The sequence below is a fragment of the Flavobacterium sp. 9AF genome, from assembly GCF_902506265.1.
Lineage (GTDB): Bacteria > Bacteroidota > Bacteroidia > Flavobacteriales > Flavobacteriaceae > Flavobacterium.
On sequence record NZ_LR733556.1, the window covers coordinates 2,086,492 to 2,144,162 of the forward strand.

Genomic DNA, 57,671 nt, shown 5'->3' on the forward strand with positions numbered 1-57,671 from the left:
TCTACTGTTTTCATTGTGTTTTATAAATAAAAGGTTGTGTTAAATGTATTTGTATCCTGTTAGGGTTAGAAAATCGATGAAGGTGTAATTCACGACCAAAATATCTAAGAGTTGTTCGGCCAACTTATAATGGTATTTTTCATGATTCTCATCACCTACTTGGTTTCTAATTTTTTCATATTCTTCCATGGCAATTTTATCATAATATTTCTCCGTTAAGACTTTGCCATTATCTAAGGTTACGCCATTGCGAAGCCATTGCCATAATTGTGAACGAGATATTTCTGCAGTTGCAGCATCTTCCATTAAATGGTTTAAAGCAGCAGCGCCTTGACCATTCAACCAAGAAGCCATGTATAAAACCGAAATATTGATGTTTTTACGAACGCCTGCTTCTGTAATCGTTCCTTGAGGCACTTCTAACAAATCCGATTCTGAAATAGAAAGTTCATTTCGTTTTACATGAATTTGATTTTTGGTTGGCATGTTTTCATCGAAGACTTTCATCGCAACAGGAACTAAATCTGGATGTGCAACCCAAGTACCGTCATGGCCGTTTTTTACTTCACGTTCTTTATCGGCTTTTACTTTGTCAAATGCTATTTTATTAGCAGTTTCATCATTTTTAATTGGAATTTGAGCAGCCATTCCACCTATGGCATGAATATTTCTTTTGTGACATCTTTGGATAACCAATTCAGAATAGGCTTTCATAAAAGGACTCGTCATCGTTACTTGATCACGATCTGGCACTAAGAATTTATCATTATTTCTAAACTTCTTGATATATGAAAAAATATAATCCCAACGACCACAATTTAGCCCTACTATATGATTTTTTAATTCATAAATAATTTCATCCAATTGAAAACTAGCGGTAATTGTCTCTACTAAAACGGTAGCTTTTAAAGTTCCTTTTTTAATATCTAGATATTCCTCCGTAAATTCAAAAACGGCATTCCACCATCTCGCTTCTAAATAATGCTCTAATTTGGGTAAATAGAAATATGGAGCGGTATTATTTTCTTTTAACTGTTTGTGATTATGAAAAACGTACAATCCAAAATCAACCAAAGAGCCTGAAGCTTCTTCATTATTAATTAAGATATGCTTTTCATTTAAATGAATGCCACGAGGTCTTACTAATAAAACCGCAGTATTTTCATTTAATTTATATTCTTTATTTTTTGCTTCGTCAAATAAATAAATCGTTTTTGCAACAGCATCTTTTAAGTTTTGTTGGCCATTCATAAGGTTCTCCCAAGTTGGAGAAGTACTATCTTCAAAATCTGCCATAAATGTTTTGGCACCAGAATTCAACGCATTGATTACCATTTTACGATCTACTGGACCTGTAATTTCAACTCTTCTATCTAATAAATCCTCAGGAGTTGTACCTGCAAACCAATCTTTTTCACGAATATCTTGCGTTTCTTTTGGAAAACAAGGCAACTCTCCTTCATCAAACTTTTGTTGTTGTACTTTTCTTTTTTCAAGTAATTCCAATCGTTGTTTATTGAACACTTCATGTAATTCTGTTAAAAAAAGAATCGCCTCTTCTGTTAAAATAGCAGGAAATTTTGCGGTTGCTTCTGGAGCTAATTCAAATGCTTTTGCTGTTGTTTCTAATTGATTTTCCATGACTTATTGTTTTTGTTGGCACAATATTATAAAAAAGTTTTTTACAAAACAAGCGAACGTACGCTAAAATGTAAAAAAACTATTTTTTTGTGATTTTAAATAATAGCGTATCTTTGAAATTATGAATTTAGAAAGAGATTATATCAAGCTTATTTTTGGCTTAAAATTAAAGCAGGCAAGAACTAACAAAGACTTGTCGTTATTTGGCTTAGCCAAAATAACAGGACTATCCAAGTCGTATTTAAATGAGATTGAAAAAGGAAAAAAATACCCAAAGACAGATAAGATTATTCTGTTATCTGAAAAATTAGACGTTTCCTATGACAACATGGTGTCTTTGAAATTAGACAATAATTTAGCACCTATTGGTGAAATTTTAAATTCAGGAATCTTAAAAGAAATCCCATTAGATATTTTTGGTATTGAGGAAAGTGATTTAATTGATATCATCGCTAATGCACCTGCAAAAGTAAATGCTTTTATTAGCACCATTATTGAAATTGCACAACATTACAACTTATCAAGAGAAAGTTTCTTCTTAGCTTCCTTACGCTCCTACCAAGAAGCACAAAACAACTATTTTGAAGATTTGGAACAAAAAGTTTTGGATTTTGCCAAAGCTTTTCACATAGATTTAGACGCAGAAATAGCTTTAGAGGAATTACAATCCATCTTAATTGAAGAATACAACTACAAAATTGAAGTTTTAACTTTTAAAGAACAAAATGAATTGGGTGATTTACGCTCCATATTTGTTGCTAAAAGTAAAACCTTACTTATTGCTACGGATGTAGATGATTCCCAAAAAGCATTTATTTTCGCCAAGGAAATCGCCTATAATTTTTTACAAATTGAAGAGCGATTGTACACTTTTAGTTGGATTAAGTTTGAAAATTTTGATCAGGTATTAAATAATTTCTACGCTTCTTATTTTGCAGGTTCCTTACTCTTGCCTAGAAAAAAAATGATTGAAAAATTAAATGTTTTTGTAGCCAAAGAAGATCCAAAACCACAAGAATTTGTTCAATTAATAACCGATTTCAAAGTTTCTCCAGAATCTTTTTACCAAAGGTTAACCAATTTATTACCCAAAGATTTTCAGTTAAAAAACTTATTCTTTTTACGCATGTCTCATAAAATTGGGAGCGACAATTATAAAATCAAAAAAGAATTACACATAACCAATCAACAAGAACCGCATGCGAATGAAATGAACGAACATTACTGCAGAAGATGGGTTTCTGTACGAACAATGATAGAGTCTTTGAAGCAAAATAAAACACATTTTTTTGATGCTCAAATTTCTTGTTATGAAAACAGTAAAAATGAATATTTAGTTTTTTCTTCTGCCACTCCAGATCCCTTTAAAAAAGACCATATCAGAAGTATCTCTGTGGGTATTCTCATCACACCTACACTCAAGAAAAAATTTAAATTTATTGATAATGAATTAATTACCAAACAAATCGTAGGCGTTACTTGTGAAACTTGTGCGGTTAAAGATTGTTCTGTAAGAGCAGCCGCTCCTATTCAGTTGGAACAAAAAATACGCAACGAAAACACCGATTTAATCGTGAACAAATACATAGAGAAATACAGTTAAAAAAACTGTATTACTCTATCCATTTATAATATCGCGCCCCAATTAAATTGGGGTTATCTTTTTCAATTGAATCGATGATCCATTCCTTTTTTGGAGGACAAACACTGCTTTTCAGTTCTTTTTTATGTAATTTTTCATAGGTTGTAAAATCTATTTTGTGACTTTTTTCTAAAGTTTGAAAAAGCTGTGTTTTTTCTAAAGTATTTCTCCAATCATTTTGAATAACTCCTTCAAATACTTTCGATTTTGAACCACTCCCATAGGCTAAAAAACCAAAAACGTTTCCTTCAATTGGAGTATTATTCGTATAAAAATGAGACAAAGTAGACAATAATCCCATAAAAATAGATCCTGTATACAAATTACCAATTAAAGAAGAAGCTATTTCTGCTGGCTGTAATTTTTCAGTAACAAAATTTTGATACGCTTCTGATTTTCCTATTTCTTTTAATTTGTTTTGGTAATCCAATGACTGCACATCTACTTCAATTTCCTTGGAATCCAAAGCATAAATTTCTGGTAACATTCTTCTACCTTGAAAAGAATAAGGCAAATGCATCACAATACTAGACCAAGAATTATAAATTGTTTCTTCTGAATTTTTCAGTTTTTTAAACGAAAAATAAGCCTCTCTGGTTCTATCCATATAACATTGATTCGAATATTGTCCGTCAAAAACTGGTTGGTCTTTATGAATTTCAATTTCAGTTTCTAAATTAGAAAACCAATCATCGTTAGTATCACTTCCAGTAATGGCTGATTTAGCGATACTTCGATACGGTTTAAAAAAATCAAAAACTCCTTTTGTACTTGTTGCCCAATGCTTCTCAAAAGCAATAATTCTTGGATTAGAAGCAATCAACATGGCTAAAGCGCCAGCTCCTTGTGTATATTCGCCTGTTGAATTTAAATCATATTTAGCAATATCTGAAGTAATTACTATGGCTTTTTTCTCTGGGTGTAATCGCACGAAATCCATACAGTTTTGCATCGCATCAACACCACCAATACAAGCAAAAGTAAAATCTACTGCATCACAATGAGAAAGACATCCTTGTCCAAATTTTTGCTCCATTAAAGCTAGCAAAAAAGAAGCAATCGGTTTAGAACTATCTATACTACTTTCTGTTCCCACATAAATTCTTGAAATTTCATTTAAATCAATATTGTGTTCCAAAATCAATTTCGTTAGTGCATTGGCACCAAAAACTACCGTGTCTTGATGTACATCTGGGAAAGTCATTTTTAACAATCCTAATCCTTTTTCTAATTTTGCAGCTTCAATCCCTCTAGCTTGGGCTAAATCATGTATAGGTAAATGTAATTTGGCTACATCAAAAGATATAGCATCAATTCCAACTTTCATAGTATCTTTTTTAAGAGGTTAAAATTACAATTAAGAACCTAAAAATACCTTTCCTTCAAACTAGAAAATAGCATTTTCAAAGATTTTTATGAATTTTAAAAAAATAGCTCTATTCTACTTTAAAATTCATAATTCTACAACGTTTTATATCAAAAAAAATGCAATAGTATTAATTAAGATTTTTAACACATTTAAACCAGTTTGTTAACAATAAAATACTACATTTACACGTTTTATTTGAAGTACTTATAGGCTCATTAAAACAATAATTAGCAACCCATTAGAGCAGAAATGAAGAAATACTTACCGATATTTATTTTGGCATTAGGAATAAGCTTCTTTTCCTGTTCTGACAAGGATGATAATTTAGTAAACGACGAACCTCAGTTAATAATAAAATTTGAGTTTAATCCAAACCAACAAAGACTAGATAATTTAGGCCAACCTGCAATTATTCCCTCTGGCCATGCTGCTCAGTCTCCTATTTTTAATAGCATAAGCGCTCATTATTTCGAACTAAGTCCAAATGCTTATACACAACTTGGAGACGGAACCGTTTTATATCATGCTCCAGAAACACTTACAGGCGGGAATTTAGCAATCGATTTTTCACAAGCAACTGTTGTTTCTAATGGTGAGACATTCTTATCAATTCCTTTAAAAGAAGTAAATCAAGGAAGTTATCAATATGTCAGAGTCTCTTTATCCTATCAAAATTATGATATTTCCATTTTAAATAACAATACAAATCATACTGCTACCTTAGAAAGTTTTGTTGGTTACAACACTTATATTACCACACATCAAATAGGAAATAATATTTTTAATGTAAACGCTAACCGACTTCAAGGTTATTGGGCTTTAGGACTACATAATTACCCTTATGCTACTTCAGGACAAGCCCCTCAAGGAGCAACTACCGTTCCTAATCCTATTGCAACTACTTCAGCAATTCCACAAGGATCATGCGTTGTTACAGGCAAATTCCCATCTAATTTAGTCATTACCGGAACTGAAACCAAAGACATCGTTATTACACTTTCTTTATCTACAAACAATAGTTTTGAATGGGAAGAAGTAAATATGGACGGAAAATACGAGCCAACTGCTGGTGAGAACGTAATCGATATGGGAATTAGAGGTTTGGAACCTTCCTACAAATAAAGATTTGCTAGATAACTCCTTGATTTACAAACTCAATTAAACATATTTTAAATTCATTATAAATTACCACTAAAAGGTTGTAGTTAAATTTTTTATGCTGTATTTTTGTTTGATTTTTAAAACTAGAACAATCAAATTAAATTATGGCAAAATCAGCACTTTTAAAGTCATCTATTGCTAAGAAATACTGGATGGCTCTTACAGGTTTATTTTTATGCTTGTTTTTAGCTGGTCACTTGGCTGGAAATCTTCAGCTTTTAGTACCAAATAATGCTTTAAAATTTAATCAGTATGCATTATTTATGACCACTAATCCTGCAGTAAAAATACTTTCTTATTTAACGTACATTTCTATTTTATTTCATGCAATTGATGGATTTTTATTGACGTATCAAAACGCTAAAGCGAGACCAATTGGATATGCCAAATCAAATCCTTCTGCAAATAGCAGTTTTTCATCTAGAAACATGGCGCTGTTAGGTACAATTGTTTTGGTATTCATTGTTACTCACATGGTAAATTTTTGGGCAAAAATGCATTTTGACAAAAACATGCCACTAATGACACAGTCAATAGAAGGTCAACCTGGTATGAAACAAGATTTTTATGTTGGAACACAAGCGGGACAATATTACCCAGTAGAACAAGTAGAAATTGGGACTCATACAGACGAACATAATCATGCTCCAAAGCAATTTAAATTGGTTAAAAAAACGGAATTATACCATGCTCAAGCAAATGTAAAAGTAGCAGATTTATATAAAGACTTATATAAAATTACCTTTGCTTTTTTTAGAGATGCTAAATATGGTTTATACTTTACCATTGGCTACGTTTTAGCCATGTTTGCACTTGGTTTTCACTTATGGCACGGTTTCCAAAGTGCCTTTCAATCTTTGGGATTAAACAGTCCTAAATATACTCCTACAATCAAGTTTATTGGGAAAGTTTTTGCTGTAATTGTTCCTTTATTGTTTGCAATTATCCCATTATATATTCATTTTACTAAATAATCAACATCAGATATCATATGAAGTTAGATTCTAAAATACCAGAAGGACCATTAAATCAAAAATGGACTGATTATAAAGATCACTTAAAATTAGTTGCTCCAAATAATAGACCAAAATTAGACATTATAGTTGTAGGAACTGGTTTGGCAGGTGCATCAGCTGCTGCTTCTCTAGGAGAAATGGGTTATAATGTAAAAGCATTTTGTTTTCAAGATTCGCCTCGTAGAGCGCACTCAATTGCTGCTCAAGGAGGTATTAACGCTGCGAAAAATTATCAAAATGACGGGGATAGTATTTACCGTTTATTTTATGACACTATTAAAGGTGGTGATTATAGAGCGCGTGAAGCAAACGTTCATCGTTTAGCAGAAGTTTCAGGAAATATTATCGACCAATGTGTTGCACAAGGTGTTCCATTTGCACGTGATTATGGTGGAATGTTAGACAATCGTTCGTTTGGTGGGGTACAAGTACAACGTACTTTTTACGCCGCTGGACAAACAGGGCAACAATTATTACTAGGTGCCTACTCTGCTTTATCAAGACAAATTGGTTTAGGCCGAGTAAAAATGTATAACCGTCACGAAATGCTAGATTTAGTAAAAATTGATGGTAAAGCTCGTGGAATTATTGCACGTAATTTAATTACAGGTGAAATAGAAAGACACGCTGCACACGCAGTAGTTATTGCTTCTGGTGGTTATGGAAACGTTTATTTCCTATCTACAAATGCAATGGGTAGTAATGTAAGCGCAGGTTGGAAAATTCATAAAAAGGGAGCCGCTTTTGCAAATCCTTGTTATGTACAAATTCACCCAACATGTATTCCTGTTCATGGGACAAATCAATCGAAGTTAACGTTAATGTCTGAATCATTACGTAATTCAGGTCGTATTTGGGTACCTAAGAAAAAAGAAGACGCAGAAGCTATTCGTGCTGGTAAATTAAAACCAACACAAATTGCTGAAGAAGATAGAGATTATTACTTAGAAAGAAGATACCCTGCTTTTGGTAACTTAGTTCCTCGAGACGTAGCTTCTCGTGCTGCAAAAGAGCGTTGTGATGAAGGTTTTGGAATTGAAGCAAATGACACAAACGAAGGAGTTTATTTAGATTTCTCATCAGAAATTAAAAACAAAGGTAAAGAAGTGGCTTATGCACAAGGGAATCACAATCCTTCAGAAGAAGAAATCATCACTCTAGGTAAAAAATGGATTGAAGAAAAATATGGTAACTTATTTGAAATGTATGAAAAAATTACTGATGAGAATCCATATGAAACCCCTATGAAAATTTACCCTGCAGTTCACTATACAATGGGTGGCGTTTGGGTAGATTATAACTTACAATCATCAATTCCTGGTTGTTTTGTGGCTGGAGAAGCCAACTTCTCTGACCATGGTGCAAATAGATTGGGCGCTTCAGCGTTAATGCAAGGTTTAGCGGATGGTTATTTTGTACTTCCCTATACGGTTTCCAATTATTTAGCAGATGAAATTAGAACGGGTAAAATTTCTACGGACGCTCCTGAATTTGCTGAAGCTGAAAAAAATGTAAAAGACAGCATCAACATGTTCTTAAATAATAATGGAACAAAATCGGTTGATTATTTCCATAAGAGATTAGGTCATGTTATGTGGAATAAAGTAGGTATGGCTCGTAACGAACAAGGATTGAAAGAAGCTATAGCAGAAATTGGTCAAATTAGAGACGAATTCTACAAAGAGGTATATGTACCTGGAAATGCTGATGAACTTAATCCAGAATTAGAAAAAGCACTTCGTGTTGCTGATTTCTTGGAATTAGGTCAATTAATGGCAATGGATGCCTTACAAAGAAATGAATCTTGTGGAGGACACTTTAGAGAAGAATATCAAGATGCAGAGGGTGAAACCTTACGTGATGACGAAAACTTCTCATTTGTAAGTGCTTGGGAATACAAAGGCCAAGACACTACAAAAGCAGAATTACACAAAGAAGAATTGAAGTATGAATTCATTAAAATTGCCGCTAGAAACTATAAATAAGAAATTATGAGTACAGCAAAAAACATAAATATAAACCTTAAAATTTGGCGTCAAAAAAACGCGAATGATAAAGGAGGAATTGTAGATTACAAATTAGATAACGTATCTACTGCAAGTTCGTTTTTAGAAATGCTAGACCAATTAAACGAACAATTAATTAACAACAAACAAGAACCAGTTGCTTTTGACCATGATTGTAGAGAAGGGATTTGTGGTATGTGTTCTTTATATATCAACGGTAGAGCACACGGTCCAGAAACCGGAACAACTACTTGTCAACTTCATATGAGAAAGTTCAAAGATGGTGATACAATCTACATTGAGCCTTTTAGAAGTAAAGCTTTCCCTGTTGTAAAAGATTTAGTGGTTGATAGAAGTTCGTTTGATAGAATTCAGCAAGCGGGAGGATTTGTTTCTGTAAACACATCAGGTAATACAATAGATGCGAATGCAACTCCTGTTCCTAAAGATGACGCTGACAAAGCATTTATGGCCGCTGCTTGTATTGGTTGTGGTGCTTGTGTGGCAACATGTAAAAACGGCTCTGCAATGCTTTTTGTAGGTGCAAAAGTATCTCAGTATGCTTTATTACCACAAGGTAAAGTAGAAGCTACACAACGTGTTCAAAACATGGTTAGACAAATGGACGAAGAAGGTTTTGGTAACTGTACCAACACTGGAGCTTGTGAAATCGAATGTCCAAAAGGTATTTCATTAGAAAATATTGCTCGTATGAATAGAGAATTCTTAAAAGCAAGTTTATAAAAAATAAAAGGGAAATAAATTAAACCACACCTAAAAAGGGTCAGGCAAATTTAGAACTACTTTTGATAATAATGAGCTCGATATTTTATCGGGCTCATTTTCTTTAAATTTGATTTAATTCTTTCGTTATAATAATAATAGATTAATATACTATTACATTTTGTACATTAATCAAATATTTGCGACAAAATTTCTAAGGATTTAATCTTTCCAATATTTTCTATATTAAAACTATAATAATCAATCATAATTTTTAAAAGTTGCCTTCTTTGCAAAGAAGTAAAAACCATTTCAGTAGAATTAAATTTTAATTCCATTAGCTTTTTTAAAAGTCTTGTATTTTCAACAGATAAACCGTTTAGTGATTGTTTTTCAGAAAAAACACCTTCATCAATATTAAAAAATATTTTATTATCTAAATTTTCTTGAGGAAAAAAACCTAAATATTTAGTAAGTTGTAATAATAAGATCAAATGAAAATTAAAGACTTTATCGTGATTATCAAACCATTGTAAAGCGCTTTCCAAATAACGAAATAGTTCTTCATTTTTACCTTCTTCCTTTATAACATGATGCAACACTTCGGATAAAAAAAGTACAATTGTTGTTTTAACAATATCAAAATGCAGACTATGGTAAGGATATGCGACTTTTACTTCTTTTATTTTCTGTAAGTGTTTTTTATTATTATGGTAACCTTCAATTTCAAGTTGAGTTAAAGGCTGAAAAAAAACGCTCTTTTGTTTATTATTTCTACCTGTAAAAGCATTATGTATAAAATAAGATTGAACACCTTCAGATTCCGTTAAACATCTTACTATTAAACTTTTTTCATTATATTTAACTGAGGAAATAACAATTGCTTTTGTTTTAACTAACATTATCGAATTATCATTATCTTTTTAACTGTGGAATCTAAGCCGTCCTGTGAAGCAACAAAGACCATATACACACCAGATGATACTTTATAACTACCAAAAGCTTGTGTATCCCACTCAATTGTACCCCCTTCAGAAGTAGTTTCAAAAACAAGATTCCCTTCAATATCAGTAATCTTAACATTCGCTTTATCGGTTAAACCTGCAATTTTAACTGTCCCAAAAAAATCAGGTCTTACTGGATTAGGATAAACATACACATTTGTTAAATCGTTACTAGCTTTAGTTGAAGTCCCTAAGAAGGATACCAATCCTTTATCTGTCGCAAAAAAGACCTCACCTGTTACCTCATCAATTTCAATATCATTCACATTATCGCTTGGCAAAGGAGAATTATTTTTAGTAAACCTATAAATTGTTTGTTGTCCATTAGAAGATACTAAAAAGACTCCAGCATTAGCGATTGAAACCCATTTCCTATTGGAACCATCCACTTCTATATCTAAAATAGTTTGTTGATAAAATAGTTCTTGAGCCAAATCTCCTTCTTGAATAATAATAGAAGTGGTTGATAACTCCGTTTCAGACACAAAACGATCCACACTTGACAATATTCTTAATCCTTTAGCTGTTCCAATCCATAATTGATTTCTATTATCTATAGCAACACAATTTACTACTCTATCAGGTAAATTCCCATTTTCAGAATTAATAACTATAAATTTATTATTCAATTGATCATTAAAAGCAATGATTCCTTCGTTAAAAGCTGGAATCCATTTGGTGTTGTTTTTATCAATTGCCATTGGACCGTATCTTCCCGTTAAAAAGGAAGAAGTAACTCCGTTTAAACTATAAGATTGCCATTGCCCATTTGTTCTTAAAACTTTAATTGCTCTTTCAACAAAAGCATTGGTAATCCATAAATTATTATTTTTATCAAAAGCTGGGCTATTAATTCTAATATCTATATAGGAAGGATCAGGCGGGTCTGGTGGAGGAATTACTAATGTTTCTAAACCATTTGGTCCTGTGTTAGTATTATTTAAAAGTGATATATCTTCGCCATCAATTTTTATTAATCCAGAAAAATAGGAGCTTAAATAAACTTGATTCGAATTATTAGGATTTACAACTAAATCACAAATTGATTTTGCACCCAATAATTGATCATAAGGTATAGTTTCCCAACCCGTATCATTTGAAAAATGACTAATTGGTAAATCATCTAAAGGATACGGATTATAATCTCTTGTATAATCTCCATAAACAGACCATAATAAATTAGGTGCTTTTTTTACTCTAAAAATGCTATTTCTATAAGGTCCATCAGGTGAAATATTCTCAAACACAAGTGGATTATTTAACACAGTTACAAATACACCATTTTTTTCTGTTCCAATAAAAACCTTACCATCCATAACTGTTGCGGCAGTAAAAAGAACATTATAATTTGGAATATTTGTTATATGTGTGATAATACTATATTGACTATTTAGTACAAAAATATTATTTTGAGTGGTGACTATTAATTCGTCATTCGTAATCTTTATTTTTTTTCCAAATTGATTATGATTCAAAATCTGCTGAAAAGTACCATTAAATCTATAAGTAATATTATTCGAATTCATTGCTACTATTTCGTTATTGAACGTAACAATACCTAACCAATAACCTGCATCAAAAGTTTGCCATTGGTTATAGTCATATAGAAAAGGGTTTGTCAAAAGTCCTTTTCTAATTCCTGATTGTCTAGTTACGGCATAAATTTCATTGTTCAAAACTGTTGTTTGTAAAACTTCTACCTCTTCTCCAGATGTACCTATAAAGTATGTTGATACAAATTCAGTAGTTAATAAATCTAATACTGAAATCCCATAATCTGTTGCTATATATAACTTGCCATTATATTCGTACAAATCATTAATTTTCTTTTTATTAGGTGCTACTGGTACTTCTTCAATAATATCAACTTTAGTAGTTACAGTACCATCCTCGTTAACAATTAATAACAAACCATCATTATTTCCAGCAATACTTTTTTTATAATCTTCAGAGTAATGTATAGCCGTTATAGTAGTAGGTTTAAAACCATTTATTGAGTTCGAAATATTCACATCTTGTTGGCCAATGCTTTTAGAGAAAAGACAATTTTCTGTAGCTGCAAAAACCTTTTGTGATGAAGACTCAAGATCAACTATTTCATTATAAGAAAAATATCCTTTCCATAAAAGGTTGTCTTGAGCAGAAATAATTTGACCAATAAATATAAAGAAAAGAAAAAATCTTAATTTCATTATCATAGTTTTTACAAATATACTATAAACGCTGAAAATATATTTTAGGTATATATATAAATAAAAAAGGCTCACATTAAATGTAAGCCTCTAAATTATTATTCTTGGATATATTAAACTACTCCTTGACCTAACATAGCATCGGCTACTTTTACGAAACCTGCTATATTTGCTCCTTTAACATAATCTACAAATCCTGTTTCATCTTTACCATATTGCACACATGCTTCATGAATATCAGTCATAATTCTGTGTAATTTTTGGTCAACTTCTTCTCTAGTCCAACTCATACGTAAAGAATTTTGTGACATTTCAAGACCTGAGGTAGCTACACCACCTGCATTTGATGCTTTTCCAGGAGCAAATAGTATTTTTGCAGCTAAAAATGCTTCGACTGCTTCTGGTGTAGAAGGCATATTAGCTCCTTCTGCAACACAAATACAACCATTTGCAATTAACAATTTTGCTTCCTCTCCATTTAATTCGTTTTGAGTAGCACATGGTAATGCAATATCACATTTTACTTCCCATGGTCTTTTTCCTTCAACAAATTTAGCGTTAGGATATTTAGCCACATACTCATTAATTCTTCCATATCTTACATTTTTGATATCCATAATAAATGCTAATTTTTCAGCATCAATACCATCAGCATCAAAAATATATCCTGAAGAATCTGAAGCAGTAACGACTTTCCCTCCTAATTGTGTAGCTTTTTCAATGGCATATTGAGCCACATTTCCAGAACCTGAAACTACTACAGTTTTACCTTCAAAACTTTGTCCTTTTGTAGCTAACATATTTTGAGCAAAATAAACATCTCCGTATCCAGTAGCTTCAGGTCTAATTAAAGATCCCCCAAAAGTAATCCCTTTTCCAGTTAAAACTCCAGTGAATTCATTTCTTAATTTTTTATATTGACCAAACATGTAACCTACTTCTCTACCTCCTACACCTATATCTCCAGCAGGTACATCTGTATCTGCTCCTATATGTCTTGATAATTCAGTCATAAAAGCTTGACAAAAACGCATAATTTCATTATCTGATTTACCTTTAGGATCAAAATCAGATCCTCCTTTTCCACCACCCATAGGCAATGTAGTTAAAGAGTTTTTAAAAACTTGCTCGAAAGCTAAAAATTTTAAAATACTTAAATTTACAGAAGGATGGAAACGAATTCCTCCTTTGTAGGGTCCAATTGCAGAATTCATTTGAATTCTAAATCCTCTATTTACTTGTGTATTTCCTGCATCATCTATCCAAGCAATTCTAAACATAATTACTCTTTCTGGCTCCACCATTCTTTCCAGCAACATTTTCCCTTGATATTTTGGGTTTTGCTCTATAAAAGGAATAACTGTTTCAGCAACTTCTTGCACAGCTTGCATAAATTCGGGTTCGTTTGCGTTTCTTTTAGCAACCGAATCAATAAAAGATTTTACACTTTCTTTCATGATTTTAGGGTTTAATTTGTAATAAATTTTACTTCCGTTTTCCCTTAATGAAAACGTTTTCGTAACTGCGGTGCAAATATACATTATATTAAATCATGTCGTATTTAAATTTTAAAAAAAACATCTCAAAATGACACTTTTTAAGAAAAATTTAGGTAAAAAAAAGAAAAAAATTTTTACCTGTCTTTAGTTTTTATATATTTGTCTATAAATGAAAATCTTTTAAGATGCCTAAGATAATAAAGAACCTACTGTTTTTAACTGTTTTTTTACCATTTTATGGAAACGCACAGTTAGGATTTTCTCACGAAATTGGAGCTTTTGTGGGTGGTGTTGCCTTTCAATCTGATTTTGGAGTTCGACATGATTTTGACACTAACAAGGGAAATACAGGATTTGCTCTTGGAATTGTACACTATCTCAATTTTGCATATAGAGCAGAATGTAATTGCTACACCCCTGATAGTTATTTTAATGACCATTTTAAACTTCGTTCTGAATTATCATACAATAGCACAAAACTTGAACATTTTGGAAAATGGGCTGAAAAAGATTCTCCTAACGGTCTCTTATTAAGAAACATGAAAGGCGAGGCTAAAGTTACAGATATAGGAATGCAATTAGAATATTACCCTTGGAGCATTAGAGAATTTTCAGCTAGAGAAGGAGCATGGGGACCTTTTATCGGTTTAGGAGCACATTTTTCGTTTTTTAGAAATGATACCTATTCTGAATTAGGACCTTTGGGAACTCTAGCTACCACTTATCCTGATTATTTGCCAGATGGTTATTCTTCAGAAGGTGGAAGTACCTTTTCTGTAGTTTCAAGTGTTGGTACAAGATACAAATTAACTGAACTTTCAGATTTATTTGTTGAATTAAGATGGCAATATTATTTTTCTGATTGGGTTGATGGTTTAAGAAAAAATCCAGATCTATATAAAGAAAACAAAGCTAATGATTGGAATCTTTGGTTAAACTTTGGTTACATTTATTATTTAGATTAAAAATATAAAATATAGTAAATAAGAAAGCCTAGATTGAAATCTAGGCTTTCTTATTTATAAAATGTGAGAGATTTTGTTATTGTAGCGCTTGTTCTAAATCAGCTAATAAATCGTCAATATCTTCTACACCTACACTTAAACGAACTAAATCATCTGTAATACCAATTTCCGCTCTTTTCTCTGCTGGAACTGAAGCATGTGTCATCGATGTTGGATGATTTGCTAATGATTCAACACCACCTAAAGACTCTGCTAAAGTAAATACTTTAACTCTCTCTAAAAATCGAACAGCATCTTCAAGCTTTCCTGAATTAAAAGTAAAAGTTACCATCCCTCCAAAACCACCAATCATCTGTTTCTTTGCAATATCATGGTGTGGATGTGTTTCCAAACCTGGATAATATACTCTTTTAATTGCTGGGTGTTTGCTCAAAAATTCAGCCACTTTTGCACCATTTTCGCAATGTCTTTGCACTCTTAAATGTAAGGTTTTGATTCCTCTAAGAACTAAATAACTGTCCATAGGTCCTAGTGTACCTCCAGTCGCAAACTGTGCAAAATGCAACTTTTCTCCCAATGCTGCATCTTTTACAACTAAAGCTCCTGCGATGACATCGGAATGACCACCTAAGTATTTTGTAGCGGAATGCATAACAATATCAGCTCCTAAATCTAAAGGCTTTTGCAAATAAGGAGTTGCAAATGTATTATCTACTGCAAACAACAGGTTATTCTTTTTTGTAATCTTTGCAATTGCTTCAATATCGGCTAATTTCATCAATGGATTTGTAGGTGTTTCTACCCAAACCAACTTAGTATTCGCATTAATTAAACTTTCCAATTTTTGCAAATCAGTCATATCAACAAAATGAAACTTAATTCCAAAGTCTTGATAAATACGGGCAAACATTCTGTAAGTTCCTCCATACAAATCATCCATTGCAATAACTTCGTCATTAGGCTTTAGTAATTTCATAACAGAATCTGTAGCTGCTAATCCAGAAGCGAAGGCAAGTCCTCTAGTTCCATTTTCAATACTTGCTAAAGCGTCTTCCAAAGCTGTTCTTGTAGGATTTGCTGCTCTACTATATTCATATTCTCCTACAGGTTTACCAGGAGAAGTTTGTGCATAAGTTGATGTTTGAAAAACAGGTGGCATAACCGAACCTGTAACTTTTTCATGATGTTGCCCACCATGTATTGTTTTAGTATTAAATTTCATTATTTTAATTTTTTACAAATGTATTAAGTTTAAAGGAATTTTCTTATTTGCAAAATTATTCCTAGATGTAAACCTTCATGAAAATTATTAAATTCAACAGCTTGTCTTGCATTTTGAATGGTAAATCCAGTGCTTTTAGTTGTATATTCATGAAAAGTAATAAAAATATTTTTTTCAAAATCTTCTTGTATCTTTTCAGTCGTGGAAAACAAAATACTTTTTATATAATCTACTTCTTCCTGTGTAGTTGTACATGTTGGAAAAGTTCCATTACGATAGGTGTCAATAAATGTATCTGAAACATGCATAGGTAAACCAGATAACTTATAAATTAATGATTGTTGTGTGGCAATACAGTGTCCAATATTCCAAATAATATTATTACTAAATCCTTGAGGCATTAAATTCAACTGTTCGAGCGTATATTTTTCTAAAAAATAAAGAAATTGATTTCTTATATTATTAGTAATTCTAAATGTTGTTTCCATAATTAAAAATTTCTTACGAATATACTCAATTTATTAAGTTTAAAATAAGAATTACATAACATTTAATTCTAATTTTATAAATACAATTATTTTTATAAGTAATACTTATAAAAATAGGGATAACATAAAAAAAGGTATTAAAAATGATGAATTTATAGCTAAAAAATCGTTTTTAAAAAAACACAAAGACGTTATCTTAGATTATGATTTTTTTGAACGAAATGGTTTTAAGGAAACTTTTTTTGCGATTCATTTAAAAACAGTTTATTTGATTGATGAAGACGAAATAAAAGGCAGAAAAATAAAGGTTAAACAAGTTGATGTTGCTTGTTATACTTGCTTTGAGGAATAAAAAAACACGCTGAAGAGCGTGTTTTTTAATCTATATTGCATAAAAATTATTCAATTTCAGAAACTCTTAAAGTATTTACCATACCTTTTTTCACAATGGGCATAGCCGCTAAGTTGATTACCATATCACCAGGTTTTACATAACCTCTTTCTTTACAAATTTGGTTAATATCATCAACAGTATCATCTGTACTTACAAATTTATCATAGTAGTACGCTCTCACACCCCATAATAAATTTAATTGCGTTAAAATTCGCTTGTTAGAAGTAAATACTAAAATATGCGATTTGGGTCTCCAAGCTGAAATTTGAAAAGCAGTATAACCACTATTAGTTAAGGTTGTAATGGCTTTAGCAGCAATGTCATCAGCCATAATCGCAGCATGATAACAGATAGACTTAGTAATAAAACGTTTGGTACGTACATGTGGTGCATTTAAAGGCACTTTAATAAGTGGCGAGTCTTCTACACTTTCTATAATACGTGTCATGGTTTCAATTACTTGAACCGGATAATTTCCTACAGATGTTTCTCCAGAAAGCATTACAGCATCTGCTCCATCCATAACCGAATTGGCTACATCATTTACTTCTGCTCTAGTTGGAGTTAAACTAGTAATCATAGTTTCCATCATTTGTGTCGCTACAATTACTGGAATTCGAGCTGTTTTTGCTCTATGAATTAGTTTCTTTTGAATTAAGGGTACTTGTTCCGCTGGAATTTCAACTCCTAAATCGCCACGTGCCACCATAAGAGCATCGCAAAAAGCAACAATTTTATCTATATTTTCTACTGCTTCTGGTTTTTCAATTTTAGCAACAATAGGAATTTTATGATCGGAATGTTTAGCAATTAAATCTTGTAATTCTTCCAAATCTTTCGGAGTTCTCACAAAGGAAAGAGCAATCCAATCTACTTTGTTTTCAATGGCAAAAATAGCGTCTTTAATGTCTTTTTTTGTTAAAGCAGGTAATGAAACTTTAGTGTTTGGTAAATTAACCCCTTTTTTAGATTTCAATGGACCACCTTGTATAACTACGGCTTCCACTTCAGTTTTTTTATCGGTTTTAACTACTTCAAAAATAAGTTTTCCATCGTCTAAAAGAATGCGTTCTCCAGGATTTACATCTTTAGGAAATTCTTTATAGTTCATATATACTTTAGAAGCAGTTCCTAATATATCTTCTGCTGTAGTAAATGTAATTTTATCTCCTTTAGCGACTACTACATCTTCTTTCATTACTCCAACTCGTAATTTTGGTCCTTGTAAATCGGCTAGGATAGAAGTAGTGTAATTGAATTCTTCATTTAATTCTCTAATCATGTCGATACGTTCTTTAACATCGTCATAATTTGCATGAGAAAAATTGATTCTAAATACATTTACTCCAGCTTCAATCATGTCTTTTAATACATCTTTTGAACTAGTCGCAGGACCTAAAGTAGCTACAATTTTTGTCTTTTTTGTTGTTGGCATTCGAATTAAAAAATTAAATTATTTTTTGATTTAAGTTTGTTTTGATCAATTGGGTACACCATTGAAATTTGGTCTATTTTTGAAAGTTTTTGAATTATGTTTTCCAATGGGAAAAATGAGGGTTCAATATTTTCAATTTTTAATATGTAATCTGCTTTTTTATATTCTGGCAAAACATACATAGTAATATCAATAGAGTCAAAAATTCCATTTGTGCTTTTTTCTGAAGTTATAGCTGTAGCTTTATTTTCGAAAACATTCCAAATAATGTCATGAATTTCATCATCAAAAATAAAATGACTAAATATACCTTTTCCTTCTCTGTTTTCAATTTCAATATTTGAGTCGTTTTTTCTTAATTGAATTTGTATTAGCTTATTAATAAAATAAACTAAACGATAATCTTCTAAACTAGAATGAATGGCAATAAGCTCATAATCTATCGAAATAAAATCATTTATCTGAATTTTATGAATGGCCATAACTTAAAAATAAGTTGTAAATATACTATTTAATATATATAAATAGTATTGTTTTTAAAGAAGTTAAGGATTGTTTACTAACGAAAACGATTTAGTAGTCGAAATTAAAATGTTATTTTTTGTTAATTTTTTCTTGTAAGGCAAAATAGGCTCTTTTTGCCGCTTTTTCTTCCGCTTTTTTCTTTGAAGTAGCTCTGCCTTTAGCTACAATTTTTTGATCGATGGTTAGTTTTACACCAAAATATTTTTGTTCTTCAATTCCGGTATCGTCAAACACATCAAAATTAAATTGTTTCTTTTCTTTTTGACACCATTCTATAACCAAACTTTTATAGCTAATAACTTTTCCTTCTAATTTAGGAATATCCACATAAGGTTCAATAACTTTTTGATAAATAAACTTTTCACAAAATTGAAATCCACGATCTAAGTAGATGGCACCTATAAAAGCTTCAAATAAGTTTCCATGTATGTTTTCTCCAAAATGTTGTGGGTTCACTTTGCTTTCTACAAAATGTATTAAATTGAAATCTCTTCCTAGTTCATTTAAATGTTCTCTGCTTACAATTTTGGATCGCATTTTTGTTAAATATCCTTCATCTCCTGTAGGAACTTCATTGTACAAATGAGCAGCAATAACACTACCTAACATAGCATCACCTAAAAATTCTAAACGCTCGTAATTGAAAGGGTTCCCCTTTTCGTCAATTTTGTTTGTAGACCTATGGGTAAAAGCTTTTTGATAATATCTTAAAGTAATAGGTTGAAAACCAAGTATTTTTGTAAGTTTATCAAAAAAAATCCCGTCTTCTGGAGAACGGGAGTTTTTTAATATTTTTTTAAAGAATTTACGCATAAAATTATGCTTCAATTTTTTTAAATAAAACACATGCATTATGACCTCCAAAACCAAAAGTATTGCTCATCGCTACTTTTATGTCTCTTTTTTGTGCCTTGTTTAAAGTTAAATTTAATTCTGGGTTAATGTTTTCATCTACAGTAGTGTGGTTTATTGTAGGTGGAATAATGCCATTTTTAATAGCTAATATAGATGCAATAGCTTCAATTCCACCAGCAGCACCAAGTAAATGACCTGTCATTGATTTAGTGGAATTAATATTTATTTTTTTGGCATGTTCTCCAAAAACGGCACTAATCGCTTTTAATTCTGCTACATCTCCAAGAGGAGTCGAAGTTCCATGTGTGTTAATATGTTCAACGTCTTCTGGTTTCATTCCAGCATCTCGTAAACAATTTTCCATTACAGCAATAACTCCAATTCCTTCTGGATGTGGAGCGGTTAAATGGTAAGCATCGGAAGAAAGTCCACCGCCACCTATTTCACAATAGATTTTAGCGCCACGTGCTTTGGCATGTTCATATTCTTCAAGAACTAATGCACCAGCACCTTCACCTAATACAAATCCATCACGAGTAGCATCAAAAGGTCGTGAAGCTGTCTCAGGGCTTTCATTTCTTGTAGATAAGGCATGCATAGAATTAAAACCACCCATTCCTGCAATAGTTACAGCTGCTTCGGAACCACCAGAAATGATTACATCACACATTCCTAAACGAATATAGTTAAATGCATCTATCATGGCATTAGCGGATGATGCACAAGCAGAAACGGTAGTATAGTTTGGCCCCATAAAACCATTGCGCATTGAAATATGAGCAGGAGCTATATCAGCAATCATTTTAGGTATAAAGAAAGGATTAAAACGAGGAGTTCCATCACCAGCAGCATAATTTAAAACTTCTTCTTGAAAAGTTTCTAAACCTCCTATTCCGGCACCCCAAATAACACCTACGCGGTGTTTATTTACATTATCCGCTGTAATTCCTGCGTCTTTAATCGCTTCATCACTTGCAACAATGGCATATTGCGAAAATTTGTCTAAACGTCTTGCTTCTTTTTTATCTATGAAGTCTTCTACTTTAAAGTTCTTTACTTCACAAGCAAATTTAGTTTTATGTTTTTCAGTATTATAATAGGTAATGGGAGCAGCACCACTTTTACCGCTGATTAACGCATCCCAATATTCTTGAATGTTATTTCCTATTGGAGTTAGCGCTCCTAAACCAGTTACAACAACACGCTTTAATTGCATATAGATATGTTTTGATTATATAAAAAAACCCAAAGTGCTTTTAATTAATACTAAAAGAAACAATGGGTATTACATAGTTTATTTATTATGATTGTAATACAATCAATGTTTTCTACTTATAAAATAAATTTCTCGTTATAAATATATAAAAAAATATAATTAAAACTTATTTAACTGATTTCATAACATTAGTAATACCAGTTAAGAATTCTGTTAAATGTTTAAAAGCAAAGCGAAACAAGAACACCCATAAGGTTTTAAAACCCAATGGGTGTTTCTAATATTATTTCTTAGCTTCCTCGATGTAAGAAATAGCTTGACCTACAGTAGCAATGTTTTCAGCTTGATCATCTGGAATTTGAATATCAAATTCTTTTTCGAACTCCATAATTAGCTCAACAGTGTCTAATGAATCAGCTCCTAAATCGTTAGTGAAGCTAGCTTCAGCTACAACTTCATTTTCGTCAACACCTAATTTGTCTACGATAATCGCTTTTACTCTTGATGCAATGTCTGACATAATCTTTTAATTTTAATTTAATTTGTTGGCAAAAATAAAAAACTTTATTTTAAAACAACCTTTTTGTTACTAAATAAGACTACGAAATTAAAAAAAATAATTCACAAAGACTTCATTTTTCTATTTTTTACCAATTATTATTCTTTTTTTTGTGTAATAAAAATTACAGGATAATGAAAAAAATAGTCATATTTGCTTCTGGTACTGGTTCCAATGCCGAGAAAATAATATTACATTTCAAAAAATCAAATCTAGGGAACGTAGTCGCAATCTTCTCAAACAATCCTCGTGCCAAAGTTTTACAGCTTGCTGAAAATCATGCTATTTCTTCTGTAGTTTTCAATAAAGGAGAACTTAATGATGGGGTTGTTTTAAAAGTATTAAATGAAATTCAACCCGATTTAATTGTGTTGGCTGGTTTTTTATGGAAATTTCCTGCTTCCATTATTCAGCAGTATCCTAATAAAGTGATTAATATTCATCCTGCTTTGCTTCCTAAATATGGTGGAAAAGGAATGTATGGTATGCATGTGCATCAAGCGGTGTTGGAAAATAAAGAAGTAGAAACGGGTATTACTATTCATTATGTTAATGAGAATTATGATGAGGGTGCTTTTATTTTCCAAAAAGCAGTTGCTATTGAGGATTGTACTACATCAGAACAAATTGCTGAAAAAGTACATCAATTGGAACATGAGTTTTTTTCAGTGGTAATAGAGAGATTATTAGAAGGTTAGATTTTTTGACTTTATGATAAAATAATATCTAGTAAATCTTTTATAAAATCTAATAATATAAGAAGTCAAAAATGTCACATGAAGTACATATATATACAGATGGTGCAGCCAAAGGGAACCCTGGGCCTGCTGGCTATGGCGTGGTAATGGAATTAGTGGGGACTCCTTATAAAAAAGAATTTTATGAAGGGTTTCGTTTGTCTACTAATAATAGAATGGAACTATTGGCAGTTATTGTAGGTCTGGAAAAATTAAAAAATCCTAAAATGAAGGTCCTCGTTGTCTCAGATTCTAAATATGTAGTGGATGCTGTTGAAAAAAGATGGGTGTTTCAATGGGAAAAAATAAATTTTAAAGCTAAAAAAAACCCAGATTTATGGATCCGTTTTCTTAAAGTGTATAGGAAGCATCAAGTCGATTTTAAATGGGTTAAAGGCCATAATAATCATCCTCAAAATGAACGTTGTGATGCCTTGGCTGTAATGGCTTCACAACAAGAAAAATTATCCATTGATGCTTTTTATGAGGAGAATGAATAACTATTGATTATTAAATTTTATTTATAGAGAAAATGTAGAATTATAATTATTTTTGTAAAAATGTATAATATGAAAAAAAAGGTTAAGTCTTTCAATCTGCAAGAAATGTTAATAGTATTAGCAATTATAGGAATATTACTATTGTTAGCACTACCTAATTTAATGCCACTGATTACAAAAGCAAAAAGTGTAGAAGCTCAAACACAACTTAAGTTTATCTATAATTCACAAAAACAATATCACTTTATGTATTCAAAATATAGTAATGATTTAAATGAGATTGATTTTGAGAAACCAAAAACGGTTAAAGAAGACGGAAGTGCTAATTATGTATATGAAATAATTCAATCTTCAAACTCAGATTTTAAAGCTACTGCTACTGCGATAACAGATTTTGACAACGATGGTGTATTTAATGTTTGGGAAATTGATCAAGATGGAGTTCCTAAAGAGACAATAAAAGATTAGGGGTGATCGTTTTATTTAAACTATTACTAATTATAGTTTTTCTTATTATTTTATATCAAGATGTTAAAGAAAGATTAGTTTATTGGTTCTTATATCCTTTGGTTGGGGTAATAGGAGTCATAATTCAACAAATGTATTTTCATTGGAACATAATAATGATATATACATGCATTAACTTAATTTTAGTTGGAGTATTAATTTTAATTACGTTCTTATATTACAAATTGATTTTAAAGAATAAATATTTTAATAAAAGTATAGGTTTGGGAGACTTATTACTTTTTGTTTTTCTATCTTTTACTTTACCAACATTTACCTTTTGGATTCTTTTTGTATTTTCACTATTCTTCTCATTACTTCTTTTCTTGTTTGTTAAGAGTATAAAGTTGAGAATAGAAACAATTCCTTTGGCAGGATATATAGCACTTTTTTTTGCAATAATATTTTTCATCTCTTTGTTCTTAAATAGAAATTTTCTTTATATAAATTAAATGACTGATTTTTTTATTCCAATAGCATACCAACAAATTATTACTGCTGAGCAAGCTTACAGATATAGAATTGTTCCTGTTTTTTTATCAAAAGACGATATAGTTTTATTTTATACTGATTCAAGCGAAATGAATGCTTTAAAAAACGAATTAGAAATTGTTTTAGATAAAAAAATAGATTTAACAAAAATTGAATCATCTGATTTAGATCAATTTTTGTCAACTAATTATAGAAAGAAAACAAGTACTACACCTTCAAGTATAGAATATACTAATGATTTTTTAGAGAAAATAGTCATAACAGCTAAAGAAATAGGAAGTAGTGATATTCATTTTGAACCTTATGAAAACAAAGCAAGGGTAAGATACCGTTTAGATGGTAAACTGAAAGAACAATATCATATTTCAAATGAAGAATACCCAATTATTGTTAATAAAATAAAAATAAGGGCTCAGTTAGATATTTCTGAGAAAAGATTACCCCAGGATGGTAGAATTACCATTGCAACCGAATTTGATGAATTTGATATTAGGGTATCTATTTTACCTACTTTACATGGTGAAAAAGTTGTACTTCGATTACTAAGCAAAGATACTACTCATGTAAACATGGATTCACTTGGGTTTACTAAAAATGAATTAAAAATTTATTTGGAAAGTATTAAAAAACCTAATGGAATTATCCTAATTTCTGGCCCTACTGGTTCAGGTAAAACCACCACATTGTATGCAACTTTAAAATTATTAAATAATATTAATACTAATATTTTAACTGTAGAGGATCCAATTGAATATACATTAGAAGGAATTAACCAAGTGCAATTAAAAGAGAGTATTGGGCTTGATTTTGCAACAACACTTAGAACATTTTTAAGGCAAGATCCTGATATTATTATGGTAGGAGAGATTAGAGATGTAGCTACTGCAAACATGGCTGTAAGAGCTGCATTAACAGGACATTTAGTACTTTCAACAATACATACTAATTCTTCTTGGGCAACAGTTTCTAGATTAATAGATATGGGAGTACCACCTTTTTTAATAGCTGGTACTTTGAATTGTAGTATAGCTCAAAGATTAGTTCGTAAACTTTGCAATTCCTGTAGAAAAGAGGAATCTGTTCATCGTTCCTTATTTCCAAGTGGTTTTGAAATACCGGATAATTTAAAAACACATTATACAGCAGTAGGATGTAACCATTGCTTTTATACTGGGTACAGTGGTAGAAAAGCAATTTATGAAATATTGCCAATAACAAATGAGTTATCAGAATATATAAAAACTGGAAAAACAAATATAAATGATTATTTGGATCAAAACAATATTGCTACCTTAAAGACAAATGCACTAAAAATGATTCAAAATGGAGAAACCTCTGTTGAAGAAGTATTTTCTTTATTAATGATTTAATTACTATATCTTTGAAAAAAAAATTTTATTAACTAATGAAAAAAAATCTTTGGATAATTATACTATTTATTACGATGCACTTACAGGCTCAAGATAGTAGAATTCAACAAATTCAAAATAATATACAAGCAGTAATACCTAATTCACCAGGGTTAGCTCAAAAAGTAAACATCAATATAAAACAAGCTAGCCTTTCAGAATTTTTATTAGCAGTTTCCGAAGTTCATAAAGTTAATTTAAGTGTTGCTCCTTCTTTTGAACAAATAATGATAGTTAATAATTTTTCTGATGTTACTGTTTCAGATTTATTAGTTTTTTTATGTAAAGAATATAATTTAACTATAGAATTTACAGGTAACATATTAGCTTTGAAACCTTATCAAAAACCTGCCGAAATAATAAAAGAAAAAGTTATTGATGTAAAATATAAGTTGTCAGAAGATTTATTGACTTTAAATTTGAAGGAGGATAAGTTATATGATGTTTTTAAAAAAATTACAAATGAAACGGGTAAAAATATTGTTTTCACACCTGGGTTAGAAAATAAATTATTAACTGCTTATATAGTAGATATGCCTTTTGATGACGCTATAAATAAAGTAGCTTTTGCAAATAATTTGGAAGTAGAAAAAACTAAAGATAATTTTTATTTATTTGATAATTTAGGAGGAGAGTATAGTGTAAATTCAAACGATAAGAATAGCATAGGTCAAAATAAGCCTTCAAAACCACTTCGATCTAGAAAATCAAATTTCTATTTTGTTGTACTAGATCAGGAGAAAAAACTATTAGAAGTTGATTTTGAAAATACACCAATTTCAAATATAATTTATGATATTGGTAATGATTTAAATTTAGATGTCTTTATTTCAAATCCATTAGAAAATGCAGGAAATGCTACTTTAAAAGCGAAGCAAATTACATTTGATGAATTATTAAATAAAATTTTTGAAAGTAAAAGTAGTGTTTCAAACGGAGCAAATCCCAATTCTTTTTCATCTCAAAATAATAATTCAGTTAGTAATGAAGCAATACTTACTAATGATTATACATATTCTAAAAAAGATAACATTTATATATTTGGACTAAAAAATCAATTAATTGTTAGAAATATTAAAGCAATAGCTTTGATGCATCGATCTATTGAAATTTTAGGTGATCCTAGTAAAGACAGTGGAAGATCTGTAGGAAGATTGTCAAATAATTTATCGTCGCTCTCTTCTTATAATAGTACTTCCAATACAGATACTTCAAGAAATACAGCTTCATATTCCAATTCGGGTGGGAACGCTACGTCAGGAAGCAGTATTTTAGAAATTTTTCCTAAAGAAATACTTGCAGGGATTGATGTAAAAATTGATACAGAATTGAACAGCTTTATAGTTAGTGGACCTTCAGAGAATATTATCCGATTTGAAAATTTTGTAAAATATATTGACAAGCCAGTCCCAGTAATTTTAATTGAGGTAATGCTTCTAGAAGTTAGTCGAAGTGCGACCATTGAAACGGGTATTTCAGCAGGTATTGGCGATAAACCAACAACAACAAGTGGATCCGTTTTTCCTACAGCAGATATTAATTTAGGAGCGCAAACCTTAAATAAAATTATTAATCGATTTGACGGATTTGGATCATTAAATATTGGGAATGTAGTTCCTAATTTTTACTTAAGTTTAAAAGCTCTTGAAAGTAACGGTTCTGTAAATATTAGATCGACTCCAAGGCTCTCCACTCTTAACGGACATAGAGCTTTTCTTTCTATTGGGGAAACAACGTATTATGTAGTAACTAATCAAAATTATTATGGATCTCAAATTCCACAAACATCTGAAATAAAAAATTATCAACCTATTGATGCTGAACTATCTTTAACCATTAAGCCTTTAATCTCTGGAGATGGACAAATAACTATGGATATTAAAGTCATTCAATCTAGTTTTAATGGACAAAAAGTAGATAAAGATGCGCCTCCAGGTATTAATTCTAGAGAATTTACTTCTATTATTAGAGTAAAAGATCAAGATTTAATAGTTTTAGGTGGTCTAGAAGAAAAAGTAAAGAATGATACAGGTTCTGGTGTTCCTTTATTATCAAGAATCCCTATTATTAAATGGTTTTTTAGCTCTAGAAAAAGAGAAGATTCTAAGAAAAAATTATCTGTTATAATAAAACCAACAGTTATTTACTAATGCATTTTTCTAAAATTGAAAATATAGTAATCGGAAATCAATTCTTAGGTATTGAAGTTTTTTCAAACGAAAATACCGAAAAAGTAGATGTTATTTTAGTTCAAAAAAAGAAAGAAGAACTAAATGTTAAGGATTATTATAGTTTTTCTTCTCTTGAAACAATTGCTTTAAATAAATTAGCAAGCATACCTGTAATTCTTACCGTTAATACAGAAAAGGTATTAATGAAGGAAATTGACATAGTAGAAAAAAACGATTTAATTTTAGTTAAGAAAGCTTTTACTAATTTAAATCTAGATGATTTTTACTATGATATTTGGAGGTTTGAGTCGAAAAGTTTTGTTTTTATTGTAAGAAAAAATTACCTTGATGATCTTGTTCATAGACTTACGAATGCATGTCATTTAAAAATAGTCTCAGTATATATTGGAATTAGTACATTTAAGAATATAATTCATTATGTTTCTCAAGATACAATAAATTTTAATGGAAAAACGTATGTAAAAAGTACTCAAAACGTTACTAATACAGATTTACTACCTCAAAAGGTTTACGATATAGGTAGTATAAAAATTAAAGGAGAAAATATACTATGTTTTTCGGGGATTGTAAGTTTTGTTACCTTCAATTATGGAATAGGCATCAACAATCTAATCTAAAAATGAGAACTTATAAAAGAAAAAACACTTGCAAGAACGTTCTTGCAAGTGTTTAATTTAATTATTTTTGTCTAATAAATCTGTATCGATTTTTTAGGACTAGTCATTAATTTGATTTCCTTGTTTATCAAAGAAATGATATTCAAGGTACGTGTAAGCGTCACGAGATTTGAGAATAAGAGGAGGAAGTCCAGTGGACTTCAGGTATAAAAAAACCGCCCATTTAAAGATAGGCGGTTTTTAGTTTATTTAATTTGATTTCCTTGTTTATCAAAGAAATGATATTCAAGGTACGTGTAAGCGTCACGAGATTTGAGAATAAGAGGAGGAAGTCCAGTGGACTTCAGGTATAAAAAAAACCGCCCATTTAAAGATAGGCGGTTTTTAGTTTATTTAATTTGATTTCCTTGTTTATCAAAGAAATGATATTCAAGGTACGTGTAAGCGTCACGAGGTATAATTTTCACCCATTTTTTATGTTCAAAAAACCATTTTGAACGTATTGATGGAAAACCTTTTTCAAGGTAAGCTGCCACAAAAGGATGCGTGTTTAAAACCACCTTTTTATGGACTTTTATAATTCTTTCTAAGTCAGCCGTTATTTTGTCAATAATTAAAATAGGAGCTTCTATTTTCCCGTCTTCATTGGGGTCTTCTTCCCTTGTTTTAATATTTACTTCAGGCCTAACTCGTTGTCTAGTAATTTGAATTAATCCAAATTTGCTAGGAGGCAAGATTTTATGTTTAGCCTTATCGTCACTCATTTCTTCTTTTAGAAAATCATATAATTTTTTTCTATTATCTGCATTTTGCATATCAATAAAATCAACTACAATAATTCCTCCCATATCTCGTAAGCGCAATTGTCTTGCTATTTCAGCTGCTGCAATCATGTTTACTTCTAAAGCAGTATCTTCCTGACTTAATGCTTTGTTTGAGCGATTTCCGCTATTTACATCAATAACGTGCAAAGCTTCAGTATGCTCAATAATAAGATAGGCTCCTTTACTCATGGAGACAGTTTTTCCAAATGAAGTTTTAATTTGTCTTTCAATATGATATTTCTCAAAAAGAGGAAGATCTTTTGATTGATAGTGTTTTACGATAGACACTTTATCGGGAGCTATTTCTTGCAAATAGTCCTTCGTTTGAATAAATAATTCCTCATCATCTATGTGAATACTTGAAAAAGTATCATTGAAAACATCTCTTAAGATTGAAGAAGCTTTGTTTAATTCTCCTAATACTTTTGAGGGATGATGAGCGGTTTGTAGTCTTTTACACATAGCAGACCATCTTTCTAATAAAAGTTGTAGATCTTTGTCTATTTCGGCTACTTTTTTGCCTTCAGCTACTGTCCTCACAATAACTCCAAAACCTTTTGGTTTAATAGATTGAACGAGTCTTTTTAATCTGTCTTTCTCTTCTTTAGAATCAATTTTTTGAGAAATTGAAACACGATCTGAGAAAGGAACTAAAACGACATATCTACCGGCTAAAGAAATCTCAGAACTAATTCTGGGTCCTTTGGTAGAGATAGGTTCTTTTACTACTTGTACTAAAACTGATTGATTGGCATTGAGAATATCTGTTATTACACCATCTTTATCAATTTCAGCTTCAAAAGGAAAATTTTTGAGTGAATAATCTTTTAGTTTACCTGCGCTTACAAGTTTAATGAATTTCATCAAGGAAGGTAGATTAGGACCTAAATCATGATAGTGTAGAAAAGCGTCTTTTTCATAACCTAAGTTAACAAAAGCTGCATTTAAACCAGCAACTGGCTTTCTTATTTTGGCAATAAAAATATCACCTACACTAAAATTGGTTCCCTGTTCTTCTTCTTTGTGTAATTCAATTAGTTTTCCATCTTTTAATAAGGCAAAATCTACGGCTTCTGAACCCGATCTAATGATTAATTCTTTGTTCACGCTGTACATTTTTATCCATACTTTTTTAGTTAGTAGTTAATTGTAAATAATAAAAAGTATTAAAGAAAAAATACTAATTACTGTTTACTAATTACTAATTACTTATATAGTACAGATGGATTAAACAATATTTTACAGGTATTTTACCCGATAATCAGTCATTTAACTGATTAATTTCAAAGAACTTTAAAAAAAGAAAAGTAGTTTTAAACTACTTTTTCTTTTTGTGACGGTTAGCTCTCGCTCTTTTTTTACGTTTGTGAGTTGCTACCTTATGTCTTTTTCTCTTTTTACCACTTGGCATAACGTTGTTGGTTTAGATTAATAAATGATTTATACTGCTACTTCAGTTTTGGTTTTTACGCTCTCAACAAACACTTTAGCAGGCTTAAATGCTGGAATATTGTGAGCAGGAATTTTAATTGTTGTGTTTTTTGAAATGTTTCTTCCAGTTTTCTCAGCTCTTGTCTTGATGATGAAGCTTCCAAAACCTCTTAAATATACATTATCACCTGTTTCCAATGAGTTTTTTACTTCTTCCATAAAAGTCTCTACAGTTGCTTGAACATCAGATTTTTCAAGACCTAGTTTTTCAGAAATTTTAGCTACAATGTCTGCTTTCGTCATTTTCTTTCGTATTAATATTTTTATCTTCTTTTTTTGAGTTTGCAAATATATGAATTAAAAAAATAATAAATCAATCATAATTAATTAATTTTTAAGCCTTAATATTTTTATTTTTGTTTCCCAATAATTAAAAATGAATTTTTCTAAAACCTTAATAGCTTGGTATTTACAAAACAAAAGAGATTTGCCATGGAGAAAAACTACAAATCCGTACTTTATTTGGCTCTCTGAAATTATCCTCCAACAAACGCGTGTAGCACAAGGCAAACCTTATTATGAGTCATTTATTACACGTTTTCCTACTGTTTATGATTTAGCAAATGCTTCTGAAGAGGAAGTTTTGAAATTATGGCAAGGTTTGGGTTATTATTCACGAGCTAGAAATCTACATAGTGCAGCTCAAACCATAGTTGAAAAATGGAATGGAATATTTCCATTATCTTATACTGAATTGCTTCTTTTAAAAGGAATTGGTGAATATACTGCTGCTGCTATCGCTTCTTTTTCATACAACGAACCTATAGCAGTAGTGGACGGTAATGTTTTTAGAGTATTGTCTAGGATTTTTGGGATGGATATAGATATTAGTTTAGGTAGTACAAAAAAAGAATTTCAAAAAAAAGCGCAAGACCTTTTACCTGTTAAACAAGCAGCTATATTTAATCAGGCTATTATGGAATTTGGTGCTTTGCAATGTGTGCCTAAGAATCCTAATTGTTCAAGTTGTGTTTTTAACGCAAATTGCTATGCTTATTTGCATAATAAAATTAAAGATTTCCCTGTAAAAAGTAAGAAGACAAAAACTAGTAATCGTTATTTTAATTATCTTGTTATAAGGGATAAAAAATCTAATTTTTTAATTTCAAAAAGGCAAGATAAAGGTATTTGGTATAATTTATATGAGTTTACGTTGTTGGAATTTGAAGACAATAAAAATATTGAGGATGTTATTCTAGAAATAGAAAAAAAATATAATCCAAACTATTTAGTGGTAAAAAATGAAAGTGAAATAATACATAAATTATCTCATCAACATTTACATATACGTTTTTTTGAATTGAAATATGACAAAGTTATTCCAGAAGCAATTCCTTTATTTGAGATGCTAAAACTACCCATGCCAGTAGTAATTCATAATTTTATAGCTTCAAATTATTTATAATAACTCCAAAAAAAGTACTATATTTGATTTAAAATTTATATACGCCATGAATGGAACTTTAAATAAAGTCCTTTTAATAGGTCATTTAGGAGATGAGATTAAAATGCATTATTTTGATGGGGGAAATTGTATAGGAAGATTTCCATTAGCAACTAATGAAATTTATATTAATAAATCGACTGGAGAAAAAATTACATCAACTGAATGGCATAATATAGTTGTAAGGAATAAAGCGGCTGAAATCTGTGAGAAATATCTTTCTAAAGGAGATAAGATTTACATAGAAGGAAGAATCAAATCGCGTCAATGGCAAGCAGAAGATGGAAGCACAAAGTATACTACTGAAATTCAGGTTACTGAATTTACTTTTTTGAATACTAAAAAAGAATCTGAAGCAACTAAACAAAATTTTAAACCAGAAGCTCCTGAATCATCAAAAAATAGTAATTTTGACAGCTTAAATGAGCATTCTCATAATGACGATTTACCTTTTTAATGTTTAATTAATATATTTTACTTTGGATTCTGATCCTTCCAGTTTTACAACAACTATCGATTTTGAGCTGCTAATAGGATTATTAGCTGTGTTATTTTTGCTTGTCTGTTCCGCATTTATATCTGGCTCTGAAGTTGCTCTATTTTCTCTTTCACAAAAAGATGTTGATGATTTAACAGAAACAGATGGTAATAAAGGTTTGATAATTGCTAAATTATTAGAGAAACCAAAAAAATTATTAGCAACTATTTTAGTTGCCAATAATTTTATAAATATTGCGGTAGTAATTTTATTTTCTTCTATAAGTGAAAAGATATTTAAATCTGTAACTTCTAATTTGCTTCGATTCATACTTGAAGTTGTGGTTGTTACATTTTTAATATTATTGTTTGGTGAAGTTTTACCAAAAATTTATGCCAATAGAAATAATGTTAATTTTTCAAAAAAAATTTATTTACCTATTTCTATTTTAGACAAACTACTTTCTCCTCTTACTATTCCAATGCGTAATATCATTTTATATGTAGAGAAAAAATTTAGTGCACAAAAGACTAGTTTTTCAGTGGATCAATTATCTCAAGCTTTAGAATTAACCAATCAAGCAGAAACAACTCAAGAGGAACAAAAAATTTTAGAAGGCATAGTTACTTTTGGAAATACAGAAGTAAGACAGGTAATGAGTCCAAGAATAGACATCTTTGCTTTAGATAAAGAAGAAACATTTTTAGATATTATGCCTAAAATTGTTGAAAAAGGCTATTCGAGAATTCCAATTTATAACGAAAATATAGATCAGATTGAAGGGGTTTTGTTTATCAAAGATTTAATTCCTTATATCGATGAAAAAGATTTCGAGTGGCAATCTTTAATTCGTGATCCTTTTTTTATTCCTGAAAACAAAAGGTTAGATAATTTATTGAAAGAGTTTCAGGGCATGAAGAATCATTTGGCTATTGTGGTAGATGAATACGGAGGAACTTCTGGATTAGTATCTTTAGAAGATATTTTAGAAGAGATAGTGGGAGACATTAGCGATGAGTTTGATGATGAAAATATTATTTATACGCAGATAGACGATAAAAATTATTTGTTTGAAGGGAAAATAAGCTTAAAGGATTTTTATAGAATTATTGATATAAATGGTTCTGAGTTTGAAGATAAAAAAGGAGAGGCTGAAACACTAGCAGGATTTTTGTTAGAAATCTCTGGTAATTTTCCTAAAAAAAATCAGAAAATTACATTTAATTCTTACCTTTTTACAGTGGAAAGTGTAGATAAAAGAAGAATTAAGCAAATTAAAATTACTATAGTTTAAAAGATGAAAAAAAATATTTATTTGCTGTTGTTTTCAATGATTTTTATTTCTTGTGGTGAAGATACTATTCCAAAACCTAAAGGACAATTGCGATTAGATTATCCCGAAGCTACTTATGGTGTTTTAAGTGGGAGTTGCCCTTTTACATTTGATATAAATGATAATGTTAAAGTAAAGTCGAATGAAAATTGTTCTTTTGAATTACATTATCCAAAGATGAAAGCTACAATCTATTTAACTTATAAACCAGTTGAAAATAATATTGACGACTTATTAAAAGATGCGCAAAAATTAACTTATGATCATGTTATTAAAGCAGATGATATTCTTGAGCAACCTTATATTAATAAACAGAAAAAGGTTTATGGAATGTTTTATGAGGTAGGTGGTAATGCGGCAACAAATGCTCAATTTTATGTAACAGATAGTACTAAAAATTTTATTGTTGGTAGTTTATATTTTTACGCAAAGCCAAATTTTGATTCGATTTTACCAGCAGCAGATTACGTAAAAAATGATATTCAAAATATTATAGAGACAATAAATTGGAAATAAAAAAAGGAACGATAGTTCCTTTTTTTATTATTTCTTATTTTATAGAGTTCCTGTTTCTTTTTTGTCGCTACAAGAAGATTTTCCAGCACAACATGATTTCTTTTCTTCTTTTTTTTTCAGTAGTGCCTTCTTTTGCCTTAGATTTTTTCTTTTTCTCTTTGTCTGTAAAGAAAGCCTTGTCTTTTTATGATTTTATATTTGAAACTTTATATAAATCTCCACCACCAACTTTTTCAACTGTCTCAGTTAATGATTCAGGAGTTTGTTTTTGCTTGTCATAAGTTATTGTAGCTGTTTTGTTTTCAAAATCAACTTTTACTTCACTTACCCCTTCAAGTCCTACTAGTTTATTTTCTATTACTTTTGCGCATCCTTCTGGGCAGGTCATCCCATCAATCGTAAAAGAGGCTGTTGCTAGATTTTCTGGAGCTATTGAGGTTTTTTCAACGCTAGTAGCTTCTTCCTTTTTACAACTTAGAAATACAGTGAATGAAAATAGAATGATAGCTAATAATTTGATATTTTTCATATTTAAGAATTTTAAAAATGTTATTCTGTTAATTAATACAAATTTATGGAAAAATTGATGGTCAAATTAAAATAAAATGTGAATTTTGAATTATAAAATAGATTTTATGGAAAATAATAATACTAAATGGTATTTGTTGGCTTTTTTGGGGTGTGTTTGGGGAAGCTCTTTTATACTTATGCAATTGGGTTTAAAAGGAGTTAATTCTGTGCAATTGGGTAGTTTACGAATTTTATTTGCAGGTCTTTTTTTAATAGTTGTTGGTTTTAAAGAAATAGCAAAAATCCCTTTACATAAATGGAAATATATTGCCTTAACCGCATTATGTGGTACTTTTTTTCCTGTTTATTTGTTTGCCTTGGCTTTATCAAAAATTGACGGCTCAGTAAGCTCCATTTTAAATTCACTTACTCCATTAAATACGCTTATAGTTGGATTGTTGCTTTTTGGAACTAGTGTAGAAAGGAGACAGGTTTTTGGCGTATTTATTGGTTTTGTAGGTTGTTTGCTGTTGGTCTTATTTGGAGAAGGAGAAAATACAACAGAAAATTATTCTTATGCTTTATTTATATTGTTGGCATCATTATTTTATGGAATAAATGTGAATTTAATAAAAAAATATTTATCCGATTTAAAACCTTTAACGATTAGTACGGGTAATTTTCTAATTATTTTTATTCCTGCTTTAGTTGTACTTTATTTTTCTGATTTTTTTGCTGTTGCAACTCAGGAAAAAGTGATTACATCTTTAGGGTATATAGCAGTTTTAGGAATGATTGGAACTGGTCTTTCTAATATCTTATTCTTTAAATTAATTCAATTGTCTTCACCTGTTTTTGCAGCATCAGTTACTTATGTTATTCCAGTCGTAGCTATTTTGTTAGGTTATTTCTTTATGAATGAAAGCTTAAATTTTATACAGGCATGCGGTGCGTTTATTGTGCTATTGGGTGTTTATTTGTCGAGTAGAAAAAATAGTTGATAAAAAAAGCTCTCAATTATTGAGAGCTTTTAGATCTTTTATAAATATAGAATTATTCAAAATCTTTATCAGTAACTCCTTCGTTAATTTTAACTTCAGAAGTAGTAAATTCTAAATCCATGCCAAAATTCATAATTGTTTTATATGGAAATTTGATTCCTTTCACATCTTTATAATCTTCAAAATAAGTAGTTTGTGTCATTTTTTGACCGCTTTGTTCTAATTCTGTTGCTTCTGCTACTTTAAAACCAGTTTTGGCATCATAGTAATAAATTGTTTTATCTTTTTTGATACCATACGCATCACTACCTTTAATGTTTTCAATTAAAATTTCAAGAGAATTGTTTTTTAATAAATCAAGTTCGATAAAAGGTGAAGCAGATTCAGTGATTTTTTTTAGTTTTTCTGCATCCGTTATTTCTCTTGATTGACCCTGTTGAATTTCTCTTGCTTTTATACCATTAGTCTTTACTCCGCCTAAATCCATACCCATACCCGAAATAACAAATGACATTTTATTGCCAATTGATCTTTTTATTGTTAAAGTTAATGGCTGACCTTGAATAGTTCCAGAAGCAAACATAGCTGTTGTCTTAACATCCTTTAATGCTTTTTCACCACCAATTGCATCTAAATATTTTTTTAATACAGATTGTGTAGTTACACCTGCTGGAATTTCTTTTTTAACTACAGGTTTGTCTGCTTTATTGCCAAATTTATCAAAGTATAAAATAGGGAGTTTTTCTTTTTTGCTCATTGCTTCTAATGAAGGAAGAACATCAGCTGCTTTACCTACAATTACAACTCTAGAATTGTCAGCTAAAAAATATTTTTGTGCTGCATTTTTAATATCTTCTGCTGTAACTGCATTAATGTTTTTAATATAGTTTTCATAAAAATCATCTGGCAATCCTTGTGTTTCTTTGTTTAATGCATACCTAGCAATAGTAGTTGGTTTTTCAATTTGCATTACAAAATTACCTACATATTTCGCTTTTGCATTACGCAATTCTTCGTCAGAAACTAGTTCTGTTCTAATTCTTTTTAATTCGTTGAAAATTTCAACAACGGCACTGTCAGTAACTGCATTTCTGACAGCTGCACCTGAACGAAATTTATTGATATATTTTCCAGAACCTAAACTAGAATAAGATCCATAAGTCCATCCATGTTTTTCACGTAAATTTAGGAATAATCTTCCTTCACCGCCTCCGCCTAAGATTTGATTGGCTAAAATGGCAGCAAAATAATCTTTATCTGTCATTTTTAATTTTGACAAATTAACCACAGCCACTTCCGATTGTACTGCATTTGGAGCATCAATAAAATTGATTTGGTTGTATTGAACGTCAACTGGGTCAGAGTAAGTTAGTGCTGGAGCCGTAGCTTTTTTCCATTTTCCAAATAACTTTTCAACTTCTTTTTTAGTTTCTTTTACATTAACATCACCTACGATTACTAAATAAGCATTTCCGGGTACGAAATAAGTGTTGTAATTTAATTTAACATCATCAAGAGTAATGTTTTTTAAAGTTTCTTCAGTAACATATTCCCCATTATAATGATTTTTTCCATATGTTAGAGCACCTTCCACTCTTCTTGCAATAGAAGTAACACTTTTTTCATCCGCTTTTAAACCCTCAATGGCTTTTGCTACTTCTTTGTCGAATTCTTCTTGTACAAATATTGGATTTAAAGCACCGTCTGCCATTAATTCTAATAATCTTTTCGAATATCTTGAAAGACCATTTGCAGAAGCCCCCTCATTCCAAAAATTAATATCTGCACCTAAGAAATCAATTTCTTCATTAAATGCATCTTTAGAGGTAGTTGTAGTACCATTGCCAATCATTGAACTTACAATGTTAGATAATCCTTTTTTGTTTCCTTCTGCATAAGGTGTATTATCTAATGTTAATGTGTAGGAAACTCTTGGTAATTTGTGATTTTCCACAATTAATACTTTCAACCCATTTTTTAAAGTAAAACTTTCAGGTTTTTTAATATTAATACTTGGAGCTGGTCCTGGTTTAGGTTGTGGTCTGTCTTGTGCTTGCATAGTAATTGTTAAAAACAAACTTGCTGCAATATATAGTATTTTTTTCATCTTCAATATTAGTTTTGAGTTTTGTCTTTAGCTGGAATATAATCTAAAATCATTCTTTGATTTGGATTTAAATATTTTTTAGCTACCTCTCTAATTTCTTCTCTGGTAATTGAACGATAAATGTCAATTTCGGTATTTATCAAGTTGATGTCGCCATATAATAAATAGTATGTTGCTAAACTGCTTGCGATTCCTTCTACACTAGCATTGCTATTTACATATTGGTTTTCGAATTTATTTTGTAATTTTTGATAATCTTTTTCGGAAATTAAATCAGTTTGAACTTTTACAATTTCTTCATCAATTTCTTTAATTAGATCATCTGAAGTTTTGCCTTGCATTGGAATTCCGTAAATTAAATACATTCCATAATCTTCTTGACTATTATTGAAAGCTCCAACTTGTAAAGCCATTTTTTTGTCATCAACTAATTTTTTGTATAATTTTGAACTTTTCCCATCAGATAAATAAGATGAAATCATGTCTAACACTCTAGCATCGCGAGTTTTCATGGATGGAGTTCTGTAAGTAGCTAATACCATTGGTAACTGAACATTAGGGTCTTCCCAAGTTGTTCTGAATTCTTTAGTAATAGGTTCTTCTGTGTAAGTTTTACGTTCTACTGCAGGTCCTTTTTTGATTGGACCAAAATATTCTTTAATCCATTTTTTTGCATTTTCTTTGTCAAATTGACCAGCAACTACAAGAACTGCATTGTTTGGAATATAGAATTTTTTATTAAATGCTTGAAATTCTTCAAGTGTTGCAGCATCTAAATGTTCCATTTCTCCAATGGTAGTCCATCGATATGGGTGAACCTTAAACATATTTTCTTTTACTGCTTTAAAAATATTTCCATAAGGCTGATTGTCAACACGTAAACGCTTTTCTTCTTTTACTACTTCATTTTGTGTGTCTACTCCAATCTGATTAATAACTGGGTGCATTAATCTTTCAGATTCCATCCATAAGGCTAATTCTAAATTGTTTGAAGGAAAAACCTCGTAATAGTATGTTCTATCGTCAGTTGTGTTGGCATTATTATTACCGCCATTTGCAGTAACTAATTTAAACCACTCACCACGTTCTATATTTTTAGTTCCTTCAAATAATAAATGTTCAAAAAAATGAGCAAATCCTGTACGATTAGGTTGTTCATCTTTAGCTCCTACGTGATACATAACAGATGTAATAACTACTGGAGCAGAATTGTCTTGATGAAGTACAACGTGAAGTCCGTTATCTAAATCATATTCATCAAATGTTACTTTTTGGGCATATGTCGACCCACCTATAAGAAGTGCAGTACTCAAAGCCATTAAAGATTTTTTCATATGTTAATATTTGAGTTATTTTTTCAATGTGTCGTTATTTGATGAATAATGTTACACTTTTTGATAAAAATAAATTTCTTTATGGAACAAGATCAAAAAAAAACAATCACTTGTTGGTTGAATGATAAATTGTTGTATATTTGCACACTTGAAAAATTAACTAAATTCATATTCGTATGTATGCAATCGTAGAGATAGCAGGGCAACAATTTAAAGTAAGCAAAGACCAAAAGGTTTATGTACACCGTTTAGGAGAAGAAGAAGGAAACAAAGTTTCTTTTGACAAAGTTCTTTTATTAGACGATAATGGTACTGTAACTCTAGGCGCCCCAGCTATAGATGGAGCTTCTGTTGAGGCAAAAGTCTTAAAACACCTTAAAGGTGACAAAGTAATCGTTTTCAAAAAGAAAAGAAGAAAAGGATTTAAAAAGAAAAATGGTCACAGACAATCATTAACTCAAATCATTATTGAGGGAATTGTAGCTTCTGGAAGTAAAAAAGCAGCTCCTAAAAAAGAAACTGCTCCAAAAGCTGAAAAAGTAGCTGATGCACCTGTAGCTGAAAAAGCTGCTCCAAAAGCAAAAGCTTCAAAAAAGGCTGATGATTTAAAAAAAATTGAAGGTATTGGACCAAAAGCTGCTGATGTATTAGTGGCTGCAGGTATTGATACTTTTGCTAAACTAGCTAAAACAAAAGCAGATAAAGTTAAAGAAATTTTAGATGCAGCTGAAGCTAAAGTTCAACATTTAGATCCTACTACATGGGCACAACAAGCACAGTTAGCTGCTGATGAAAAATGGGATGAATTACAAAAATTACAAGACGAATTAAACGGAGGTAAAGCTGTTTAATTTTAATATTAATTTATAAAACTTATAACGTCATGGCTCACAAGAAAGGTGTCGGTAGTTCTAAGAATGGTAGAGAATCAGAATCGAAACGTTTAGGTGTTAAGATTTATGGTGGTCAAGCGGCAATTGCTGGTAACATCATTGTTAGACAAAGAGGTTCTAAACACAATCCAGGTGAAAATGTTTACATGGGTAAAGATCATACTTTACATGCTAAAGTTGATGGTGTTGTACAATTTCAAAAGAAAAAAGATAATAAATCTTATGTTTCAATAGTTCCTTTTGAAGCATAATTTTTAAAATTATCATTATCATAAAAAAACCAGCATTTTTGCTGGTTTTTTTATTTAAAATTGTAGCGTAATTTTCACTTTTATTTTAAAACGGTTTGATTTTGTTATATTGAATTTTTGGATTGGATTAGTTTAATTTTGATAATTTTTTTTCCGCTTTATCTAAATTGGATTGTTGTTTGCGTAAGTTTTCTTCTTTTTTTAAAATTTTCTCTTTTCTTTTTAATTCGTCATTTGGACTTAGTTTTCCTTTCATCTGATCTTTTTCAAACTTCAATCTTTCTTTTTCGATGTCTTTCTTTTGGCCTGCTATTTTATTTTTGATTTTTTCCACATCCTTTTTTGCATCTTCTCTTTTTTCTTTTGCTTTCTCTATTTCTTTTTCTTTTTTTTCTCTCTTTTTCTCTGATTTTTTTCTTTCTTTTTCAGCTTTTTCCCTTTCCTTTTCGGCTTTTTCCTTTTCTTTTTCAATTTTTTCTCTATCTCTTTCTGCTTTTTCGAGTTCTTTTTTTGCCTTTTCTTCTGCTTTTAATCTATCTTTTTCTGCCTTAAGTTGCGCTTTTTCTATTTCTAACTCTTTTTCCGTCTTTATTTTTGCTACAGATATAGAGTCTTTAACTTCTTGAGAAAAAACATGTTGTATTCCTAATAATAAGAGAACAATTAGTAGTGATTTGGTTTTCATTTCTTTTTATTTAATTTTATCTATGCAAAGATAATTAAAAGCCTAATATATGTATAAGATGAGAGTTTTGATTTGTATATTAAACATTTTTGTTTTTTATTCATGCAAGCAAATTACTGACGTAAGCAAATTGCCAGAGATTTTAAGTGAAGATAATGGGATTTCAAATAAAGAATTTAATTATTTACCGACAAATACTACAGGTGCTGTCTATAAAAAACATACTTATACTTTGTCTTATTCTGAAGAATATGAACAAGCGGAATGGGTAGCCTATGTTTTAAAGTCATCTGATATTATGGAAAATAATTATAAAAGACCTTTTTTTGAAATTGATGAAGAGATTATTACTGGTGCAGCAGATTGGAGAAATTATAAAAAATCGGGTTATAATAAAGGGCATTTATGTCCAGCAGGTGATAGAACCCATTCTTATGAAGATTTTAAAGAAACATTTATAACTTCAAATATTTCACCTCAAAAAAATGATTTTAATGCTGGAATATGGAATAGATTAGAACAGAAGATACGTTATTGGGCCAAAAGACAAGATAGTCTATATGTAATTACTGGAGGTGTTTTAAATGATAATTTGAAGACAATTGGATACGAAAGTGTGGCAGTACCTAACTATTTTTATAAGGTTTTATTATCTAAAGATCATACTAAGATGATTGGTTTTTTATTACCACATGAAGATTCTAATAAGCCTTTATATAGTTTTATTACCACAGTTGATGAAATTGAAAAATTAACAGGTATCGATTTTTTTCCCTCTCTCGATGATGCTGTAGAAAATAGACTTGAAGCTACTAAAGAATATAGTAACTGGGATTTTTGAATTTAACATTTTTGGTAGTTTTCTTGTAAAGTAAAATTATTTTTATTTACTATTATTGTGTGAATAGATTCATTAATGAAAGTGAGTCACTTAAACACTATTCTTATGAAAAAATCCATTTTAAATTTGATAGGAGTTACTATTTTGTCAAAAAAGCAACAAAGAGTAATTAAAGGACAATTAAAAGATTGTATTGATCCTATGACAAACCAATGTAAATATTATAGTTTAGCATGTGCAGATCCATGTAGGATATAATTTTTATGTAAACTTTTCTAAAAACAAATAAATAAGGATAATTTTCGTTTAAAAGGTATTATCCTTTTTTTAATTATATATATGATTTCTATTGTACAAAAATTCTTAAAAATCAATAATTATCTCTCAGTAAGTGATGATTTTGAAAATCTGTATTTATCTCATCCGAATTATCCTAGTTTATATGCAATAACAGATTCATTAGATTTATTGCAAATAGAGAATGTAGCCGCACAGGTTCCTAAGGAACAATTTACAGCGTTACCAGATAATTTTTTAGCCGTATTTGCTGATGATATAGTTTTGGTAAACAAAAAGGATTCGTCTATAATGATAGAAAAAGAGAAAGAAGGGAAGAAGAAACTTTCTACAGATGAATTTTTATTGCAATGGAATGGTATAGTTGTAGCGATAGAGCCCAATGAGGTTGTAAGTAGTAGTAAGAAGGTAACTAGTAATAAATATGTTATCTGTTTTTTAATTCTATTGCTAGTTTTAGCATTGCAATACCCATTTTATAATTTTTTATCGTTTTTGAGTTTAGTAGTTAATTCGGTAGGGTTATTTTTAAGTATCATTATTATAGATGAGAAGTTAAATAAAACGGAAGGAGTAGTTTCAAAAATATGTACGTTTAGTAGTAATACTTCTTGTGAATCGGTTTTAAAATCGGATAGTGCTCGCATTGCTTCTTGGTTGGATTTTTCAGATTTACCTCTTGTTTTTTTTGGAAGTAGTTTGTTGTTTTTACATTTTTCGCCAGGAGCATATCCTATATTAAATTTAATTAGTCTTTTATCTTTACCAATAGTTGGGTATTCTATTTGGTTGCAAAAAATCAAATTAAATAAGTGGTGTGTTTTATGTCTAGGTATTTCTAGTTTGCTAGTTATTCAATCGATTTTTTTTATGATTTATACATTAGATTTTAATTTTAATTATAAATCGTTGCTGCAAGCCTTTGTAATAGTTTTACCAATTTGGTTTGCCATTAAACCTGTATTGTTTAAAAAAGTAACGTTAGAGCAAGAGAATTTAAAGTTATTGAAATTTAAGCGTAATTTTTCAATTTTTTCATCCTTAGAGAAACCAGTGGATTTATTAGATAGATTTAGAGGATTAGAAAAAATAAGATTAGGTAAATCCTCAGCACCTGTTACTGTAGATTTAATACTTAGTCCTAGTTGTGGACATTGTCATACTGCTTTTTCAGAAGGACTTAGTCTAATGCGACAATTTCCTGACAAAGTAAACTTGCATTTGTTTTTTAATTTAAATATTTCTAATGCAGACAATCCTTATTTAGTAGTAGCTAAAAGTTTACTTCAGATAAATAAGAATAATGAGCAAAAAGTGTTAGAAGCATTAGAAGATTGGCATATAAAGCGGATGACATTAAAAGAATGGACAGATAAATGGCAAGAACCATTAGATATGTCGGTTGAAAATGATTTAAGAGAACAATATGAATGGTGCTTGGAGAATGAATTTAATTATACACCTGTAAAGATTGTGAATGGGAATTTGTATCCTAGCGAATATGAATTAGGGGAGTTGAAATATTTTTTATCAGAAATAGAAGAGAAACAAGAATTAGTTCTTGTATAAGATATTGTTGCAACGATAGTCGGCCAACTACATTAGACTTAAAATAGATGTAGAAATAAACAAATTATAATATTTTAAATTATGAAAAAATCAATTTTAATTTACACAGGAATTTAATCTTATTCAAGAGAGCAGAATAAACAACAATAATACATTCCTGAATTTTAACTATGATTTGTTTAATTGTACTTTTAGTACTAAATAAAAGCAATATTCCATTAGTATGTTTTTATCTTATTTGTAATCCAATAGAAGTAGATATTGTTAAATTAGATATAAATCTCAAATATATAAATAGTTTGTATAGCTCAGAAATATGAATTTTTGGGCTATCTTTTTAAAAATTAATTAACAAATTAAATTATACCTTTGAGGTTTAATTTGATTCTTATGAAATACGTATTCACTTGTATTGTTTTTTTATTTTCTCTTACTGGTTATACACAAGAAATACAATTGTTACCTGATGAGTATGAGAAACTGCAAGATGAATTAAGAATACAAACGGCTACTAATATTGATAGTGCATTTGCGGTTGCTATCAAAATTGGTCAGTCAAATAATCAAATTCATAAAGCTTTTTCTAAAGGAGCACAAGCCTATTTATTAAAGATAAAAGGAGATAGTATAGCATCAATTAAACAATTTGAAAAAGCGATTTCACTAATAAATTCACTTCCATATTCTAAAGAACAAGTAAAGACAAAAGCATACATTTTAAATTATCAAGGAATCTGTGATATACAAAAAGGTGATTTAAATGCAGCATTATTAAAACTATTGGAAGGTGAAAAATTATCGATTAGCGTAGGTGATATAGTTCAGGCAGTTAAGTTTAATACTAATATTGCATTGATTAATGGAGAAATTGGTAATTATAAAACTGCGATTAATAAAGCCAAGTATTCTGAATATTTGGTTGAAAAAAATAAAAATCTTTATAGCTCAGAACAATATAAATTAAATAAAAGTAATATTTATTTGTCATTAGGTCGATATTATGAATACAGCTTTAAACAAGATTATGAAACAAATAAATCGTATCTAGATTCGGCTACATATTATTATAATAAGACAATTTTGTATTCAAAAAATCTCATCACAAATAAAATTAAAGCTCAAAACAACCTTGCCAATGTTTATTATCACCAAGAAAATTTTGAAGAAGCAGAAAAAAATTATCAAAATATAGTATCAGAATCATTTGAACATGGTTTAACTTATGATTATGCTATTGGGTTGTATAATTTAGGAAATTTTTATTATTGGGAAAAAAAATATAAGAGAGCTCTAACTTATTTCCAAAAATATGACTCCTTACACGTAGTACATGATATTGATAAATATAATTTCGTTAATTCAAATTATTATCAGTCAAAGATTTATGAGTTTTTAAATGATTATGATAATACATTAAAGCATACAGAAATCTATTTAAAAAATTTTGAAAAAAACGAATTTAAAATTAATGAAGAAAGTGTTAAAATTAATTCCATACAAAATAATTTAGAATTAAAAGAAGAAATTACTCTCTTACAGAAAAGATATCAAGCAAAAATATTTTGGCGAAACGTTTTATATTTATCAGCTGGAGTAATTGTATTTTTATTATTGGTATTACTCATTAGAAACAGTATTGAAAAGAAAAAAAGTAATGCAAAATATAAAAGTATTATTGAGAATTTTAAGAATCAACTTAAGCAAAAGGAGGATTTTATCCAAAACGTTGAAAAAGAGATTCTGACTTATCATGATCAGGAAGCGGTATCTTCAAATATGACAATAAATATTGATGAACAAAAAGAGAAAGAAATACTAAATAGTCTTAAAAACATTGAAGATAAATTAATCTTTTTGAATCAAGATTTTACGCTTCAATATGTAGCAAAAAAAATAAAAACAAATACGACTTATTTATCTTATATTGTAAATAAAAATTTCAGTAAGACTTTTAGTGAATATGCTAACGAGTTGAAAATTAATTATGTGGTTAATGAAATGATTACTAATTCTAAATATAGGAAATATTCTACTCAAGCAATTGCTGAAAGTGTTGGTTATAAAAATGCTACCTCTTTTACAAGGTCTTTTAGCAAAAAAACAGGACTAAGTCCTGTTCAATTTGCTAAAAAATTAGAGGATGAAGATTTTAATTAGATGGACTACTTGGTAAATTAACTGTGTCATCATTATCGTTTGTAAGCGTACTAAAAGTTATAGAAGATGAAGTAGTACCACTACCTGGACCAGCCCAAGTTGGATCTGTTGGGTCTTCTATGAATTCATCGTCTAAAAGGACAGGAGCTGTTGGTCTATTTGGATCAATTCCCCCTATAATATGTTTTTTTGATTTGCTGTTTAATTGAAATTTTTCAAAATCGACTACATTTTTCACATTTGTTTTTTTCATAATATATACAGTAATTAAATTGTTTTCTCAAATGTAATAAATTAATTGTACTACGAACTGTTGTTTTTTATTACATAGGATTAAAGGTGTTTTATTTTGTTTAAATAGCTGATTTTAAATATATTGTGCTTTGTGTTTAAGACTTACAATTTATAAATTATCTGTATTATAATTTATAAATTGTAATGAATTGCCTTTTTTTTACCTTCTTATTTGTTACATATTTGTCTCAACAAACAAAAGAATGTATGCAATATTTAATTGAAAATTTTTTAGAAATTAATAATTATAATAATGAGCGAACTAGTTTTGAAAATCTGTATTTATCTCATCCGAATTATCCTAGTTTATATGCAATAACAGATTCATTAGATTTATTGCAAATAGAGAATGTAGCCGCACAGGTTCCTAAGGAACAATTTACAGCGTTACCAGATAATTTTTTAGCCGTATTTGCTGATGATATAGTTTTGGTAAACAAAAAGGATTCGTCTATAATGATAGAAAAAGAGAAAGAAGGGAAGAAGAAACTTTCTACAGATGAATTTTTATTGCAATGGAATGGTATAGTTGTAGCGATAGAGCCCAATGAGGTTGTAAGTAGTAGTAAGAAGGTAACTAGTAATAAATATGTTATCTGTTTTTTAATTCTATTGCTAGTTTTAGCATTGCAATACCCATTTTATAATTTTTTATCGTTTTTGAGTTTAGTAGTTAATTCGGTAGGGTTATTTTTAAGTATCATTATTATAGATGAGAAGTTAAATAAAACGGAAGGAGTAGTTTCAAAAATATGTACGTTTAGTAGTAATACTTCTTGTGAATCGGTTTTAAAATCGGATAGTGCTCGCATTGCTTCTTGGTTGGATTTTTCAGATTTACCTCTTGTTTTTTTTGGAAGTAGTTTGTTGTTTTTACATTTTTCGCCAGGAGCATATCCTATATTAAATTTAATTAGTCTTTTATCTTTACCAATAGTTGGGTATTCTATTTGGTTGCAAAAAATCAAATTAAATAAGTGGTGTGTTTTATGTCTAGGTATTTCTAGTTTGCTAGTTATTCAATCGATTTTTTTTATGATTTATACATTAGATTTTAATTTTAATTATAAATCGTTGCTGCAAGCCTTTGTAATAGTTTTACCAATTTGGTTTGCCATTAAACCTGTATTGTTTAAAAAAGTAACGTTAGAGCAAGAGAATTTAAAGTTATTGAAATTTAAGCGTAATTTTTCAATTTTTTCATCCTTAGAGAAACCAGTGGATTTATTAGATAGATTTAGAGGATTAGAAAAAATAAGATTAGGTAAATCCTCAGCACCTGTTACTGTAGATTTAATACTTAGTCCTAGTTGTGGACATTGTCATACTGCTTTTTCAGAAGGACTTAGTCTAATGCGACAATTTCCTGACAAAGTAAACTTGCATTTGTTTTTTAATTTAAATATTTCTAATGCAGACAATCCTTATTTAGTAGTAGCTAAAAGTTTACTTCAGATAAATAAGAATAATGAGCAAAAAGTGTTAGAAGCATTAGAAGATTGGCATATAAAGCGGATGACATTAAAAGAATGGACAGATAAATGGCAAGAACCATTAGATATGTCGGTTGAAAATGATTTAAGAGAACAATATGAATGGTGCTTGGAGAATGAATTTAATTATACACCTGTAAAGATTGTGAATGGGAATTTGTATCCTAGCGAATATGAATTAGGGGAGTTGAAATATTTTTTATCAGAAATAGAAGAGAAACAAGAATTAGTTCTTGTATAAGATATTGTTGCAACGATAGTCGGCCAACTACATTAGACTTAAAATAGATGTAGAAATAAACAAATTATAATATTTTAAATTATGAAAAAATCAATTTTAAATTTAACAGGAGCTCAATCTTTGTCAAAAAATGAGCAAAAGAAAATTAATGGAGGTATTACACAAGGTATGGCAATTTGTTGTAAAAGCAAGTCTCAATTAGGTGGGAGCTGCAATTCTTCATATCCATATCTTAAAGGGGCATGGTGTTGTTCTGTTCCTGATCCAAATACTTGTGAGCCAATATTAATCGATTTAGTAGACTAACATGAAAAAATCAATTTTAAACCTAAAAGGAGCTCAAGTGTTATCAAAGAATGAGCAAAAAGCGGTAAACGGAGGAAGAAGAGCTTGTAATTTAAGTTTACCAAATACAGGATGCGGTGCAAACGAATGTTGTTCAAATGGTATTTGTTACCCTTATGGAACACCAGGACATTTATGTACTTACTATCCTGAAATATAATTAACATGTATTATTTAGCTTTAATTTTTTAAAAGCTATTTGTATATAGTTAAGTTGATTAATAAGAATACTGTCTTGATTTATTTAAGACAGCATAAATATAAAACTTTGTTACAAAATTATATTTTTTTAAAAAAATATAAAATAATGTTTAATTTTGTCATTTAAATAACCTAATTAATCTTTTGCTGTATAAATAAAGTATGGTAATTTAGCTCAAAATTATAAAAATGATTATTCGAAAAGGCACCATTGAAGATATGCCAACTGTTTTAGCATTAATAAAAGAATTAGCTGAATTTGAAAATGAACCAAATGCAGTTGAAGTTACTGTTTCAGATTTAGAACGAGATGGCTTTTCCGATAAGCCATTATTCCAAACTTTTGTAGCTGAGCAAGACAATGAAATAATTGGTGTGGCTTTGTACTACTATCGCTATTCTACATGGAAAGGAAAAACAATTCATCTTGAAGATTTAGTGGTAAAAAAAGATAAAAGAGGAACAGGTGCAGGTTTTGCATTATATTCTGAAATTATTAAACAAGGTTATAAAGAAGGTGTAAAAAGAATAGAATGGAATGTTTTAGATTGGAATATCCATGCAATCCAATTCTATGAAAAGAGTGGTGCAACAGTATTAAAAGATTGGAAAGTAGTACAAATGAATGAGAAAGGAATTTCAAATTTCATTTCAAGTTTAAAAAACAAATATAATAACACGAACAATAGTTAATTAGTATGAAAATTTTCAAATTTGGAGGTGCATCTGTTAAAGATGCAGATGGTGTAAAAAATGTAACTTCAGTTTTAGAAAAAGTAGGCTACAATGATACGTTGATAGTAGTTTCTGCTATGGGAAAAACGACCAATGCTTTAGAAGAAATTATTAAAAATTATTTCGAAAAATCGAATCAATTAAACACATCCGTACAGGAAGTTCGTAAATACCATAACCAAATTTTACATGATCTTTTTGAAGATGAAGATCATGAAGCATTCTTTACTGTTAATGCCCATTTTGATGATTTGGAATACTTTTTAAGAAGCAATAAATCACCAAATTATAATTTTGTATACGATCAAATTGTAAGTTACGGAGAGATTATTTCAACTTCAATTGTAAGCTATTACCTAAACGAAAAAGGTATTAAAAACACATGGCTTGATGTTCGCAATTTCATTAAGACCGACACCACATATCGTGATGCAAATGTGAATTGGGAACAAACACAAAACTTGATTAATAAAAAAATTGAAAAAAACGAATTATACATCACACAAGGTTTTTTAGGATCGGATTCTAATAATTTCACTACTACTTTAGGACGTGAAGGTTCAGATTATACCGCTGCTATTTTTGCTTACTGCCTTAATGCAGAAAGTGTAACAATTTGGAAAGATGTACCCGGAGTTTTAAATGCTGACCCACGTTATTTTGAAGAAACAGCACTTTTGAACCAAATTTCATATAGAGAAGCTATTGAATTAGCTTTTTATGGTGCAAGTGTAATTCATCCGAAAACATTACAACCGTTACAAAATAAAGAAATTCCTTTATTTGTAAAATCATTTATTAATCCTCTTTTACCAGGTACAAGTGTTTCCAAAGGAGCAGATTTAGAACCGCAGTTACCCTGTTATATAATTAAGAAAAATCAATTATTACTATCCCTTTCTTCTTTAGATTTTTCGTTTATAATGGAAGAACATATTAGCGAGATTTTTGCTTTGTTCCACGAACATAAATTAAAGGTAAATTTAATTCAGAATTCGGCTATTAGTTTCTCTGTGTGCATTGAAGATAAATTTCATAATTTCCCAGACGTAAAAGAAATATTAGAACAAAAATTTAAGATTGCTTACCATGAAAACGTATCTTTATACACTATCAGACATTTTGATGAAAATGCAACACAAATAGTGGAGACAAATAAAACAGTTTTACTAAAACAAATATCTAGAGAAACTTTACAAATTATTACAAAAGAGTAATAAGCCAAAAAAATATACAATTAATTAATCCATAAATACTACTTTTGAAAAATAGGAGTTATCTATTTATGCTAAAAAAGTGGTTTTTATGGATTTTTTTTCTTGGTTTTTCTGTTGCTTTTGCTCAGGAAAGAACAACATCTAACCTACTTCAATCCAAAAAAATAATCATCTCTAAAGATACAATCTACTTAGAAAAAGTGAGTATTAATCCTGCATTTTTTTCAATAGTAGATAAAAATCAAAAAAAAATTGATTCTACATTTTATAATATTGATTTCCAAAGAGCAAGCCTTGTTTTTAAAGACAATTTAGTCAACCAAGATACATTACTTGTTAAATATTTAAACTTTCCAGATTTCTTAACAAAAGAATACAGTATATATGATAAATCGAAGGTGGTTTCTAACGAAGCTGGAGAACTTTATACCCTAAAAGATCAAAAAAAACAAGAATTTCAACCTTTTAATGGATTGAATACATCGGGGAGCATTTCTAGAGGAATAACTGTAGGTAATAATCAAAATACAGTAGTAAATTCAAATTTAGATTTACAAATAACAGGTAAAATATCCGAAGATGTTACTTTGAGAGCCTCTATTCAAGATAGTAACATTCCACTTCAAGAGGGCGGCTATTCTCAAAAACTAGATGAATTCGATCAAATATTTATTGAATTAGCTTCAAATCAATGGAGTGTTAAAGCAGGTGATTTATTTTTAGAAAACAGACAATCTCAATTTTTAAACTTCAATAAAAAAGTACAAGGTTTAGCCACTCAATTCCATTTAGGCACTCCTGAAAACAAAACCACCATTTTTGGCTCTGCGGCTTTAGTTAGAGGACAATATGCTAGAAGTTCTTTTACAGGCCAAGAAGGTAATCAAGGTCCTTATAAATTAAAAGGAAATAATGGAGAATTGTTTGTATTGGTAATTTCTGGTTCAGAGCGTGTATATGTAAATGGTATATTATTAGAAAGAGGAGAAAATAAAGATTATATTATAGATTACAACGCTGGTGAAGTTATTTTTACCTCACTTTTTCAAATTACTTCTGAAATGCGCATTGTAATTGAATATCAATTCTCTGATCGAAATTATACTCGTTTTGTAGCTTATTCTGGATTAACTCATGAAAAAGAAACATTTAAAATTGGTGGTTTTATATATTCTGAAAACGATATTAAAAATCAACCTTTACAACAAAATTTATCAGAAGACCAAGTAACTATTTTAAAAAATGCTGGTGATAATCAAAATTTAATGATAGCGCCATCTGCATACGAAGATACTTATTCTGAGAACAAAATTCTTTATCGCAAGTCAATGATCGCTGGTACAGAAGTGTTTGAATTTTCAAATGACCCGAATGAGGAATTGTACAATGTGCGTTTTACCTTTGTAGGATCAAATGTTGGGAACTACATTTTAGCAAACAATAACACTGTAGGCAAAATATATGAATATGTTTTGCCTATAGCTGGAATTCCACAAGGCAATTACGAACCAATAATTCCACTGGTTGCACCAAATAAAATTCAAATTGCAACAATTCTTGGTACTTATAATCCTTCTGAAAAAACAAATATAGATTTTGAAGTTGCTGTTAGCAATTACGATAAAAATCTTTATTCAAGTATAGACGACAATGATAATAAAGGAGTTGCAGGTAAAATTAATTTAAACAAAAGAATTTTTACTGGAAAGTATAATTTAGATGGTTTTACTAATTTTCAATTAATCCATAAAGATTTTAAAACAATTGAACGATTATTTAATATTGAATTTAATAGAGATTGGAATTTAAATGCTCCTTTAGGAAATCAGAGTTTGCTTACATCAGGACTAAACTTGAGTCTAAAAAAAAATGGTTTAGTAAAATATCAATTTGAAAAACTCGATTTTAGTCAAAATTTCTCAGGAAACCGACATTTACTTGATGGTCTTGTGAAATTTAAAAAAACAATTATAAGTACAAATTTTAGTGCTCTAAATAGTAAAAGCAGTATTGCAAATTCTACTTTTATTAGAAATTATTCACAAATAAAAAAACATTTTAATAAGAATTGGATAGGAACTTCTTTACGTTTAGAGAACAATAAAGAAAAAATTATAGCTACTAATGAATTTAGCAATCTAAGTCAGCAATTTATAGAGTATGGGGCTTTTGTGGGAAGAGGAGATTCTACAAAGGTTTATGTAGAAATTGGATATTTCAACCGAGTAAATGATAGTTTAAGAAATGGTGAAATAAAAAGAGTAAACCAATCTGATTCTTATTACGTAAAGTCACAATTAATTAAGACAGAAAAAAGTAATTTGAGTTTTTTTGCAAACTATCGCGTTTTAAAATATGCAGAAGACAAAACTAATGAACCTTCACTCAATTCGAGAATTTTGTATAATACTTCTTTTTACAAAAATCTATTTCAAACTTCATTAGCTTACGAAACAGCTTCTGGAACAATCGCTCAACAAGAATTTACATATTTAGAAGTTGAACCTAGTCAAGGTATTTATATGTGGAATGATTATAATAACAATGGCATTCAAGAATTACAAGAATTTGAAATAGCAACATTTTCTGATCAAGCAAAATATGTGCGAGTATTTTTACCAAATCAAATTTTTATTAGAACCCATCAAAATAAATTTTCTCAATCATTAAATTTTAATGGTTTAGTTTGGCAAAATGAAATAGGCATAAAAAAAATACTATCCTATTTCTATAATCAATCTTCATTCTTAATAGAAAGAAAAAATATACGAAACAATATTGATTTTGATTTGAATCCATTTTCAAAAAATGAAAACAGCATTGGTTTAAACAATTCTTTTAGAAATAGTCTTTTCTACAATCGTGGCAAACAAAAACATTCTATAATATATACCTATTTGAATAGCAAAATTAAGAGTTTATTAAATATAGGCACCCATAGTAATAGTCTTTTTTCTCACCAATTTCAATATGATCATTTAATTTCAAAAAATTGGTTAATACAATTTAAATCTAGCATTGGCAATACAAAGAGTAACTCTGAAAACTATATAAGCAGAAACTTTGAAATTGAAAATTACACATTGAATCCGAAATTATCCTATTTATTTTCAAAAAATGCCAATTGGGATTTATTTTTTGAACATCAAAATCAAAATAACACAATTAATGATTTAGAATCTTTAAGTCAAAATAAAATGGGAACTTCATTTTCCTTTAATAGTGAAAAAGGATTTACTATAAATGGAGAATATGCGTTTTACAATAACGATTTTAATGGAAATCAATTGTCTCCTGTAGCTTTCCAAATGTTGCAAGGGTTACAAGCAGGAAAAAATAGTGTGTGGAGGTTACTACTTCAAAAAAACATTACCAAATATTTAGACATAAATATTAACTATCAAGGGAGAAAATCAGAGACAAGTAAAGTTATTCATAATGGAAATATACAATTACGAGCCTTTTTTTAACTTTTAAAAATAAGATAAAACCCATTAATCTTTTTAAATTTACATAATTTTAATTCTTCTTCATCAAACTAAATGAAAAAATTACTAGCTATTTTAACATTTACTTTATTTACCTTAACTAGTTATTCTCAACTAAGTAATAAACATTGGATTCCTCCCTTGCATTCTAGAGATAACTCAACTGTAAATGATCATTATATTTATTTATCAACTCCAGAAACTGTTGCCTTCCAAGTAAATATAACTTTAGGAAATGGAACTCCTATAGCGGGATCTCCTTTTACTATTTCACAATCCAATCCAATAAGAATAACTATTGGCAACACACAACCATCTATAATGTTTTTATCTCAGAACGATATAAATACAGTTCAAACCGATAAAGGTTTAATTTTAGAAGCCGCCAAAGACTTTTATGTAAGCTTCCGTGTACAATCACAAAATCATGCTGAAATATTAGTCCCAAAAGGTAAGACTGCTTTAGGCACTACTTTTAGAGTAGGTAGTTTACCTCAGCAATATAATAGTGGAATTAGAAATTTTGTTTCAAGTTTTATGGCTACTGAGGATAATACTACTGTGAATGTCTCAGATTATGATTCAGGTGTTACATTTATTACTTCAAATACTACTATTTCTGCAAGCTCGCAGACATTCAATTTGAATAAGGGACAATCTGTAGTATTGTCTGGTTATACAAATATAGTTGCGAATCTAACGGGATTTATAGGTGCTCTTATCACTTCTGACAAACCTATAGTAGTCAACACGGGAAATGCAACAGGTGGAACGGGTCCTGACCCTGGAAACGGAGCTTCTGGTCAAGATTTTAATTTAGATCAAATTGTAGGTTTTGATAATATTGGACAAAAATATGTAGTTGTAAAAGGAAATGGAAGCACTAACTCTGAGTTACCTCTTGTTATTGCTACTGTAAATAATACACAAATTTTTGTAAATGGAAATGCTACTCCTATAACCACATTAAATGCTGGAGAATATTTTACAATACCAACTTCCAATTATCAAGGTAATGGTACAAATTATAATATGTACATAGAAAGTACAGAACCCATTTATTTGTATCAAATTTTAGCAGGTAGTACAAACGACGCTACTTCTGGTTTAAATTTTATTCCACCCCTAAGTTGTTATTGGCAAAAAAGTGTAAATATGATTCCCCAATATAATTTTATTGGTAACAAACAATATACTGAGAGTGGTTTAATCGTAGTAACAGAAACCGGTTCAACAATTACTATTAACGGAAACTCGACTACAGCACTCCCACAACCAGTAAATGGAAATGCGGGATGGGAAACTTATCGAATTGATGGAATAAGTGGAGATATAAATGTCGAATCAACTGGTGCATTAGCTGTAGGAGTATTCGGTTCAGATGGACAATCTGCAGGTTATGGTGGATATTATTCAGGGTTTGGAAGCCAACCTAGAGATACCTTTATTACCGTATGTTCAAATTCTACAATCGACTTATATGAAGCCATAGAAGGAAACCCATTACCTGGTGGCACATGGAATCCAAGCTTAGCAAGCGGAAACAATATTTATGACCCTAATCTAGATCTTTCAGGTGCCTACACTTATACCTATGGGATAACTTGTGATGGATTTACAGCAATTGAAAGTGTAGCTATTGATGTATCCATAGAAACAGCTCCTGACGCAGGAAATAATAATTCAAAATCATATTGTCCTACCGATCCTGCAGAAGATTTATTTTTACTTTTAGGAACCTCAGATAGCTCTGGTACTTGGTCATTAAACGGTAATCTTAGACCAAATGGCATATTAGATCCTGCTAATGATATTTCTGGGGATTATATTTATACTATTGTTCCTAATGGTGTTTGCGAACCAGTTTCAGCAAAAGTATCAGTTACAATTCATTCTTTACCTCAAATTAATTCAATTACACCTTATGAAATTTGTGATAATAACAATGATGGAGATGATTCAAACGGTTTTGCTAACTTTATATTGAATACTCAGAATAATCAAATTTTACAAGGTCAAACAGACATAGTATTAAGTTATCATTTACTACAAAATGAAGCAGAATTAGGGGTTAATGCACTACCAAATAATTATTATTCTAATTCTAAAACAATTTTTGTACGCCTTAGAAACAGTTTAACTCAATGTGTAGCAATCAATTCATTGGAATTAAAAGTGAATCCTTTACCTGCTATTCCAAATAATGTTACATTAAAACAATGTGATACAGATAATGATGCAATTACAAGTTTTAACTTATCAGAGGCTAATTTTATATTATCAAATGATACTACTTTAAACTTTAGTTATCATTTGTCTGCATCTGGAGCTCAAAACAATACCAATCTTGTCCCTGATGCTATTAATTATACAACCGCAAATGGCAGTATGGTATGGGCAAGAGTAGAAAATTCATCTGGCTGTGTAAGGATTGCTCAAATTCATTTGATTGTTTCTGCAACCACACTTACACAAAATGACGTTTTAGATTTATATGAATGTGATGATTTTATCGATAACAATAACCCAAGCAATGATGGATTTGATTATTTTAATTTAAATGACACAAATAATCCAAATAGGGATGCAATTTTACATTTTAAAAATTTATTTCCATCCAATCAGAATTTAATAGTTACTTTTTATGAAAATGAAACAGATGCATTATCGGAACAAAATCAGATTATAAACATCAATAATTACAGGAACTCCATTCAAAATTCACAAACCTTATGGGTACGAATAGACAGTAGCTTAAATAATGAATGCTTTGGCTTAGGTCCGTATTTAAATCTTCATGTTCTGGCCATTCCTGAACTAAATTTAGGCATCGATTTTACCCTTTGCGTTGATCCTATTAGTGGATTAGGCTCTCAAATAGTCGATGCAACACCTTTAGGTTCTGGAGATTATACATACCTATGGACACCAACAAATTTAAATGTAGATGCATTAGGAAATGAGAGCCCTTTATATACAATAACACAAGAAGGAATATATTCAGTAGTAGTTACCGACAATACAACAGGTTGTGTCAACTATGACAGCATAGTTGCAACTTATTCCTCAGAACCTGCGCATTTTGAAGCAAATTTAATTAATCCAACCTTGTCTTCAGGTTTATCTACTATTGAAACTTTTGCAACAGGAGGATATGGAACCTACGAATACAGTTTAGACCAAATTACTTGGCAATCTAGTCCGATTTTTACCAGTTTGACGAATGGAGATTATGTGGTTTATGTAAGAGATATTTTAGGTTGTGGAATACTTTCTTCAAGCGACTTATACGCCATTACTTATCCTGCCTTTTTTACCCCTAATGGAGATGGTTATAATGATACTTGGAATATTGAAAATTTACCTTCTTCATTTGAACCCAAACTATATATCTTCGATCGATATGGCAAATTAATTAAACAAATAAGTCCCTATGGAGAAGGTTGGAATGGAACATATAATGGTGAATTACTTCCGTCTACTGATTATTGGTTTAAGCTAGAATATAATGACAAAGGAGCTATAAAAGAATTTAAATCGCATTTCAGTTTAAAAAGATA

52 protein-coding genes (2 of these 52 only partly in view) are annotated in these 57,671 nt (G+C 29.9%); 30 read left to right on the forward strand and 22 right to left on the reverse strand.

Annotation, left to right across the window (positions count from 1 at the left end; translation table 11 throughout):
* Both aceA and aceB read right to left on the reverse strand, forming a co-directional pair.
* Positions 1-14 carry the beginning of an isocitrate lyase gene (gene aceA / locus HALO113_RS09400; RefSeq protein ID WP_159778781.1) on the reverse strand. It extends 1,273 nt beyond the left edge of the window, so the window shows 14 of its 1,287 coding nt (coding positions 1-14); it begins with the start codon at positions 12-14; the stop codon falls past the left edge of the window.
* A 25-nt stretch (positions 15-39) separates the two neighbouring features.
* Positions 40-1,641, reverse strand: a complete 1,602-nt coding sequence (aceB, locus tag HALO113_RS09405) for a malate synthase A (protein WP_159778782.1) — start codon at positions 1,639-1,641, stop codon at positions 40-42.
* Positions 1,642-1,762: 121 nt separating this feature from the next.
* Here aceB and HALO113_RS09410 point away from each other — a divergent pair, with 121 nt between their 5' ends.
* Positions 1,763-3,244: a helix-turn-helix domain-containing protein gene (locus HALO113_RS09410; RefSeq protein ID WP_159778783.1), complete on the forward strand. Its 1,482-nt coding sequence runs from the start codon at positions 1,763-1,765 to the stop codon at positions 3,242-3,244.
* A gap of 10 nt (positions 3,245-3,254) precedes the next feature.
* Here HALO113_RS09410 and HALO113_RS09415 read toward each other — a convergent pair whose 3' ends face one another.
* Positions 3,255-4,610 carry a hydroxymethylglutaryl-CoA synthase family protein gene (locus HALO113_RS09415; RefSeq protein WP_159778784.1) on the reverse strand — a complete coding sequence of 452 codons (1,356 nt, stop codon included), beginning with the start codon at positions 4,608-4,610 and terminating at the stop codon, positions 3,255-3,257.
* 291 nt (positions 4,611-4,901) lie between these two features.
* On the opposite strand from HALO113_RS09415, the gene HALO113_RS09420 reads away from it, so the two are divergent.
* From HALO113_RS09420 to HALO113_RS09435, 4 genes are all read left to right on the forward strand, one after another.
* Entirely contained in the window at positions 4,902-5,774 is an 873-nt protein-coding gene (locus HALO113_RS09420) for a hypothetical protein (RefSeq protein ID WP_159778785.1), read from the forward strand.
* A 143-nt stretch (positions 5,775-5,917) separates the two neighbouring features.
* A complete protein-coding gene (locus HALO113_RS09425; RefSeq protein WP_159778786.1) occupies positions 5,918-6,787 on the forward strand; it encodes a succinate dehydrogenase cytochrome b subunit in 870 nt (289 codons plus the stop codon).
* A 17-nt stretch (positions 6,788-6,804) separates the two neighbouring features.
* On the forward strand, positions 6,805-8,814 hold the full coding sequence (locus HALO113_RS09430; protein WP_159778787.1) for a fumarate reductase/succinate dehydrogenase flavoprotein subunit: 2,010 nt from the start codon (positions 6,805-6,807) through the stop codon (positions 8,812-8,814).
* Between the two features lie 6 nt (positions 8,815-8,820).
* Positions 8,821-9,579: a succinate dehydrogenase/fumarate reductase iron-sulfur subunit gene (locus tag HALO113_RS09435; protein ID WP_159778788.1), complete on the forward strand. Its 759-nt coding sequence runs from the start codon at positions 8,821-8,823 to the stop codon at positions 9,577-9,579.
* 56 nt (positions 9,580-9,635) lie between these two features.
* Here the strand turns inward: HALO113_RS09435 and HALO113_RS09440 are convergent, their stop codons facing one another.
* The 4 genes from HALO113_RS09440 to gdhA form a co-directional block, all read right to left on the reverse strand.
* On the reverse strand, positions 9,636-9,728 hold the full coding sequence (locus tag HALO113_RS09440) for an IS3 family transposase (RefSeq protein ID WP_370519380.1): 93 nt from the start codon (positions 9,726-9,728) through the stop codon (positions 9,636-9,638).
* An 18-nt stretch (positions 9,729-9,746) separates the two neighbouring features.
* Positions 9,747-10,460, reverse strand: coding sequence for a DNA repair protein RecO (recO, locus tag HALO113_RS09445; RefSeq protein WP_159778789.1), 714 nt, complete (start codon positions 10,458-10,460; stop codon positions 9,747-9,749).
* The gene (locus tag HALO113_RS09450) at positions 10,460-12,754 is read right to left on the reverse strand and encodes a two-component regulator propeller domain-containing protein (protein WP_159778790.1); all 2,295 of its coding nucleotides are present in this window, start codon (positions 12,752-12,754) and stop codon (positions 10,460-10,462) included. The genes recO and HALO113_RS09450 overlap by 1 nt, the downstream gene beginning before the upstream one ends.
* A gap of 113 nt (positions 12,755-12,867) precedes the next feature.
* Positions 12,868-14,211: an NADP-specific glutamate dehydrogenase gene (gene gdhA / locus HALO113_RS09455; protein WP_159778791.1), complete on the reverse strand. Its 1,344-nt coding sequence runs from the start codon at positions 14,209-14,211 to the stop codon at positions 12,868-12,870.
* A 227-nt stretch (positions 14,212-14,438) separates the two neighbouring features.
* Here gdhA and HALO113_RS09460 point away from each other — a divergent pair, with 227 nt between their 5' ends.
* Entirely contained in the window at positions 14,439-15,218 is a 780-nt protein-coding gene (locus tag HALO113_RS09460) for a glutamate dehydrogenase (protein ID WP_159778792.1), read from the forward strand.
* 76 nt (positions 15,219-15,294) lie between these two features.
* On the opposite strand, the gene HALO113_RS09465 is transcribed toward HALO113_RS09460, so the two are convergent.
* From HALO113_RS09465 to HALO113_RS09495, 7 genes are all read right to left on the reverse strand, one after another.
* On the reverse strand, positions 15,295-16,440 hold the full coding sequence (locus HALO113_RS09465; RefSeq protein WP_159778793.1) for a cystathionine gamma-synthase: 1,146 nt from the start codon (positions 16,438-16,440) through the stop codon (positions 15,295-15,297).
* Between the two features lie 29 nt (positions 16,441-16,469).
* Positions 16,470-16,928: a DinB family protein gene (locus HALO113_RS09470; RefSeq protein ID WP_159778794.1), complete on the reverse strand. Its 459-nt coding sequence runs from the start codon at positions 16,926-16,928 to the stop codon at positions 16,470-16,472.
* A gap of 398 nt (positions 16,929-17,326) precedes the next feature.
* On the reverse strand, positions 17,327-18,757 hold the full coding sequence (gene pyk / locus HALO113_RS09475; protein ID WP_159778795.1) for a pyruvate kinase: 1,431 nt from the start codon (positions 18,755-18,757) through the stop codon (positions 17,327-17,329).
* Between the two features lie 5 nt (positions 18,758-18,762).
* Positions 18,763-19,239 carry an IPExxxVDY family protein gene (locus HALO113_RS09480; RefSeq protein ID WP_159778796.1) on the reverse strand — a complete coding sequence of 159 codons (477 nt, stop codon included), beginning with the start codon at positions 19,237-19,239 and terminating at the stop codon, positions 18,763-18,765.
* 112 nt (positions 19,240-19,351) lie between these two features.
* Positions 19,352-20,095 carry a ribonuclease III gene (gene rnc / locus HALO113_RS09485; RefSeq protein ID WP_236554646.1) on the reverse strand — a complete coding sequence of 248 codons (744 nt, stop codon included), beginning with the start codon at positions 20,093-20,095 and terminating at the stop codon, positions 19,352-19,354.
* Between the two features lie 4 nt (positions 20,096-20,099).
* Positions 20,100-21,353, reverse strand: a complete 1,254-nt coding sequence (gene fabF, locus HALO113_RS09490) for a beta-ketoacyl-ACP synthase II (RefSeq protein ID WP_159778797.1) — start codon at positions 21,351-21,353, stop codon at positions 20,100-20,102.
* A gap of 283 nt (positions 21,354-21,636) precedes the next feature.
* Complete coding sequence (locus tag HALO113_RS09495) at positions 21,637-21,873, reverse strand: acyl carrier protein (protein ID WP_002988156.1); 237 nt, start codon at positions 21,871-21,873, stop codon at positions 21,637-21,639.
* Between the two features lie 173 nt (positions 21,874-22,046).
* Between HALO113_RS09495 and HALO113_RS09500 the strand changes: the two genes are divergently transcribed.
* From HALO113_RS09500 to HALO113_RS09510, 3 genes are all read left to right on the forward strand, one after another.
* Positions 22,047-22,610, forward strand: a complete 564-nt coding sequence (locus HALO113_RS09500) for a phosphoribosylglycinamide formyltransferase (RefSeq protein WP_159778798.1) — start codon at positions 22,047-22,049, stop codon at positions 22,608-22,610.
* Between the two features lie 71 nt (positions 22,611-22,681).
* Entirely contained in the window at positions 22,682-23,149 is a 468-nt protein-coding gene (gene rnhA / locus HALO113_RS09505; RefSeq protein WP_159778799.1) for a ribonuclease HI, read from the forward strand.
* Positions 23,150-23,218: 69 nt separating this feature from the next.
* Entirely contained in the window at positions 23,219-23,617 is a 399-nt protein-coding gene (locus tag HALO113_RS09510; RefSeq protein WP_159778800.1) for a prepilin-type N-terminal cleavage/methylation domain-containing protein, read from the forward strand.
* Positions 23,618-23,834: 217 nt separating this feature from the next.
* On the opposite strand, the gene HALO113_RS09515 is transcribed toward HALO113_RS09510, so the two are convergent.
* A complete protein-coding gene (locus HALO113_RS09515) occupies positions 23,835-24,068 on the reverse strand; it encodes a hypothetical protein (protein ID WP_159778801.1) in 234 nt (77 codons plus the stop codon).
* Positions 24,069-24,108: 40 nt separating this feature from the next.
* On the opposite strand from HALO113_RS09515, the gene HALO113_RS09520 reads away from it, so the two are divergent.
* From HALO113_RS09520 to HALO113_RS09530, 3 genes are read left to right on the forward strand one after another with little or no spacing between them, the layout of a single operon-like run.
* Entirely contained in the window at positions 24,109-25,518 is a 1,410-nt protein-coding gene (locus HALO113_RS09520; RefSeq protein ID WP_159778802.1) for a GspE/PulE family protein, read from the forward strand.
* Positions 25,519-25,553: 35 nt separating this feature from the next.
* Positions 25,554-27,707, forward strand: coding sequence for a type II secretion system protein GspD (locus HALO113_RS09525; protein ID WP_159778803.1), 2,154 nt, complete (start codon positions 25,554-25,556; stop codon positions 27,705-27,707).
* A complete protein-coding gene (locus HALO113_RS09530) occupies positions 27,707-28,366 on the forward strand; it encodes a hypothetical protein (protein ID WP_159778804.1) in 660 nt (219 codons plus the stop codon). The genes HALO113_RS09525 and HALO113_RS09530 overlap by 1 nt, the downstream gene beginning before the upstream one ends.
* 389 nt (positions 28,367-28,755) lie before the next feature.
* Here HALO113_RS09530 and HALO113_RS09535 read toward each other — a convergent pair whose 3' ends face one another.
* Both HALO113_RS09535 and HALO113_RS09540 read right to left on the reverse strand, forming a co-directional pair.
* Entirely contained in the window at positions 28,756-30,297 is a 1,542-nt protein-coding gene (locus HALO113_RS09535) for a ribonuclease E/G (protein ID WP_159778805.1), read from the reverse strand.
* A gap of 333 nt (positions 30,298-30,630) precedes the next feature.
* A complete protein-coding gene (locus HALO113_RS09540) occupies positions 30,631-30,969 on the reverse strand; it encodes an HU family DNA-binding protein (protein WP_255477890.1) in 339 nt (112 codons plus the stop codon).
* An 88-nt stretch (positions 30,970-31,057) separates the two neighbouring features.
* Between HALO113_RS09540 and mutY the strand changes: the two genes are divergently transcribed.
* Genes mutY through gldD form a run of 4 tightly spaced genes read left to right on the forward strand, consistent with a single transcriptional unit; the run spans position 31,058 to position 34,452 of the window.
* Positions 31,058-32,086 carry an A/G-specific adenine glycosylase gene (gene mutY, locus HALO113_RS09545; protein WP_159778806.1) on the forward strand — a complete coding sequence of 343 codons (1,029 nt, stop codon included), beginning with the start codon at positions 31,058-31,060 and terminating at the stop codon, positions 32,084-32,086.
* A gap of 46 nt (positions 32,087-32,132) precedes the next feature.
* Positions 32,133-32,582, forward strand: coding sequence for a single-stranded DNA-binding protein (locus HALO113_RS09550; protein ID WP_159778807.1), 450 nt, complete (start codon positions 32,133-32,135; stop codon positions 32,580-32,582).
* A 22-nt stretch (positions 32,583-32,604) separates the two neighbouring features.
* Positions 32,605-33,897 carry a gliding motility-associated protein GldE gene (locus tag HALO113_RS09555; protein ID WP_159778808.1) on the forward strand — a complete coding sequence of 431 codons (1,293 nt, stop codon included), beginning with the start codon at positions 32,605-32,607 and terminating at the stop codon, positions 33,895-33,897.
* Between the two features lie 3 nt (positions 33,898-33,900).
* Entirely contained in the window at positions 33,901-34,452 is a 552-nt protein-coding gene (gene gldD / locus HALO113_RS09560; protein WP_159778809.1) for a gliding motility lipoprotein GldD, read from the forward strand.
* 184 nt (positions 34,453-34,636) lie between these two features.
* Here the strand turns inward: gldD and HALO113_RS09565 are convergent, their stop codons facing one another.
* A complete protein-coding gene (locus tag HALO113_RS09565) occupies positions 34,637-34,981 on the reverse strand; it encodes a heavy-metal-associated domain-containing protein (protein ID WP_159778810.1) in 345 nt (114 codons plus the stop codon).
* Positions 34,982-35,087: 106 nt separating this feature from the next.
* On the opposite strand from HALO113_RS09565, the gene HALO113_RS09570 reads away from it, so the two are divergent.
* Positions 35,088-35,963, forward strand: coding sequence for a DMT family transporter (locus tag HALO113_RS09570; RefSeq protein WP_159778811.1), 876 nt, complete (start codon positions 35,088-35,090; stop codon positions 35,961-35,963).
* Between the two features lie 52 nt (positions 35,964-36,015).
* Here HALO113_RS09570 and HALO113_RS09575 read toward each other — a convergent pair whose 3' ends face one another.
* Both HALO113_RS09575 and HALO113_RS09580 read right to left on the reverse strand, forming a co-directional pair.
* On the reverse strand, positions 36,016-38,070 hold the full coding sequence (locus HALO113_RS09575) for a pitrilysin family protein (RefSeq protein ID WP_159778812.1): 2,055 nt from the start codon (positions 38,068-38,070) through the stop codon (positions 36,016-36,018).
* 8 nt (positions 38,071-38,078) lie between these two features.
* Positions 38,079-39,404 carry a pitrilysin family protein gene (locus HALO113_RS09580; RefSeq protein ID WP_159778813.1) on the reverse strand — a complete coding sequence of 442 codons (1,326 nt, stop codon included), beginning with the start codon at positions 39,402-39,404 and terminating at the stop codon, positions 38,079-38,081.
* Positions 39,405-39,580: 176 nt separating this feature from the next.
* On the opposite strand from HALO113_RS09580, the gene rplU reads away from it, so the two are divergent.
* Positions 39,581-40,255, forward strand: coding sequence for a 50S ribosomal protein L21 (rplU, locus tag HALO113_RS09585; protein WP_159778814.1), 675 nt, complete (start codon positions 39,581-39,583; stop codon positions 40,253-40,255).
* Positions 40,256-40,287: 32 nt separating this feature from the next.
* Positions 40,288-40,548, forward strand: a complete 261-nt coding sequence (rpmA, locus tag HALO113_RS09590) for a 50S ribosomal protein L27 (RefSeq protein ID WP_140997365.1) — start codon at positions 40,288-40,290, stop codon at positions 40,546-40,548.
* A gap of 127 nt (positions 40,549-40,675) precedes the next feature.
* On the opposite strand, the gene HALO113_RS09595 is transcribed toward rpmA, so the two are convergent.
* On the reverse strand, positions 40,676-41,233 hold the full coding sequence (locus HALO113_RS09595; RefSeq protein WP_159778815.1) for a hypothetical protein: 558 nt from the start codon (positions 41,231-41,233) through the stop codon (positions 40,676-40,678).
* 130 nt (positions 41,234-41,363) lie between these two features.
* Here HALO113_RS09595 and HALO113_RS09600 point away from each other — a divergent pair, with 130 nt between their 5' ends.
* The 4 genes from HALO113_RS09600 to HALO113_RS09615 all read left to right on the forward strand — a co-directional run bounded on the left by HALO113_RS09600 (position 41,364) and on the right by HALO113_RS09615 (position 46,097).
* A complete protein-coding gene (locus HALO113_RS09600; protein WP_236554647.1) occupies positions 41,364-42,074 on the forward strand; it encodes a DNA/RNA non-specific endonuclease in 711 nt (236 codons plus the stop codon).
* A 105-nt stretch (positions 42,075-42,179) separates the two neighbouring features.
* Positions 42,180-42,332 (forward strand): hypothetical protein, encoded by a 153-nt coding sequence (locus HALO113_RS09605; RefSeq protein ID WP_201297596.1) that lies wholly within the window; start codon positions 42,180-42,182, stop codon positions 42,330-42,332.
* 81 nt (positions 42,333-42,413) lie between these two features.
* Entirely contained in the window at positions 42,414-43,940 is a 1,527-nt protein-coding gene (locus tag HALO113_RS09610) for a vitamin K epoxide reductase family protein (RefSeq protein ID WP_159778817.1), read from the forward strand.
* A 390-nt stretch (positions 43,941-44,330) separates the two neighbouring features.
* Positions 44,331-46,097 carry an AraC family transcriptional regulator gene (locus HALO113_RS09615; protein ID WP_159778818.1) on the forward strand — a complete coding sequence of 589 codons (1,767 nt, stop codon included), beginning with the start codon at positions 44,331-44,333 and terminating at the stop codon, positions 46,095-46,097.
* Here HALO113_RS09615 and HALO113_RS09620 read toward each other — a convergent pair.
* On the reverse strand, positions 46,090-46,350 hold the full coding sequence (locus HALO113_RS09620; protein WP_159778819.1) for a hypothetical protein: 261 nt from the start codon (positions 46,348-46,350) through the stop codon (positions 46,090-46,092). The genes HALO113_RS09615 and HALO113_RS09620 overlap by 8 nt on opposite strands.
* A 248-nt stretch (positions 46,351-46,598) precedes the next feature.
* On the opposite strand from HALO113_RS09620, the gene HALO113_RS09625 reads away from it, so the two are divergent.
* From HALO113_RS09625 to HALO113_RS09655, 7 genes are all read left to right on the forward strand, one after another.
* On the forward strand, positions 46,599-48,125 hold the full coding sequence (locus HALO113_RS09625; protein ID WP_159778820.1) for a vitamin K epoxide reductase family protein: 1,527 nt from the start codon (positions 46,599-46,601) through the stop codon (positions 48,123-48,125).
* A gap of 81 nt (positions 48,126-48,206) precedes the next feature.
* Positions 48,207-48,431 carry a hypothetical protein gene (locus HALO113_RS09630; protein ID WP_159778821.1) on the forward strand — a complete coding sequence of 75 codons (225 nt, stop codon included), beginning with the start codon at positions 48,207-48,209 and terminating at the stop codon, positions 48,429-48,431.
* A gap of 1 nt (position 48,432) precedes the next feature.
* Positions 48,433-48,630 carry a hypothetical protein gene (locus tag HALO113_RS09635; RefSeq protein ID WP_159778822.1) on the forward strand — a complete coding sequence of 66 codons (198 nt, stop codon included), beginning with the start codon at positions 48,433-48,435 and terminating at the stop codon, positions 48,628-48,630.
* Positions 48,631-48,860: 230 nt separating this feature from the next.
* The gene (locus HALO113_RS09640; protein WP_159778823.1) at positions 48,861-49,364 is read left to right on the forward strand and encodes a GNAT family N-acetyltransferase; all 504 of its coding nucleotides are present in this window, start codon (positions 48,861-48,863) and stop codon (positions 49,362-49,364) included.
* A gap of 5 nt (positions 49,365-49,369) precedes the next feature.
* Positions 49,370-50,623, forward strand: coding sequence for an aspartate kinase (locus HALO113_RS09645; protein ID WP_159778824.1), 1,254 nt, complete (start codon positions 49,370-49,372; stop codon positions 50,621-50,623).
* A 68-nt stretch (positions 50,624-50,691) separates the two neighbouring features.
* Positions 50,692-54,093, forward strand: a complete 3,402-nt coding sequence (locus tag HALO113_RS09650; protein ID WP_159778825.1) for a hypothetical protein — start codon at positions 50,692-50,694, stop codon at positions 54,091-54,093.
* Between the two features lie 72 nt (positions 54,094-54,165).
* Positions 54,166-57,671 carry the 5' portion of a T9SS type B sorting domain-containing protein gene (locus tag HALO113_RS09655; RefSeq protein ID WP_159778826.1) on the forward strand. The gene runs 1 nt beyond the window's last position, so 3,506 of the gene's 3,507 nt are visible here — the first part of the coding sequence; its start codon is at positions 54,166-54,168; only part of the stop codon is in view: it crosses the right edge, with 2 bases visible at positions 57,670-57,671.

Coding starts and splice junctions, on each gene's coding strand:
- HALO113_RS09645 (WP_159778824.1), top strand. CDS start 49,370: ATGAAAATTTTCAAATTTGGAGGTGCATCTGTTAAAGATGCAGATGGT.
- HALO113_RS09595 (WP_159778815.1), bottom strand. CDS start 41,233: ATGAAAACCAAATCACTACTAATTGTTCTCTTATTATTAGGAATACAA.
- HALO113_RS09420 (WP_159778785.1), top strand. CDS start 4,902: ATGAAGAAATACTTACCGATATTTATTTTGGCATTAGGAATAAGCTTC.
- HALO113_RS09480 (WP_159778796.1), bottom strand. CDS start 19,239: ATGGCCATTCATAAAATTCAGATAAATGATTTTATTTCGATAGATTAT.
- HALO113_RS09430 (WP_159778787.1), top strand. CDS start 6,805: ATGAAGTTAGATTCTAAAATACCAGAAGGACCATTAAATCAAAAATGG.
- HALO113_RS09415 (WP_159778784.1), bottom strand. CDS start 4,610: ATGAAAGTTGGAATTGATGCTATATCTTTTGATGTAGCCAAATTACAT.
- HALO113_RS09570 (WP_159778811.1), top strand. CDS start 35,088: ATGGAAAATAATAATACTAAATGGTATTTGTTGGCTTTTTTGGGGTGT.
- HALO113_RS09450 (WP_159778790.1), bottom strand. CDS start 12,754: ATGAAATTAAGATTTTTTCTTTTCTTTATATTTATTGGTCAAATTATT.
- HALO113_RS09650 (WP_159778825.1), top strand. CDS start 50,692: ATGCTAAAAAAGTGGTTTTTATGGATTTTTTTTCTTGGTTTTTCTGTT.
- aceB (WP_159778782.1), bottom strand. CDS start 1,641: ATGGAAAATCAATTAGAAACAACAGCAAAAGCATTTGAATTAGCTCCA.
- recO (WP_159778789.1), bottom strand. CDS start 10,460: ATGTTAGTTAAAACAAAAGCAATTGTTATTTCCTCAGTTAAATATAAT.
- HALO113_RS09470 (WP_159778794.1), bottom strand. CDS start 16,928: ATGGAAACAACATTTAGAATTACTAATAATATAAGAAATCAATTTCTT.
- rplU (WP_159778814.1), top strand. CDS start 39,581: ATGTATGCAATCGTAGAGATAGCAGGGCAACAATTTAAAGTAAGCAAA.
- HALO113_RS09575 (WP_159778812.1), bottom strand. CDS start 38,070: ATGAAAAAAATACTATATATTGCAGCAAGTTTGTTTTTAACAATTACT.
- rnc (WP_236554646.1), bottom strand. CDS start 20,095: ATGCGTAAATTCTTTAAAAAAATATTAAAAAACTCCCGTTCTCCAGAA.
- HALO113_RS09460 (WP_159778792.1), top strand. CDS start 14,439: ATGCCTAAGATAATAAAGAACCTACTGTTTTTAACTGTTTTTTTACCA.
- gldD (WP_159778809.1), top strand. CDS start 33,901: ATGAAAAAAAATATTTATTTGCTGTTGTTTTCAATGATTTTTATTTCT.
- HALO113_RS09620 (WP_159778819.1), bottom strand. CDS start 46,350: ATGAAAAAAACAAATGTGAAAAATGTAGTCGATTTTGAAAAATTTCAA.
- HALO113_RS09640 (WP_159778823.1), top strand. CDS start 48,861: ATGATTATTCGAAAAGGCACCATTGAAGATATGCCAACTGTTTTAGCA.
- gdhA (WP_159778791.1), bottom strand. CDS start 14,211: ATGAAAGAAAGTGTAAAATCTTTTATTGATTCGGTTGCTAAAAGAAAC.
- HALO113_RS09500 (WP_159778798.1), top strand. CDS start 22,047: ATGAAAAAAATAGTCATATTTGCTTCTGGTACTGGTTCCAATGCCGAG.
- HALO113_RS09530 (WP_159778804.1), top strand. CDS start 27,707: ATGCATTTTTCTAAAATTGAAAATATAGTAATCGGAAATCAATTCTTA.
- fabF (WP_159778797.1), bottom strand. CDS start 21,353: ATGCAATTAAAGCGTGTTGTTGTAACTGGTTTAGGAGCGCTAACTCCA.
- HALO113_RS09515 (WP_159778801.1), bottom strand. CDS start 24,068: ATGAAAAATATTATTGCAAAAAAAAGTGCTATATATCCTGCCAAAGGA.
- HALO113_RS09580 (WP_159778813.1), bottom strand. CDS start 39,404: ATGAAAAAATCTTTAATGGCTTTGAGTACTGCACTTCTTATAGGTGGG.
- HALO113_RS09525 (WP_159778803.1), top strand. CDS start 25,554: ATGAAAAAAAATCTTTGGATAATTATACTATTTATTACGATGCACTTA.
- rnhA (WP_159778799.1), top strand. CDS start 22,682: ATGTCACATGAAGTACATATATATACAGATGGTGCAGCCAAAGGGAAC.
- HALO113_RS09495 (WP_002988156.1), bottom strand. CDS start 21,873: ATGTCAGACATTGCATCAAGAGTAAAAGCGATTATCGTAGACAAATTA.
- rpmA (WP_140997365.1), top strand. CDS start 40,288: ATGGCTCACAAGAAAGGTGTCGGTAGTTCTAAGAATGGTAGAGAATCA.
- mutY (WP_159778806.1), top strand. CDS start 31,058: ATGAATTTTTCTAAAACCTTAATAGCTTGGTATTTACAAAACAAAAGA.
- HALO113_RS09550 (WP_159778807.1), top strand. CDS start 32,133: ATGAATGGAACTTTAAATAAAGTCCTTTTAATAGGTCATTTAGGAGAT.
- HALO113_RS09625 (WP_159778820.1), top strand. CDS start 46,599: ATGCAATATTTAATTGAAAATTTTTTAGAAATTAATAATTATAATAAT.
- HALO113_RS09410 (WP_159778783.1), top strand. CDS start 1,763: ATGAATTTAGAAAGAGATTATATCAAGCTTATTTTTGGCTTAAAATTA.
- HALO113_RS09565 (WP_159778810.1), bottom strand. CDS start 34,981: ATGAAAAATATCAAATTATTAGCTATCATTCTATTTTCATTCACTGTA.
- HALO113_RS09615 (WP_159778818.1), top strand. CDS start 44,331: ATGAAATACGTATTCACTTGTATTGTTTTTTTATTTTCTCTTACTGGT.
- HALO113_RS09465 (WP_159778793.1), bottom strand. CDS start 16,440: ATGAAATTTAATACTAAAACAATACATGGTGGGCAACATCATGAAAAA.
- HALO113_RS09610 (WP_159778817.1), top strand. CDS start 42,414: ATGATTTCTATTGTACAAAAATTCTTAAAAATCAATAATTATCTCTCA.
- pyk (WP_159778795.1), bottom strand. CDS start 18,757: ATGCCAACAACAAAAAAGACAAAAATTGTAGCTACTTTAGGTCCTGCG.
- HALO113_RS09635 (WP_159778822.1), top strand. CDS start 48,433: ATGAAAAAATCAATTTTAAACCTAAAAGGAGCTCAAGTGTTATCAAAG.
- HALO113_RS09425 (WP_159778786.1), top strand. CDS start 5,918: ATGGCAAAATCAGCACTTTTAAAGTCATCTATTGCTAAGAAATACTGG.
- HALO113_RS09520 (WP_159778802.1), top strand. CDS start 24,109: ATGACTGATTTTTTTATTCCAATAGCATACCAACAAATTATTACTGCT.
- HALO113_RS09605 (WP_201297596.1), top strand. CDS start 42,180: ATGAAAAAATCCATTTTAAATTTGATAGGAGTTACTATTTTGTCAAAA.
- HALO113_RS09630 (WP_159778821.1), top strand. CDS start 48,207: ATGAAAAAATCAATTTTAAATTTAACAGGAGCTCAATCTTTGTCAAAA.
- HALO113_RS09435 (WP_159778788.1), top strand. CDS start 8,821: ATGAGTACAGCAAAAAACATAAATATAAACCTTAAAATTTGGCGTCAA.
- HALO113_RS09510 (WP_159778800.1), top strand. CDS start 23,219: ATGAAAAAAAAGGTTAAGTCTTTCAATCTGCAAGAAATGTTAATAGTA.